51 protein-coding genes and 3 pseudogenes (1 of these 54 running past the window's edge) are annotated in these 56177 nt (G+C 72.0%); 20 read left to right on the top strand and 34 right to left on the bottom strand.

Features of this window, described 5'->3' with window-relative positions; translation table 11 throughout:
• The 4 genes from ABZ880_RS29145 to ABZ880_RS29130 all read left to right on the top strand — a co-directional run.
• On the top strand, positions 1–42 hold the final stretch of the coding sequence (locus tag ABZ880_RS29145) for a hypothetical protein (protein ID WP_361268399.1). 375 nt of this gene lie to the left of the window's left edge; 42 of the gene's 417 nt are visible here — the last part of the coding sequence; the start codon falls outside the window, past its left edge; it ends in the stop codon at positions 40–42.
• Between the two features lie 29 nt (positions 43–71).
• Positions 72–836 carry an ABC transporter ATP-binding protein gene (locus ABZ880_RS29140; RefSeq protein ID WP_361268397.1) on the top strand — a complete coding sequence of 255 codons (765 nt, stop codon included), beginning with the start codon at positions 72–74 and terminating at the stop codon, positions 834–836.
• On the top strand, positions 833–3427 hold the full coding sequence (locus ABZ880_RS29135) for an ABC transporter permease (RefSeq protein ID WP_361268394.1): 2595 nt from the start codon (positions 833–835) through the stop codon (positions 3425–3427). The genes ABZ880_RS29140 and ABZ880_RS29135 overlap by 4 nt, the downstream gene beginning before the upstream one ends.
• Positions 3428–3663: 236 nt before the next feature.
• Positions 3664–5628, top strand: coding sequence for a BTAD domain-containing putative transcriptional regulator (locus ABZ880_RS29130; RefSeq protein WP_361268391.1), 1965 nt, complete (start codon positions 3664–3666; stop codon positions 5626–5628).
• 15 nt (positions 5629–5643) lie between these two features.
• Here the strand turns inward: ABZ880_RS29130 and ABZ880_RS29125 are convergent, their stop codons facing one another.
• The 9 genes from ABZ880_RS29125 to ABZ880_RS29085 form a co-directional block, all read right to left on the bottom strand.
• Positions 5644–7251 carry a peptide-N4-asparagine amidase gene (locus tag ABZ880_RS29125; RefSeq protein WP_361268389.1) on the bottom strand — a complete coding sequence of 536 codons (1608 nt, stop codon included), beginning with the start codon at positions 7249–7251 and terminating at the stop codon, positions 5644–5646.
• A gap of 100 nt (positions 7252–7351) precedes the next feature.
• Positions 7352–9106: an ABC transporter ATP-binding protein gene (locus ABZ880_RS29120; protein ID WP_361268386.1), complete on the bottom strand. Its 1755-nt coding sequence runs from the start codon at positions 9104–9106 to the stop codon at positions 7352–7354.
• Complete coding sequence (locus tag ABZ880_RS29115) at positions 9103–9594, bottom strand: lasso peptide biosynthesis B2 protein (protein WP_361268383.1); 492 nt, start codon at positions 9592–9594, stop codon at positions 9103–9105. Before ABZ880_RS29115 ends, ABZ880_RS29120 begins: the two co-directional genes overlap by 4 nt.
• On the bottom strand, positions 9591–9857 hold the full coding sequence (locus ABZ880_RS29110; RefSeq protein ID WP_361268380.1) for a PqqD family peptide modification chaperone: 267 nt from the start codon (positions 9855–9857) through the stop codon (positions 9591–9593). The genes ABZ880_RS29115 and ABZ880_RS29110 overlap by 4 nt, the downstream gene beginning before the upstream one ends.
• 6 nt (positions 9858–9863) lie before the next feature.
• The gene (locus ABZ880_RS29105) at positions 9864–11321 is read right to left on the bottom strand and encodes an asparagine synthase-related protein (protein WP_361268377.1); all 1458 of its coding nucleotides are present in this window, start codon (positions 11319–11321) and stop codon (positions 9864–9866) included.
• Positions 11322–11575: 254 nt separating this feature from the next.
• Positions 11576–11686, bottom strand: a complete 111-nt coding sequence (locus tag ABZ880_RS29100; RefSeq protein WP_361268374.1) for a lasso RiPP family leader peptide-containing protein — start codon at positions 11684–11686, stop codon at positions 11576–11578.
• 128 nt (positions 11687–11814) lie between these two features.
• The gene (locus tag ABZ880_RS29095; protein WP_361268371.1) at positions 11815–12126 is read right to left on the bottom strand and encodes a hypothetical protein; all 312 of its coding nucleotides are present in this window, start codon (positions 12124–12126) and stop codon (positions 11815–11817) included.
• 43 nt (positions 12127–12169) lie between these two features.
• Positions 12170–12853, bottom strand: coding sequence for a response regulator transcription factor (locus tag ABZ880_RS29090; RefSeq protein ID WP_361268368.1), 684 nt, complete (start codon positions 12851–12853; stop codon positions 12170–12172).
• Positions 12850–15174, bottom strand: coding sequence for a histidine kinase (locus ABZ880_RS29085; RefSeq protein ID WP_361268365.1), 2325 nt, complete (start codon positions 15172–15174; stop codon positions 12850–12852). The genes ABZ880_RS29090 and ABZ880_RS29085 overlap by 4 nt, the downstream gene beginning before the upstream one ends.
• A gap of 246 nt (positions 15175–15420) precedes the next feature.
• Here ABZ880_RS29085 and ABZ880_RS29080 point away from each other — a divergent pair, with 246 nt between their 5' ends.
• Complete coding sequence (locus tag ABZ880_RS29080) at positions 15421–15870, top strand: DUF5707 domain-containing protein (protein WP_361268363.1); 450 nt, start codon at positions 15421–15423, stop codon at positions 15868–15870.
• Between the two features lie 85 nt (positions 15871–15955).
• On the opposite strand, the gene ABZ880_RS29075 is transcribed toward ABZ880_RS29080, so the two are convergent.
• The 3 genes from ABZ880_RS29075 to ABZ880_RS29065 form a co-directional block, all read right to left on the bottom strand.
• Complete coding sequence (locus tag ABZ880_RS29075; RefSeq protein WP_361268362.1) at positions 15956–16468, bottom strand: signal peptide protein; 513 nt, start codon at positions 16466–16468, stop codon at positions 15956–15958.
• A gap of 179 nt (positions 16469–16647) precedes the next feature.
• Positions 16648–17691: a substrate-binding domain-containing protein gene (locus ABZ880_RS29070; protein WP_361268359.1), complete on the bottom strand. Its 1044-nt coding sequence runs from the start codon at positions 17689–17691 to the stop codon at positions 16648–16650.
• A gap of 362 nt (positions 17692–18053) precedes the next feature.
• Entirely contained in the window at positions 18054–18548 is a 495-nt protein-coding gene (locus ABZ880_RS29065) for a hypothetical protein (protein WP_361268426.1), read from the bottom strand.
• A gap of 214 nt (positions 18549–18762) precedes the next feature.
• Here ABZ880_RS29065 and ABZ880_RS29060 point away from each other — a divergent pair, with 214 nt between their 5' ends.
• The 4 genes from ABZ880_RS29060 (at position 18763) to ABZ880_RS29045 (ending at position 22207) form a co-directional block, all read left to right on the top strand.
• Positions 18763–18984, top strand: coding sequence for a hypothetical protein (locus ABZ880_RS29060; RefSeq protein ID WP_103838553.1), 222 nt, complete (start codon positions 18763–18765; stop codon positions 18982–18984).
• A gap of 691 nt (positions 18985–19675) precedes the next feature.
• The gene (locus ABZ880_RS29055; RefSeq protein ID WP_361268356.1) at positions 19676–20686 is read left to right on the top strand and encodes a chitinase; all 1011 of its coding nucleotides are present in this window, start codon (positions 19676–19678) and stop codon (positions 20684–20686) included.
• 182 nt (positions 20687–20868) lie between these two features.
• On the top strand, positions 20869–21189 hold the full coding sequence (locus ABZ880_RS29050; protein ID WP_361268353.1) for a hypothetical protein: 321 nt from the start codon (positions 20869–20871) through the stop codon (positions 21187–21189).
• 154 nt (positions 21190–21343) lie between these two features.
• Positions 21344–22207, top strand: a complete 864-nt coding sequence (locus tag ABZ880_RS29045) for a hypothetical protein (protein ID WP_361268350.1) — start codon at positions 21344–21346, stop codon at positions 22205–22207.
• A gap of 14 nt (positions 22208–22221) precedes the next feature.
• Here the strand turns inward: ABZ880_RS29045 and ABZ880_RS29040 are convergent, their stop codons facing one another.
• The 4 genes from ABZ880_RS29040 to ABZ880_RS29025 all read right to left on the bottom strand — a co-directional run bounded on the left by ABZ880_RS29040 (position 22222) and on the right by ABZ880_RS29025 (position 26234).
• A complete protein-coding gene (locus ABZ880_RS29040; protein WP_361268347.1) occupies positions 22222–22941 on the bottom strand; it encodes a DUF4328 domain-containing protein in 720 nt (239 codons plus the stop codon).
• Between the two features lie 131 nt (positions 22942–23072).
• The gene (locus tag ABZ880_RS29035; protein WP_361268344.1) at positions 23073–25052 is read right to left on the bottom strand and encodes an Ig-like domain repeat protein; all 1980 of its coding nucleotides are present in this window, start codon (positions 25050–25052) and stop codon (positions 23073–23075) included.
• 190 nt (positions 25053–25242) lie between these two features.
• Positions 25243–25638 carry a luciferase family protein gene (locus ABZ880_RS29030; protein WP_361268341.1) on the bottom strand — a complete coding sequence of 132 codons (396 nt, stop codon included), beginning with the start codon at positions 25636–25638 and terminating at the stop codon, positions 25243–25245.
• Positions 25639–25709: 71 nt separating this feature from the next.
• Positions 25710–26234: a GrpB family protein gene (locus tag ABZ880_RS29025; RefSeq protein WP_361268338.1), complete on the bottom strand. Its 525-nt coding sequence runs from the start codon at positions 26232–26234 to the stop codon at positions 25710–25712.
• Positions 26235–26303: 69 nt separating this feature from the next.
• On the opposite strand from ABZ880_RS29025, the gene ABZ880_RS29020 reads away from it, so the two are divergent.
• Together ABZ880_RS29020 and ABZ880_RS29015 are read left to right on the top strand one after the other, a co-directional pair.
• Positions 26304–26672: a DUF6479 family protein gene (locus ABZ880_RS29020; RefSeq protein WP_361268336.1), complete on the top strand. Its 369-nt coding sequence runs from the start codon at positions 26304–26306 to the stop codon at positions 26670–26672.
• Between the two features lie 19 nt (positions 26673–26691).
• The gene (locus ABZ880_RS29015) at positions 26692–27165 is read left to right on the top strand and encodes a hypothetical protein (protein ID WP_361268333.1); all 474 of its coding nucleotides are present in this window, start codon (positions 26692–26694) and stop codon (positions 27163–27165) included.
• Positions 27166–27200: 35 nt separating this feature from the next.
• On the opposite strand, the gene ABZ880_RS29010 is transcribed toward ABZ880_RS29015, so the two are convergent.
• Positions 27201–27908 carry a DUF6445 family protein gene (locus tag ABZ880_RS29010; protein WP_361268330.1) on the bottom strand — a complete coding sequence of 236 codons (708 nt, stop codon included), beginning with the start codon at positions 27906–27908 and terminating at the stop codon, positions 27201–27203.
• 273 nt (positions 27909–28181) lie between these two features.
• On the opposite strand from ABZ880_RS29010, the gene ABZ880_RS29005 reads away from it, so the two are divergent.
• From ABZ880_RS29005 to ABZ880_RS28995, 3 genes and pseudogenes are all read left to right on the top strand, one after another.
• Positions 28182–28916, top strand: a complete 735-nt coding sequence (locus tag ABZ880_RS29005) for a DUF4142 domain-containing protein (RefSeq protein WP_361268327.1) — start codon at positions 28182–28184, stop codon at positions 28914–28916.
• Between the two features lie 252 nt (positions 28917–29168).
• Complete coding sequence (locus ABZ880_RS29000) at positions 29169–30098, top strand: LAETG motif-containing sortase-dependent surface protein (RefSeq protein WP_361268324.1); 930 nt, start codon at positions 29169–29171, stop codon at positions 30096–30098.
• Between the two features lie 58 nt (positions 30099–30156).
• Positions 30157–30670: pseudogene (locus ABZ880_RS28995) on the top strand (hypothetical protein).
• Here ABZ880_RS28995 and ABZ880_RS28990 read toward each other — a convergent pair.
• A complete protein-coding gene (locus tag ABZ880_RS28990) occupies positions 30667–31635 on the bottom strand; it encodes a nucleoside hydrolase (protein WP_361268321.1) in 969 nt (322 codons plus the stop codon). The pseudogene ABZ880_RS28995 and the gene ABZ880_RS28990 overlap by 4 nt on opposite strands.
• A 56-nt stretch (positions 31636–31691) precedes the next feature.
• On the bottom strand, positions 31692–32912 hold the full coding sequence (thrS, locus tag ABZ880_RS28985) for a threonine--tRNA ligase (protein ID WP_361268318.1): 1221 nt from the start codon (positions 32910–32912) through the stop codon (positions 31692–31694).
• A 312-nt stretch (positions 32913–33224) separates the two neighbouring features.
• Here thrS and ABZ880_RS28980 point away from each other — a divergent pair, with 312 nt between their 5' ends.
• A complete protein-coding gene (locus ABZ880_RS28980; protein ID WP_361268316.1) occupies positions 33225–33995 on the top strand; it encodes a hypothetical protein in 771 nt (256 codons plus the stop codon).
• An 18-nt stretch (positions 33996–34013) separates the two neighbouring features.
• Here ABZ880_RS28980 and ABZ880_RS28975 read toward each other — a convergent pair whose 3' ends face one another.
• The 5 genes from ABZ880_RS28975 to ABZ880_RS28955 all read right to left on the bottom strand — a co-directional run bounded on the left by ABZ880_RS28975 (position 34014) and on the right by ABZ880_RS28955 (position 38507).
• Positions 34014–34292, bottom strand: coding sequence for a ribosomal protein L7/L12 (locus ABZ880_RS28975; protein WP_361268313.1), 279 nt, complete (start codon positions 34290–34292; stop codon positions 34014–34016).
• Between the two features lie 49 nt (positions 34293–34341).
• The gene (locus ABZ880_RS28970; RefSeq protein WP_361268309.1) at positions 34342–35022 is read right to left on the bottom strand and encodes a GAF and ANTAR domain-containing protein; all 681 of its coding nucleotides are present in this window, start codon (positions 35020–35022) and stop codon (positions 34342–34344) included.
• Between the two features lie 204 nt (positions 35023–35226).
• Positions 35227–35958, bottom strand: a complete 732-nt coding sequence (locus ABZ880_RS28965) for a TIGR03943 family protein (protein ID WP_361268423.1) — start codon at positions 35956–35958, stop codon at positions 35227–35229.
• On the bottom strand, positions 35955–36938 hold the full coding sequence (locus ABZ880_RS28960) for a permease (RefSeq protein ID WP_361268307.1): 984 nt from the start codon (positions 36936–36938) through the stop codon (positions 35955–35957). The genes ABZ880_RS28965 and ABZ880_RS28960 overlap by 4 nt, the downstream gene beginning before the upstream one ends.
• Positions 36939–37163: 225 nt before the next feature.
• Entirely contained in the window at positions 37164–38507 is a 1344-nt protein-coding gene (locus tag ABZ880_RS28955; RefSeq protein ID WP_361268304.1) for a tetratricopeptide repeat protein, read from the bottom strand.
• A gap of 109 nt (positions 38508–38616) precedes the next feature.
• On the opposite strand from ABZ880_RS28955, the gene ABZ880_RS28950 reads away from it, so the two are divergent.
• Complete coding sequence (locus ABZ880_RS28950; protein ID WP_361268301.1) at positions 38617–38775, top strand: hypothetical protein; 159 nt, start codon at positions 38617–38619, stop codon at positions 38773–38775.
• Positions 38776–38912: 137 nt separating this feature from the next.
• Here the strand turns inward: ABZ880_RS28950 and ABZ880_RS28945 are convergent.
• From ABZ880_RS28945 to ABZ880_RS28935, 3 genes and pseudogenes are all read right to left on the bottom strand, one after another.
• Positions 38913–39086: pseudogene (locus ABZ880_RS28945) on the bottom strand (Uma2 family endonuclease); the annotation flags it as partial.
• Between the two features lie 148 nt (positions 39087–39234).
• Positions 39235–39894, bottom strand: coding sequence for a hypothetical protein (locus ABZ880_RS28940; protein WP_361268298.1), 660 nt, complete (start codon positions 39892–39894; stop codon positions 39235–39237).
• A gap of 108 nt (positions 39895–40002) precedes the next feature.
• Positions 40003–43788, bottom strand: a complete 3786-nt coding sequence (locus tag ABZ880_RS28935) for a hypothetical protein (protein WP_361268295.1) — start codon at positions 43786–43788, stop codon at positions 40003–40005.
• Between the two features lie 381 nt (positions 43789–44169).
• On the opposite strand from ABZ880_RS28935, the gene ABZ880_RS28930 reads away from it, so the two are divergent.
• Positions 44170–44946 (top strand): NPP1 family protein, encoded by a 777-nt coding sequence (locus ABZ880_RS28930; protein ID WP_361268292.1) that lies wholly within the window; start codon positions 44170–44172, stop codon positions 44944–44946.
• Positions 44947–45179: 233 nt separating this feature from the next.
• Positions 45180–46418 (top strand): amidohydrolase, encoded by a 1239-nt coding sequence (locus tag ABZ880_RS28925; RefSeq protein WP_361268290.1) that lies wholly within the window; start codon positions 45180–45182, stop codon positions 46416–46418.
• A 161-nt stretch (positions 46419–46579) separates the two neighbouring features.
• Here the strand turns inward: ABZ880_RS28925 and ABZ880_RS28920 are convergent, their stop codons facing one another.
• The 5 genes and pseudogenes from ABZ880_RS28920 to ABZ880_RS28900 all read right to left on the bottom strand — a co-directional run.
• Complete coding sequence (locus ABZ880_RS28920; RefSeq protein ID WP_361268286.1) at positions 46580–47944, bottom strand: extracellular solute-binding protein; 1365 nt, start codon at positions 47942–47944, stop codon at positions 46580–46582.
• Between the two features lie 5 nt (positions 47945–47949).
• On the bottom strand, positions 47950–50559 hold the full coding sequence (locus ABZ880_RS28915; RefSeq protein ID WP_361268284.1) for a substrate-binding domain-containing protein: 2610 nt from the start codon (positions 50557–50559) through the stop codon (positions 47950–47952).
• Positions 50560–50563: 4 nt separating this feature from the next.
• On the bottom strand, positions 50564–50929 hold the full coding sequence (locus tag ABZ880_RS28910; protein ID WP_361268281.1) for a hypothetical protein: 366 nt from the start codon (positions 50927–50929) through the stop codon (positions 50564–50566).
• Positions 50930–50996: 67 nt separating this feature from the next.
• On the bottom strand, positions 50997–52166 hold the full coding sequence (locus ABZ880_RS28905; RefSeq protein WP_361268278.1) for a hypothetical protein: 1170 nt from the start codon (positions 52164–52166) through the stop codon (positions 50997–50999).
• 69 nt (positions 52167–52235) lie between these two features.
• Positions 52236–52512: pseudogene (locus ABZ880_RS28900) on the bottom strand (SpoIIE family protein phosphatase); the annotation flags it as partial.
• 275 nt (positions 52513–52787) lie between these two features.
• On the opposite strand from ABZ880_RS28900, the gene ABZ880_RS28895 reads away from it, so the two are divergent.
• Positions 52788–53258 carry a hypothetical protein gene (locus tag ABZ880_RS28895; RefSeq protein ID WP_361268276.1) on the top strand — a complete coding sequence of 157 codons (471 nt, stop codon included), beginning with the start codon at positions 52788–52790 and terminating at the stop codon, positions 53256–53258.
• 81 nt (positions 53259–53339) lie between these two features.
• Here the strand turns inward: ABZ880_RS28895 and ABZ880_RS28890 are convergent, their stop codons facing one another.
• Positions 53340–53819: an SH3 domain-containing protein gene (locus tag ABZ880_RS28890; protein ID WP_361268274.1), complete on the bottom strand. Its 480-nt coding sequence runs from the start codon at positions 53817–53819 to the stop codon at positions 53340–53342.
• A 119-nt stretch (positions 53820–53938) separates the two neighbouring features.
• Here ABZ880_RS28890 and ABZ880_RS28885 point away from each other — a divergent pair, with 119 nt between their 5' ends.
• Positions 53939–54874, top strand: coding sequence for a hypothetical protein (locus tag ABZ880_RS28885; RefSeq protein ID WP_361268271.1), 936 nt, complete (start codon positions 53939–53941; stop codon positions 54872–54874).
• Here the strand turns inward: ABZ880_RS28885 and ABZ880_RS28880 are convergent.
• The gene (locus ABZ880_RS28880) at positions 54771–56105 is read right to left on the bottom strand and encodes a PLP-dependent aminotransferase family protein (RefSeq protein ID WP_361268269.1); all 1335 of its coding nucleotides are present in this window, start codon (positions 56103–56105) and stop codon (positions 54771–54773) included. The genes ABZ880_RS28885 and ABZ880_RS28880 overlap by 104 nt on opposite strands.
• Positions 56106–56177 lie beyond the last annotated feature (72 nt).

Below are 56177 nucleotides of genomic sequence, written 5' to 3'. Positions count from 1 at the left end.
GACGCGGACGTCACCCTCGTGTTCCCCCCGATCGCCTCCTGACTGCGCCGGGACGGAGGGGAATCCAGCTCATGGACACGACCGAAGACATTCCTGCACGCATGCCCGAACACATCGCCACCGCCGTGGATCTGGTCAAGGCCTACCAGCAGGGGCCGGCGCAGGTCAGGGCCCTGGACTCGGTGACGGTCGGTTTCGCCCGCGCCCGGTTCACCGCCATCGCGGGCCCCTCGGGCTCGGGCAAGTCGACGCTGCTGCACTGCCTGGCCGGCCTCGACTCGGCGACATCGGGCCAAGTCACCCTGGGGGAAACGGAGCTGACCGGGCTGTCCGACCGGGAGCTGACCCGCGTACGGCGGGACAAGGTCGGCTTCGTCTTCCAGTCGTTCAACCTGCTGCCCCAGCTGACGGCCCTGGAGAACATCGTGCTGCCCGTCACCCTGACCGGCCGCCACCTGAACGGGGACCTGCTCGACCACCTCGTCGGCGTGCTCGGCATCGGCGACCGGCTCTCCCACCGGCCCGCCGAACTCTCCGGCGGCCAGCAGCAGCGCGTGGCGCTGGCCCGCGCCCTGCTGGCCCGGCCCGTCGTGGTCTTCGCCGACGAGCCCACCGGCAACCTCGACTCGCAGTCCGGCGCGGAGGTCCTCGACCTGCTGCGCCGCTCCGTGCGCGACCTCGGCCAGACCGTGGTGATGGTGACGCACGACCCACGGGCCGCCGGGTACGCCGACCGCGTGGTCGTCCTCGCGGACGGGCGTGTCGTCGACGACGTGGACGGGGCGGACGGCGGCGATGTCATGCGCGCCCTGCAACCGGCGGGGAGGGCCCGATGAACACCCCTTGGCGGGCAAGCGTCCTGGGCTCCCAGCTCGCCGAACTCCTGCGCAGGCCCGGCCGGTTGGTGACGACCGGGATGTCGGTCCTGGTGGCCGCCTTCGTGGTCTTCGCCACCGTCATGGCCCAGCAGATCACCACGAACACCACCCTCGACCGCTTCCGCGGCACCCCCGAGGCCGTGAGCCTCGTCGCGACCGCCGGCGACTCCACCATCAGCGGTGCCGCTCTCGAGCGGATCCGCGCACTGCCGGGTGTCGCCGAGGCCGTCGGCCGCGTGAACTCCGGCGCACCGATCGCCGGCCCCTCCGAGCACTGGCTGGAGCTGCACTCCGACCCCGGCACCGGCCCGCTGTCCCAGGTCCGGCTCGTCGAGGGCGGCTACCCCGACCGCGCCGGCCAGATCGCCGTCAACCGCCGGGCCGCCGAGGAACTGGAACTCTCCCCCGGCACCCACACCACCCTGCGGGTCCCCGACCCCGAGAACCCGGACGACGGGGACAGGACCGTCAAGGTCACCGTCACGGTCACCGGCGTCGTGAAGAGCACCGCGACCGCCGAGCAGCAGTCCGGCGCCTACACCACCGACGCCCTCATCGCTCCCCTCGCGGACCTGCCGGGCTACGAGCACATCGACATCCGCGCCAAGGACGGTGTCCCGCAGGGCGAGTTGAGCGCGCAGGTGCACACCGCGCTCGGCAAGGCGTCCGCCGGAGTCTCGGTCAGGTCCGGCAGCGCCGTACGTGACCAGGAGGAGCGGGAGGCCGTGGGCGGGGACCTGAAGGAGATCTTCCAGCTGATCTCCGTGTTCCTGGCCGTGGCGGTGGGGGCCGCGGCCCTGGTCGCCACCTCGACCTTCCGGATCGTCTTCGCCCAGCGGATACGGCAGTTGGCGCTCCTGCGCGCCATCGGCGCCCCGCAGCGCCGACTGGTGACCGCACTCGCCGCAGAGGGCGCCCTGGTCGGCGCGGTCGCGGGCTCGCTCGGGGTGCTGCTCGCGCTGGGCGCCGGGCACCTCGCCCCCATGCTTGCCGCAAGCGCGGGCGAGGAGCTGTCAGCGCCGGGCTTTCCCGTGACGTACGGCGTGCTGGTCGTCGTAGGAACCGTGCTGGTGACCGTCGGAGCGGTTCTCGCCCCCGCCCTGTCGGCGGCCCGGGTGTCCCCGCTGCACGCACTGCGCACCGCGGACACCGTGACGGGCGAGCGCGGCATCCGCGCCGTCCGGCTCGGCACCGGGCTCCTGCTCGCCGCCGCGGCCGCGGGCCTCGCCGTCCTGCTGCTCGACCGGAACAAGGGTGACGACCGCGACCTCGGGATGATGGTCGTCGTCGCCTCGGCGGGCCTCGCCTTCCTGGCGCTCATCGTGCTGGGCCCGCTCCTGGTCCGCCCCGTCCTCGCGGTCGCCGGATGGCCGCTGCGCCGGCTGGGCACCACCGGCAGGCTGGCCGTCAGCGGTGTCGGCGGCACCCCGCGCCGTGCCGCGGCCGTCTCCGTCGTCGTGGCGCTCGGCGCGGCGCTGGTCTCCGGCGCCCTGGTCTGCCTCGCCTGTCTCACCGGCTACATGGAACGCAGCGACGCGCTCGACGCCCCCGCCGACTTCCGGATCACGGCCACCGGCAAGGGCTTCGACTCCGCCGTCGTACGGCAGTTCGCCGCGTCCCCGCAGCTGACTCATGTCACGGCCTACCGGACCCGCCAAGTGAACCTCGCCGACCGGGAGTTCGAGGTCTCGGACCTGGCCCCGGCCGCCCTGCCCACCGGCAGGGACATCGATGCCGCCACCGGCTCCCTCGCCGATCTGGGTCCGGGCCACGCGGTGATCGGCTCCGCCCTGGCCGCGGAACTGGGCCTGACCACGGGCGACACCCTCACGCTCCCTCCCCCACTCTCGGCTTCGCTCGAGCGGGGGAACCCCCATCGCGGCGGCCGTGTCGAGCTGACCGTCGCCGCCACGCTGCCCGGCCCGGGCCCGCTCCTCGCGGACGTGCTCGTCGCACCGGCCGATCTCGACCGGCTGGGCGCCACCGCGAACCCGAACGGCATCCTCGCCGACGCGGCGGTGGACGGCCTCGCCGCCCGCGGCAAGGCACAGCGCGCCCTGGAGAGCACCATCCGCGCACACGTCCCCGACCCCGACGACGTCACCCTCACCGTCCTCGCGGAATCCCGGGACAGCAGCAAGGACACGGTCCGCACGACAGGCATCACCGCACTCGGACTGGTCGCCCTCACCGTGATCGTCGCCGTCGTCGGCGTCACCGCCACCACCAGCCTGACCGCGATCGAACGCACCCGGGAGTTCGGGCTGCTCCGCGCGCTGGGCCTCGGCGGGAACGCCCTGCGCCGCACCATCAGCCTCGAAGCCGGTCTGTACGGCGTCCTCGGCGGCGTACTCGGCCTGGCACTCGGCATCCCGTACGCCTGGCTCCTCATCCGCACCGCCGTCACCGAGGCACCCCTGCGCCTGCCGACTGCCCAACTGCTGCTGGTCCTGGCCGGGTTGGCGGCCCTCACCGCACTCGCCGGTCTCCTGCCCGCCCGCCGTGCCACCCGGATCACGCCGATGGCCGCGCTGGGCGGCAGCGAATGAGCGAGGGCCTCCGCAGACGGAACGCGGACGAACAACACCCGGACAACAGCGGGGCAACGACCCGTTGGTTGACTTCGTACGACTCGGCAGCGACGGCGGGTCCCGGAAGCGGATGCGCGGACACGGGCGGCATCGAGCCATGTGCGGGGAACCGCTGTCCCCTTCATCACGTAGCCTGCATGCCCCGACGTCGCCAGGAGGTGGCCGACCCGTTGAACTCACGTCATGGACAAGCGATGCGGTTCGGCGTGCTCGGCCCCGTCGAGGTGCTGCACGGCAACGTTGCCCTCGATCTCGGACCCCGGCAGCGCCGCCTGCTGCTCGTCCGGCTGCTCCTCGAGGACGGCCGCCCCGTCTCGCAGCACACCCTCTGCCGCGACCTGTGGCCGACGGACCGGCCGGCGGGTGCCGCCTCCTCCGTGCGCGCCCACATCAGCAGGCTGCGCGCGGTCCTCGATCCGGTACGGCAGGGCAGGTCCACCACACTGGTCAGCGGACCGGCCGGGTACACCCTGAAGGTGCCCGCCGAGGCACGGGACACAACGGTCTTCGAGGCGTCGGTGAGCAAGGCGCGCGAGGCGCTCCGGGGCCGTCAACTCCCCACCGCCCGGCAGGAGATCGACGCCGCGCTCGGCCTGTGGCGCGGCGAGGCGCTGGCCGAGGCCGCCGAGCACGCCTTCGCGATACGCGAGCGCACCCGCCTGGACGGCGCCCTGCAGGACGCGAAGGAGCTGCAGACCTCGATCCTCGTCCAGCAGGGCGAGACGGAACCGGCGATCGCCGTCGCCGAGGGCCTCGTACTCAAGGCACCGCTGCGTGAGACGTCCTGGGCGCTGCTGATGCGGGCGCTGTACGCGGCGGGGCGGCCCGTCGAGGCACTGCGCCGGTACGAACGGTTCCGGGACATGCTCGCCTCGGAGCTCGGCCTGGACCCCAGCCCGCAGCTGCGGGACCTGCACACCGCGGTCCTGCGGCACGACACCGCCGTCCTCGGCACCGCCGCGGCCCAGCCCGGCGCCTCGCTCGCCGCGGTCCCCGACTTCACCGCCGCGTGCGCGCACCCGGGCCCCGGCACCCCCTTCGTGGGCCGGCGCGGGGAGTCCGCGCAGCTGGCCGCCCTGCTGTCGGCCGCGGCCGCGGGCCGCCCCTGGTGGGCGGTGGTCAACGGTGAGCAGGGCTCCGGCAAGACCCGGCTGGTGGAGGAGCTGTCCGCACGGGCCGCGGCGGCCGGGTTCACCGTCGCCCGCACCCGGGCCGGTCAGGCGCTCAGCGGCAACCGCGGGATCTCCCGGACCTGCCCCACGGTCCAACTCCTGGACGCGCTGCGGCAGGACGGCAAGGACTCCGCCGAGGACGAGGTGGCGCAGAAGGACCCGCTCGGCACGGTCGTCCACGAACTCACTCAGGCGCCCACGCTGGTCGTCGTCGACGACCTCGACCAGGCGCCGCAGGGCTTCCACCGCCTGCTCCGACGGCTCGCGCAGGTGCTGCGGGAAGCGCCGGTCGTCTTCCTCTGCACCCTCCGCAACCCCGACGCACCCGTGTCCAGCATGCTGCTCGCGGACCTGGCGCTGCTCGACGCGACCTGGCTGACCCTGGAGCCGCTGACCGCCGAGGACGTGGCCGAACTGCTCGCGGCACGCGGCGAGGACGCCTCTGCCCAGGAGGCCGCGGCCCTGCACCGGCGCGCGGAGGGGCACCCCTTCACCCTGGCCGAGCTCCTCGCACTCCCGCCCGACCGCCGCACCGGCCCGGAGGCCCAGGTCCCGGCAGCCGTGCGCAACATCCTCCACGCCCGCCTGCTCGAACTCCCCGACCAGGCCCGCACGATGCTCACGTACGCCGCCGCGGACGGCGAATGGCTGGACGTGAGCCTCCTGGCCGCCGCCCAGGACCTCCCCCCGGACGAACTCCTCCCCCTGATCGACGCGGCGGTCACGTCCCGCGTCCTGGTCTGGGACGCGGACCCGGGCACGACGGCCACGGGCCGCTACCGCCTCCCCGAACTCCCGCGCGACGTCGTCCTCACCACCCAGACCCCGTCCTCCCGCCAGCTCCGCCACGCAACCCTGGCCCGAGAGCTGGCGACCCGCCCCGACACCGACCCGGCGAGGCTGGCCCGGCATCTGCGGGCGGCGGGGCCCATGGCCCCGGCGGTGACCCCCGCCCGGAGCGACCGTTCCGCTCTCGGGCAGGGGTGAGCCGGGGACCGGCGGTCAGCAGCCGCGTACGTCCTTCGTCAGTACCCCTTGCTCCGTCGCGAGCGTGTGGTCGTAGCACGTGCCCGGAGCCCGGAGTCGATAGCGCTCGCCGGTCGTTGCGACCGCATGCCGGTCCTCGCGGGCTACGCCGAGGGTGAAGGTGGCGTCTCCGCTGTAGGTGTCGTCGATGCGGGTGGCGTCGAGGAGGGCGTGGTCGCCGACCGACATGATCACGCGGAGCCGGTTCGCGCTGTCGATGGTGGCGCGGCCGTCCAGGGTGTAGGTGCGGTCGATGCGGGACACATGGCCGTTGGTCGTCACCGACCGGTGGTCGGTCCACTTGCCGGTCTGGTCGTCGGTGTTCTCGTCCGGCGTCCACTGGTGGTCGATCGCGGCGGTGAGGGTCCGCTCGACCGTGGTCGTGACCCGGCCGTGGGAGGTGTCCAGGTAGCCGGTGACCTTCAGGTGGTCCTTGCCGCCGGTCACCAGGTGGCGGAGCGAGCCGTCGGTGTAGGTGTTCGTCACCGCCGGGTCCGCCGTCCTGTAGAACGTCACGGCACCCTTCACCACCGACTTGTGCGCGTCCTGCCAGACGAGGATGTTCGTCGGCGCGCTCCAGCCCGTCTGGCCGGCCGGCACCCCGAGCACCGACACGTCGACCTTGTGCGCCCGGCCGTCGTTGAGCTCACCCGCGAACGGGGTCAGGTCGAAGGTCAGCGGCCGTACGTCGAAGGCGTGCGGGGAGGGGATCACCGACCAGAGGTACGGGGACCAGCCGCCGGTCCAGACGTTCGGATACGGCGAGGCGATCCCGGCGACCTTCCCGTCGATGCTCACCTGCACCTCGCGGTACGGCCCGTCGTCCCCGCCCCGGCAGGAGTACGAGGCGGACGGCGTGACCGCCGAGTACCAGAACTCCTCGCAGCCGCCGCCCGACCCGGTGGCGTACACCTCGGCGAGGATCCGCTCGGAGTTGCGCGGGGTGGTCAGCGGGGTGCCGGTCGTCACGTCGTTGCCGGCGCTGAGGGGGATGACCTGGTCGGGGGCCGAGGAGGTACGCCGGGCGCCGGGCCCGGGGGCGTAGAAGGTCAGCGTCACCTTGACGTTCAGGACGCCCGTGTAGGTGTCGTTGACAACGTTGCCGATCAGCATGTCGACGGACTGCGCGCTGCTCAGCGTCTTCTCGTACTCGGTCACGTCCTTCTCGACGGACCAGTCGATCCCGTCCTGCGAGGGCTCGGGCGTCGACGTACGGAGGACCTGCACACCTCCGATGTCCAGATACCCGAGGCGGTCGTACTGCCGCCCCTTCACGTTCCCGTCCATGCGCAGCACGACCTTGGACCAGCTGCCCGGTGTGCCGCAGCCGGTGGGCGGGGTGTAGGTGCCGGTGTACGGCGTGAAGTCCTTGAACTGCGCCTCGGCGACCGTGACCGAGCAGGACTTTGTGTGGGGGGTCGGGACGGCCGGGGCCGCGGTCACGGGGTCGTGGTAGTCGGTCCCGAACTCCGTCGGCACGGTGTCGGCGGTGGCCGTGCCGAGGGAGAGTCCGAGAGCGGCGAGCGCACCGGTCAGCACGGTGGCCGTCCGGCGCGGACGCAGCGGACGTATCAGGGATCTCATGGATCTCGTGGGGGTCATGGGTCTCATACGGCGCAGTGAACACGCGCATCCTCGCCCCGGCCAAGGGGAGTTGGAGAGGTCTTGACCGATTCCGGTCCGTTCACCGACCGAGGGGCAATGCGCCCGTGACGCAGCGATAGCGCTCGCTGGTGGTCCGGAGTTCGTCGTGGGTGCCGGTGGCGACGATCCGGCCGTCGTCCAGGACCAGGACCAGGTCGGCCGCGCGGACCGTCGAGTAGCGGTGGGCGATGACCAGGAGGGCGCATTCGGCGGTGATACGGCGGATCGAGCGGCGCAGGGCGGCCTCGTTGGCCGCGTCCAGGTGGGCCGTCGGTTCGTCGAGGAGGAGCAGCGTCGGGTGGGTGAGCAGGGAGCGGGCCAGGGCGATGCGCTGGCGTTCGCCGCCGGACAGGGCGGTGCCGTGCTCGCCGGCCGGGGTGTCCAGGCCGTGCGGGGAGCGGGCGACCAGGTCGGTGAGCTGGGCGAGGGCGATCGCGCGGTCCAGTTCGGCGGGGGGCGCGTCGGGGGCGGCGTAGAGGAGGTTCTCGCGCAGGGTGCCGTAGAGGACGGGTGCGTGCTGTTCCACCAGGCCGATGCGTGCGCGGTGCCGGGCCCGGTCCAGGGTGCGGATGTCGTGGCCCTCGAAGAGGACACGGCCCGCGTCGGGGTCGTAGAAGCGTTCCGCGAGGGCGAAGACGGTGGACTTGCCGACGCCGGAGTTGCCGATCAGGGCGATGTGGCCGTGGCGCGGGACCTGGAAGGTGACGCCGCGCAGGACGGGGCGGTGGGGGTCGTAGCCGAACCGGACGTCCTGGAACTCCAGTACCGGGGCGGCGAGTCGGGGTTGGGCGCGGGTCGTGCGGTCCGGCTGCGGTTCGGGCGGCAGGTCCAGGACCTCGGTGATGCGGCGCAGTGCGCCCAGGCCCTGGCGCGTGGTGCTCAGTGCCTGGAAGACGGCGGCGACCGGGGACATCAGATAGAGCATGTAGAGGAGGAACGCGGCGAGTTCGGCGACCGAGCCGTCGTGGCCGGCCACCCGTATGCCGCCGATCAGGAGGACGAGCAGGAAGGAGCCGTTGATGGTGAGGGTGACCGCCGGGGCGATCACCGCGTCGAGGGCGCCGACCCGCACGCTCTGGGCGTAGGCGCGGCGGGCCTGCCGTCCGATGCGCAGGGTCTCGCGCTCCTCCGCGCGGGAGGCGCGCACCGTGCGGATGGCGCCGAGCGCGCGCTCCAGTTCGGCGGTCATCGCGCCGGTGGCCTGCTGGGCGTGCAGCGAGGCCCGTTCGATGCCTTCGAGTACCGACGCCACCGCCAGTGAGCCGAGCACGATCACGGCCAGGACCAGCAGGAACAGCACCCAGTCGAGCCACACCATCAGCGCGACGACGCCGATCATGCCGACGCTGCCGGTGACCGCGTCGGTGAAGCCCGCGGAGACGAGCAGCCGCAGCGCCGTGCTGTCGGCGGCCGTGCGGGCGATGAGGTCGCCGGTGCGGTGTCGGTCGTAGGTGCGCATGGGCAGGCGCAGGAGGTGGCTGATCAGGTCGAGGCGCAGGCCCAGTACGACGCCCTCGCCGGTGCGGGCGAGGACGTAGCGTGCGACCGCCTGGACGGCGGCCTGGGCGAGGAACAGCGCGACCAGCAGTGCGACCGCGCCGCCCGTGGCGGTGCCCGCGCCCGCCGCCTCGATGACCCGTTTGACCACCAGGGGCTGGGCGAGGGCGAGCGCGGAACCGGCCAGCGCGAGCGCCGCGGCCAGGCAGATCCTGCGGCCGTGGCCGCGCAGGACCCGGCGGATCTCCTGGGTCGCGGTGCGCTGTCGGCCTTCGGTCGCCGGGTCCCGCTCGCTCACCCTGCTCGTCCCACGTGTGCGGACCCGAAGCGCTGGAGCACCGTGAAGCCGGTCCTGACCCCGGGGATGTCGGCGAGCACCTCCTCGTACAGCTCGGCCCAGGCGTGGAAGGCGAAGCGGCCGCCGATGGACGAGCGCTGCCGGGCGACCACGACCTCGGCGGGCAGGCCGAGCGTGGTGAGGTAGGTGACGAGGGCGTACGAGCGGGGCAGGCACAGCGCGTCGGGGTCGGCGAGGCGGAGTGCGGTGAGGCAGGGCAGCACCTCGCGGCGGGCGAGCGCGATCGCCTCGCGCGGGTCCGGCTCGCCCATGGTCACGGGCCGCAGCGCGCGCAGGGCCTGCTGGGCCTCGGGCCAGCCGCACCGTCGCAGGAGACGTGCGGCGCGGACCGTGCGGGCGGCGGCCAACAGCCGTGCCCGCCGGGGCGGTTGAGCCGCGCACCCGGAGTCCCAGAGCAGGAACTCCCAGTCGGCGGTGGGGTCTTTCATGGCGCCGGCTCGGCCAGGTGGTTCTCGGCGAGGCTGCCGGTGAGGGCGTCGAGGCCCTCGCGCAGGGTGGCTTCATTGGCGTCGATGCGCTTGCCGAGGTGCCGTACCGCCTCGTCGGCGGTGTCGTACTGGAGGGCGGCCTGCAGCATGAGGGTGGCGACGGGGTTCAGCTCGTAGTAGGCACCCTCCGCGCCGTCGAGCAGCACGCCCGCGCCGTCCGCGGGGTCGAAGACGGTCTGGTCGGTGAGCTTGAGCAGGGGCATCGGAGGTCACCTCGGGACGGGTCGGGCCAGTCGTGTCTCCAGGTCGCGCAGATAGAGCTCGACCATGGCGGAGCAGAGCAGGTTCTCGGCGTTGCGGCGCAGCGCCCGGGGGTCGGCGAGCACCTCGTCGAGACGGCGCGGGTCGACGACGCCGAGGCCGGTGAGCCGGGCGTCGGGGTCGCCGAGGATCCGGGCGAGCGCGTCGGGGTGGCGCAGGCACCAGGTCTCGTCGGGCGAGCCCAGCCAGGTCCGCCCGTAGTGCCGCCACACGTCGGGCGGCAGCCGGTGGGAGGCGGCCAGCCGCAGCACGGGCTTGTCGATGGTGCGGCCCGCGTGCGGGATCAGCCGGTACGCGTCGGGCAGCCGGGCCGCGAGCCGGCGCAGCATCCGGCCGCCGAGAGGGTCGGCGAGATGGATGCCGCGCGGCTGCCACAGGGCGAGGTTCAGGGTGTGTTGCTGGGGAAAGAAGTCCAGGTCGTACGTCTCGGGGGCGGCGTCCGGCACAGGCACCAGAAAGTCACTGCCGAGCTCCACCTCGGCCCACGCCTGCGGGTCGCCGTAGAGGGAGTAGGAGGGCCGGAAACTGCGCAGCAGGCGGCTCGACTCCCAGCGGGTGCCGAGCAGTCCGCGCAGCATCCGCCATTTCTCGTACGGCGGCACGTCACCGGTGAGGATGTCGTACACCCCGTAGCGCATCGGCCCGAACATGACGTCGCCCGACAGCCCGGACAGCACCACGCGCACCCCGTCGGCCGCGATCCGGTCGGCGACCCGTTCCAGGGACCGCGGCCAGACGTGGTTGAAGGGGTGGGGGAAGTCGCAGGTGGTGTCGAGGTAGTCGGCGTCGTCGGCGCGGGGGACGGTCACCAGCGGCACCCGGAGGTGCCGGCACACCTGGCGGGCGTACGCGGACTCGTCGGCGGACGGGTCGTCGGTGCCCATGTGGTACGCAGTGACGTCGGCGCCGTGGTCGGTGAGCGCCGCCAGCACGGTGGCCGAGTCGACGCCGCCGGAGAGCAGGATGCCGATGCGGCCGCCGGTGTAGGGCCGGGTCTCCTCCAGCAGCAACTCGTAGGTGAGGCGGGTGTACTCGCGCAGCGTGGTGCGGCGCGGCAGGTCCAGGGGGGTGGCCCGGTCGTAGGTCTCGGTGCGGGTGGCGCGGGGCCCGAAGACGGTGAACCGGCCGCGGCGCAGCCGCCCGAGGTGCGGATAGAGGAAGACGTCCTCGCCCCGGCAACTGCGCCACAGCCGCTCCCGGTCGAACTCGGGGAAGCCGTCGTCGAGCAGATCCCTCGGGTCCGAGGACCAGCGGACCTCCGCCCCGGCCCTGCGGTGGAAGATCTGGTCGGGGCTGGACAGCCCGCGGAAGAAGAGGACCCGCTGCCGTGTGACGACGCAGCCGGAGAGCTCCGCGGGGAGCGCGGTGAGCAGTCCGTTGAGGGCGTCGCATTCCTCGGCGGCCACCGCGGAGGAAAGTCTCTGGATGAATTCCAGAGATGGACGGAATGTGAGCGGTCCGACGAAAAGGACACGCGAGCCGTTTCCCGGCTGCGGCGGCCCCTGGCGAATTCCGGAGCCGGGGCTTGCGGGGCTGAGCCATTGCCGCGAAAAGCACGCGCAGGGATCGTACGGCATATCGGCTGTGGCTCCGAGTACGGCCCGCCCCGAGCACCCGACGTAGTCCACGACCAGGTGCGACGGGCCGGGCCGACGGTGTGTCACAGGATGTTGCCGTGTGAGAGGAGGTCAGGAGTGCCACGCCTGAGCAGGCCTGTCAGTTCCTCGATTCGCCCGAGGCGGACGAGGGTGGGGGCCGTGTACTTCAGCATTGTTCTCTCACCTACTTTCCCTCCCCTTTAACCTATTACGGCCCGTCTGGAAGTTCTCGGCGAGACGGGCAAAAACAGACAAAATCAGGTTGACCGCGCAATCACAGCGAGCACGGAATATTGACGGCTCAACCTGCCCGGCGGCCGCGGCTCAGCGCGCGGGCGCACCAGGTGATGACCGCCGCGTTGACCAGTGCGCCGAGGGCGACGGCCACCACGAGCATCGCGGTGCCGTCCGGGAGGACGAGCAGGACGAGGCTCACGGGGGCCGTGGCGAGGAGGGGGATGACGCCTGCCATGGACTCGTCCGAGTTCGCGCTCACCACCAGCGCCCATATGAACAGGGCGGCGCAGATCACGACGTAGACGAGGGCGATGGTGCCGCCGGCCGAGAGGCGCGGGCGGCGGGGGACGGTTCGGCCGGGATCGGTGCCGGTCACGGGGTTGGCTCCTCGGTCGTTGTCGTGGTCGTGGTGGGCGTCGTCAGAGGTGGGCGCCGGGTGGGTTGGGGCGGGCGAGGCCCAGGTCGTAGGCGAGGATCGTCGCCTGGACGCGGTCGCGCAGGCCGAGTTTCCGCAGCAGGGCGTTGACGTGGGACTTCACCGTGCCGACGGTGATGCCGAGTTGCTCGGCGATCTCCGCGTTGGTGAGCCCGGTGGCGACCAGGGTGAGGACGCCCCGCTGGCTGGCGGTGAGGCTCTCCAGTTCGGCGGGGCCGCTGCCGTCCCGGGTCTCGGGGACCCGTCCGGAGGCGTAGTGGCCGATGAGGCGGCGGGTCGCGGACGGGGCGAGCACGCTCTCGCCGGCGGCCACCACCCGGATGCCGTGCAGCAGTTCGGAGGGGTGCACGTCCTTGAGGAGGAACCCGGAGGCGCCCGCACGCAGCGCGTCGAAGACGTACGCGTCGAGGTCGAAGGTGGTCAGGACGAGCACGCGGGGCGCGTCCTCGCGGCCCGTGATGATGCGGGTGGCGGCGATGCCGTCCAGTTCCGGCATGCGTACGTCCATCACGACCACGTCCGGTGCCAACTCCTCGGCGAGACGCACCGCTTGGGCGCCGTCGGCGGCCTCACCGACCACCGTCATGTCCTCTTCGGCGTCGATCACGGCGGCGAATCCCGCCCGGACGATGCCCTGGTCGTCGACGACCAGCACGCGGAGGCTCATCGCGCCCCTGCCCCTTCCTGATCCTGCTGTTCCTGCCCGAGCGGCAGCCGGAGTCCGACCGTGCCCTGCGGGCCGGTGGTCAGGGTGCCGTCGAGTGCGGCGACCCGCGCCGCCAGCCGTTCCCGTACGGCGGCCCGGGCGGCGTCCGGCACCCCCGTGGCCGTGAGCGTCAACGTACCGTCGACCACGTCGAGTTCGAGCAACGCGGGCTCCTCACCGCAGGCCGCGAGCAGCGTCTCGGCGGCGTGGTAGGCGGCGAGGTCCACGGCGGTGGGCAGGCGTTCCGGTACGCGGTCGGTCAGCCGTATCTCCAACTCACGGCCGGTGGCGCGGAGTTGCCGGGCGAGCAGGTCGAGGGCCTGGAGGGTGGGCTGCGGCCGCAGTTCGCCCGCTGCCTCGCCCTCACCGTCCCGCACCGCGTCGAGCAGGGCGCGCATCGCGGCCAGCGCCTCCCGGGCGCGCTCGGCGGTCACGTCGAGCCGGCCCGCCTCCGCCTCCGCGACCATGTCGGCGGTGCGCGCCAGCACCGTGGTCTCGAGCCCGGCGGCGATCCGCCGCCGCTCGGCCCACGCGTCCCGCACGGCCTCCTCGGTCCAGGCGGCGAGCCGCTCGTCCCGCTCGCCCCGGTCGGCCCGTTCCCGCCGGCCCCACCGGGCCCCGCCCCACCGGGCCACGTCGGCCGCCGCCTCCGTCCCGGCCACCGCCCACGCGGCGACCTCCCAGGTGGAAGCCGTCGTGCCCCGGTCGAGGACGGCGAGGGTCACGGCGGTCGCGTGCACGACCACGGCCGCCGCCTTCCACCACACAGCCGCAGCCTTACGACACGCTCCGTCCGCTGTGCGAGCCGCCTCCACGGCCAGCGCGGCACACGTGGCGAGCATGCTCAGCGCGGGCGGCAGGACCACCGGCCCCGAGTAGTCGCCCACCGCCATCGCCGCCGGCCACAGCAGAGCCAGCCCTAGCAGTGCCCCGTATGCCGTGCGGGGCGCCCGGCGCAGCCACAGCAGCGCGACCGCCTGGGCCGCCGCCAGCAGCGCGAAGAGCACGCCCGCCGAGACATGCGAACCGCCCGACGTCGTCTCCGCATGGATCACCAGCGCCGGCAGCAGCGGCTGCACGACCAGTCCCACGGCCGCCGTCACCTGCGCCGGACGGTAGCCGCGCGGGACGGTCCGCTCCACCGGGGCGGCGGTACGGCCGGGCAGGGCCGCCCGTACCTCCCAACCGCCGTCCGCCGTGGGACCGGTGTGCAGGGTGCCGCCCGCCTCCCGTGCCCGGGAGCGCAGGAAGCCCTGGCCGCGTCCGCCGCCGAGGCCCGCGCCGTGCGCCCCCGAACCGGTGGGCGGTGCCGCGCTGGTGACGACGACGTCCGTGCGGGTGTCGCCGTGGCGGACCAGCACCGTCGTGTGCGCACCGGGCGCGTACCGTGCCACGTTGGTAAGCCCCTCGCGCACGATGCCGAAGGCCGCGTCCGCGACGGCGCCGTCCGGCAGGGCGTCGATCTCGCAGTCCACCTGCTGGTCGAGGCGGCGGAAGCCCGCGACCAGGTCCAGCAACCGCTCCTGCGGCGAGGGCAGTTCCTCCCGCGAGGGCGCAGGAGCCCGTACGGCGCCGAGTGCCCGGGTGACCTCACGACCGGTCTCGACGGCGAACTCGAGGGCTTCGTCGGCGAGTTCGGGACGCCGCTCGCGAAGTCCGAGCGCCGCACCCGCCGTCACGACCACAGCCGTCAGATGATGGGCGCTGACGTCGTGCAACTCCCTTTCCATACGGCGGCGTTCGACCGCCGGAAGCCGGTGCCGCTCGGCCTCGGCCCGCCTGAGCATCTCCTCGGCGGCCCGCCGGGCGCGCCGGGTCCGCCGTACGAGAAGACCGGCGCCGCACGCGACGACGTACAGCAGAGCCGTGAGGACGAGGTCGAGGCCGTTCCTGTCGCTGAGGCCGTGCAGGGTGATGTTCTGCAGCAGCTGCCACAGAGCGAGGGCCACCGTGCTCAACAGGGCGGTGAAGGCGTCGCGTTCGGTCGCCACGGTGAACAGCGCCAGCGCGACACCCGCGGTGCCGAGGACCGTCATCGCCCCGGTGGGCAGCGGTCCGGCGCCCAGCGCACAGGCGGCGGCGACCACGACGAGCGTGACGACCGGGCGGGTACGGCGCAGAGCGAGCGCGGCGGTCACCACTCCACCGACGAGGACCGCCACCAGCACGGCGCCCGCGGCCGGAACGTCCCCGCGCACCAGCGCGGCCCCCGGCCACACCAGGGCCTGGACGCAGAGCAGCAGGACCGGAGGAAGCCGGTCGTCGGTGGCGATTCGCTTCATGAGCGAAAGGCTAGGTCCGCAGGCGAGCGGCCCGACTCCCGCTGGAGACGGAACCCTGTCTCTTACCTGGGTTAGAGACCTCCCGGATGCTCTGCCTGCGGTTGGACGCGGCAATCGTCCCTCGGCCCGAGGACGGCCCCGTGCCCCCGCCCATAGGCTCGATCACATCGAGAACGCGGTCGGCCACCGCATCTCAGGCGCTCAGTCGAAGTCGCCTTTCCAACCAACGAATTCAGGGGGATCCCCATGTCCAAGCGCACTCTCGTCTCGTCCCTCATCGGCATCGTCACCCTCGGCGGCATCACCGCCGGCGGCATCGCCGTGGCCTCTGCGAACAGCCGGCCGACCCTGGACAACACCTCGGCCCGCTACGTCGCCCCGTCCGACGGCAGGGCCGGCTCCCTCACGTTCACCACGGACGCGAGCGACGACTCGGGCATCCGCAGCCTCAAGGTCCTTGCCTGGCCCGCGAGTTCGAAGCTCGACCCGACCGCGGCGGAGCTCCGGCACGCGGAGAGCGCGACGTGCGAAAGCCTCTCGGACGCGAAGGCCCGCTGCACCTACACCCTCAAGGTCACGAAGACCCAGGCCGCCGACCTGGCCAAGGGCACCTGGTACATCTCGACCCTGGCGACGGCGGAGGACGGCGACGTGTCGTTCGAGTCCCGCGCGGCGACATTCGAGATCACGCGCTGACAAGTCACCGCCGAGCGGCCGTACGGTGCGGGACCTTCGCCGTTCCGTCACACCGTCACGCGCCGGAGGCCGCCCGCCGGGGGCCTCAGCCGTAGAGCGCGACCCTCGGCCGGACCGTGCCCTCGGCCTGCGGGTCGACGACGGTGAGGCGGTAGACCTCGGTGAGGGTCTCGCCCGCGTGCAGTGTGCGCTGTGCGGTCGGGAGGTCGGTGAACAGGGTGCCGGTCTGGGTGCCGACCTGTACGGCCTCCCAGCAGCCGTCCGCCTTGCGACGCTCCAGCTTGATGTCCGACGGGGCGAGGAACGGGCCCTCGTCCGGCGACGTCACGAGCAGCTGCGGGGCGACCGTCCGGTCGGCCGAGGTGTCGTTGCGGTAAGTGACCGTGATCTCGTGCCGAGCACTGTCCGACGGGAGGGCACCTGCGGGCAGATCCACGAAACCGGACGGTATGGCGGGCGCCCGCACCTGCGAAGCGGTGGACGCCGCAGCGGCCGGCTGCCGGGTGGCCGCCATGGCGGGCCCCGCCGTGGCCAGACCGGAGAGCGCCACGACGAGGGCCACGGAAGCAAGCCTGACGCGGCTGTTCTTCAACGACACGTTCACTGTTCCTTCGGGTTCGCTCGGGTGAACCGGCCCGCCCCGCAAGGCTGTCGGCCACGAAGTTCCTCAAGGTTACGCAGAGCAGCGTAGAAGCCGATGAGCACCCGGCGGATCGGCCGAACGGCCGAGGCGGACGGGCGGGTCGAGAGCCCGCCCGCCACCCCACGCCCTTGGACCTACTTCAGCCCGATGGCAGCGCAGTCCGACGCGTACTTCTCGGTGCAGATCTGCTTGACGGTGTAGACGCCGTCCTTGATGACGGTGTCCTTGATGTTCGCCTTGGTGAGGGCGACCACCGGCACCAGCATCGACGGGATGTCCTTCTGCGTCGGACTGTCGACCGAGTCCTCGGTCAGCGCGTCGAACTCGATCGAGTGGCCCTGCACCTTCAGCACCGCCATCTTCGCGGCGTTGGTGGCCTCCAGCAGGAACGACTTGTACACCGTCATCAGCTGCTCGCCCGCGACGATCCGCTGCACCGCGTCCAGGTTGGCGTCCTGCCCGGTGATCGGCGGGAGCTTGGTCGCGCCGGCGTCCTTCAGCGCGTCGATCACGGCGCCCGCCATGCCGTCGTTCGCCGAGTAGACGGCGGCGATGTTGCTCAGCCCGACGGAACCAATGGCGTCCTTCATATGGGCCTTGGCGACCGAGGGCAGCCACTCCTTGGTGTAGTACGACTTGGCGATGTCGACCCGGCCCTTCAGCTCGCTGAGGGCGCCCTCCTTGAACCGTGCCGTGTTCGGATCGGCGACCGAACCGTTGATCATGACGATCTTGCTGGTCGCGGCCTTGCTGCCGAGCGCGTCGGTGATGGCACGGCCCTGCACCTCGCCGACGAGCTCGTTGTCGTGGGAGATGTACGCGTCGATCGGCCCCTCGGCGAGCCGGTCGTAGGCGATGACGGGAATACCCGCGTCCTTGGCCTTCTTGACGTCCGGCCCGATGGCCTTGGCGTCCACCGCGTCCACGAGGACTACGTCGACCTTGGCACTGATCATCTCGTCGAGTTGCTCGCTCTGCTTGTCCGCGCTCGCCTCGGCGTTGGCGTAGCGGATCTTGCCCTTGTCGTGGGTGAGGGAGGCGACCGTCTCCTTGATCAGCGGGTAGTCGAACTTCTCGAAGCGAGCCGTGTCCTTGTCGGGCAGCAGCAGCCCCACCGTGATGTCGTCGCCCTTCTTCGGACTCTCGGAACTACTGCTCCCACCGACACTGTCGATCACGCCGCAGCCGGCGAGCACGAGGGCCGACGCGGAAACCGTACAAACTATGCCAAAGCGGCGGGCGCCGGTTCTACGGGGGGTCTGAACATTCACTAGCAGGTGCCTTCCGGGCGATCGAGCAGCAGGGCCACCGGGTGATTGAGAAGCCAACGATGCCGTGGAGACCACGTCAAGACATCCGGTTGTCCTTCTCACAATTCCGTACGGAATCTCCCCATCCGGCGAGGGTCAAGGGGGGAAACCAGCCAGAGAACCCCCAACGGAGTCTCGACACACGCCTGTTGCGTCCGCGGGCGTCGAGTTCGGGGCGGATACGGCGTGCGTGGCCGACAAGGCGGGGCTGCAGCTCCACCCCGACCCGGCTAGTCAACTCGGCGAGCGGCACCCTCCGGCCACACCACGTCCACGGCCAGGCCCGCCGTCCGCGCTTCGAGAACGGTGTCCGCGGTGCCCCCGCCCTTGCCGGTGGGCGGTTCGCCGTTCCATACGGCGACGAGCCGGTCGGCGCGTTCGACGAGTACGGAGTTGGCGGCCTCGTACGCCTGTCGGCCGGCGGCCTCGTGAGAGAGGACGAGGACTTCCTCGGCGGACTCGACAAGCCGATCGAAGAGGGCGGCGTGATCGGGCTCGACGATGTTCTGCCGGTAGTCCCGAGAGGGAATGACGACGATCAGCCGCCCGCCGACGGCGAGGACGGCTTCCGCGAAGACAGTGTCGGCGCCCTCGGCGATACAGGAGACGCCCACGAGCTCGCCGTTGCCGACGTACTGCCCCAGCAGCTCGTCCAGGGCGCCTCGGATCAGGGGGATGCTGTCCTCGGTCAGGTCGATGTGCCCGGTCACCGCGATGGTCGTCACGCTCACGTGCTCCTTCTTGAGGTCCAGGGAGGCCGGCCGGCGCGGGATGCTCGTGGTGGACTGTCGTCGGCTGAGGCGCGTGTAACAACCGTGCCGGATGAAGAGGCTTCACCGGGTACCGAATCACCAGGTCAGCGACGTGACGCGGTCGGCACCGTCCGGATCTGTGTGGACGGCCACAGCGAGCGGGATACGCGTAGGTTCATACTGAGCCATGACTAAGCCTGCGGCACCGAAGCGTCACCTGCCTACCAGCCCCTTCAAGGCCCCGGTCACACCGGCTCCCAAGCACTTCGCCATGGGCGACCAGGTCACGCACGACGTGTACGGCCTCGGCCGGGTAATCGGCATCGAGGACGGAATCGCGGCGCTCGTTGATTTCGGCTCGACGCAAATGCGGATCTTGAGCCCGTACGCCAAGATGACCAAGCTGTAGAACCGCTGTGCCCGGTCACGGCACGCCAGGCCCCATCAGGGACCTGTAACGAAAGGCAGTCCCCTCATCGACCCGACGTCGCTGTTCTCCGCCCTGGAAGGGCAACCCCGCCGTTCCACGGCGGCATCGCCGCCTCCGGCGACAAACCCCTTCCAGGCCCCGGACTTCGAAGAAGAAGACGAGACCTTCCGGCCCGAGGACGCGCAGGAGCCTGCGCCGGGCACGCGTACGGGGCGGCCCGAGGCCGCCTAGCGGTGTTTCGACACCTCTTCTGAGCCACCCCTCTTGATCGCGCTCCCTGCTTGCAGCTCAGCTGCGCCACCAGCGCACCAGCGCCGACCGGGAACAGCAGGGAGCCCGGCGAAACAGCCGATCGGTGGCCGACCGAGCGGTCGGCGACTTCGGTGCCGGCCGAAAGGGAACAGGCCGCGGGGCCGGTCAGGGCGCCTTCGCCCTGCCCTCCGGGATCACCGCCAGGCCTCATGGCATGGATGGTGATCCCCCGGATACCGCCCACCCTCCCTCGCCGCGCAACACCCCCCTTCGGTCAGATAACTGTAAAGAACCTTGACAGACAATTGGTCTAGTCCAAAGATGGTCGCTGCTCGCCCCCACCCCCCTCCCCTCCATTCCCATGGGAGCGTCAGTGAGAAGACCTCGTTCTCTTCGTGCGTTGCTGTCCTGTATCGCCGTGACCGGGCTGTCGGCAGGGCTGGTCGCCCTCGGGGGCGGTGGGGCGGAGGCCTCGGGCTACCGGCCCGTGGCTCCCATGCCCGCCCATGTCTCCGCGCCGTACTTCGAGGCGTGGACCGGGGAGAGTCCGGCCGCGCTTGCCGCCGAGTCCGGGAACAAGTACCTGACCATGGCGTTCCTGCAGACGGACGCGGCCGGGTCGTGCACCGCCTACTGGAACGGCGACACCACCCAGCCCGTCTCCAAGGCCACCTTCGGTGCCGACATCGCAGCCATCCAGGCCCGCGGCGGCAACGTCATCCCGTCCTTCGGCGGTTACGGCGCCGACACCACCGGCACCGAGCTCGCCGACAGCTGCACGGACGTCGACGCCATCGCCAAGGTGTACGAGAGCCTGGTGACGACGTACGGGGTCTCGCGGATCGATCTCGACATCGAGGCCGACTCCATCAACAACACCGCCGGGATCGACCGGCGCAACAAGGCCATCGCCAAGGTGCAGCGGTGGGCCGAACGGACCGGGCGGCGCGTGCAGTTCTCGTACACCCTGCCCACGACGAACACCGGCCTCGCGGCGAACGGTGTGGCGCTGCTCCAGAACGCCGTCGACAACCACGCGCGCGTGGACGTCGTGAACGTCATGACCTTCGACTACTGGGACGGGGCCACCCACGACATGGCCGCCGACACCGTGACCGCCGCCGACGGGCTGGTCGGTCAACTCGCCGCGCTGTACCCGAAGAAGAGCCGTGCTGAGCTCTGGCACATGGTCGGTGTCACCGAGATGCCGGGCATCGACGACTACGGTCCCGAGGAGACGTTCACCACGGACGATGCGGTGAAGGTCGAGAAGTGGGCCGAGGCCAAGGGCATCAACACCCTTTCCTTCTGGGCGCTTCAGCGCGACAACGGCGGGTGCGTGGGTACCGCCGGTGCCAACTCCTGCTCCGGGATCGCCCAGGACACCTGGTACTTCAGCCACACCTTCGCGCCGTTCACCCGTCGCTGAGCCCAGCCCGCTCCCAGAACCCCCCACCTTCGACACCGGCCCCGCCACCTTCGCCCGCCTCCCCCGCGCGAAGGTGCCGGGGCCGGTCAGCGTCCACGCGGTCCTCCAGGGGGTGTCCGGCGGATCAGGTCGGCCTGCCGGACAGCAAGTTCCTCGTCGGTGCCGTCGGCGGTGCGGCCGTCGTGCTCCTGATCGGGGGGCTCGGCACGCGGCTGGCCTCCGGCACCGAGTCGACGACCGAACTCAACCGGTACGACACCGTGACGGTGGACGGGCACAGGGCGCTGGCGCCGAACATCGTCGCCGGACGGACGCAGAGCAAGTACCACCCGCTGCCCTGGGTCGGTGTGAAGGTCCATGAGTCCTGCCCGCGCGGGCTGAAGGCGGTCGCCGGCGCCGGCCTCGTCTGCACGGGGCGGAAGAACGACGGCACCACCATTGACATTCCGGTCACCGTGATCAACGCCACGGACACCCACATCACCTGGAAGTTCCGGCGCTGAGCTGGGGGTTCGCACGGCAGGCACGCGGCGTGCAGAGAATCCGCGCAGGAGGACCACACAGAGCCCACACAGTCTTGCGAAACCACCGTTACCGTTGGCGCCCGTTCGGATCTCCCCTGCACACCACCAGTGCGAACCGTCAGGAAGACAGCGGATGGACTACTGCTCCTCGTGCCGCCGGCACCTCAACGGCGCCCTGGTGTGCCCCGGTTGCGGTGCCTACGCCCCGGACATCGCACCGGTGACCGCACACGGCCGCACCTCCGCGGCCCCCGCCGCCACGGCGCTCTGGCCGGAGTCGACCGGGACACCCGACGCCTACGACGGCTTCGACGACTTTCCGGATCCCGACGGTGACGTCGAGACTCCGGCGTCCGCGTCGCCGGGACTGGGCCGGGCGGCCCGGCGCCGGCAGCGGGCCCGCTGGAAGAAGAACCAGCGCCGGGCCGTGGTCGCGACCGCCGTCGCCCTCGTCGGCGGCGGACTGACCGTCGCCTCGATGGACCGCGGCTCGGGCCACGGCAACCAGGCGTCGGCGGCCACGGACCTCTCCAGCATGGGTGCCGGGGAGCAGTCGGTGGACACGTCGGCGGACCTCCCGTCGACCACCCCCGGCACGGGCAAGCACCGGGGGCCCCGGGCCGACGAGGAGGCCACGACGGGTACGTCCGGCACCTCGCACCGGGGTTCCACCACCGCCACCGCGCCCCACACCGACTCGGCGAAGACCCAGCGGTACACGGTCCCCGCCCCGGCGTCGACGCCGACGGCCGCGGAGCAGGCGACCAAGACCGTCGAGGACACCACGTCGACGGCCTCCGACACCGCCACGACCGCGACTCAGTCCCCGTCCTCGACGTCCGACGGCAACTCGGGCTCCGGCTCGTCGAGCACATCGACGTCGTCCGGATCGTCCTCGAGCTCGTCCGGCAGTTCGGGCTCGTCCCAGTCGGACTCCGGCTCGGCGTCGACCTCCCCGTCGGGGATCTGCGTGCTCAACCTGCTGTGCGTGAGCTGACCCGGCCTACTGGGTCAACCCGCCTCTCCCTCAAGGGAGTTCGCGTGCACCGGTGACCCGCCGTACCGCACGTCCCCGTCCAGGTGACGCTGCTGTACGGCGGTGATCGCGCGGACGACGAGGATGCCGGCCACGGCGGCGCCGACGACGGCCGCGTCCGAGGCGAGCAGCATCCACAGATCCGTGTAGGCGCGTTCGATGATCTTGTCCGAGTCGTCCTCGTACATGAGGCCGACGCCGCTGAGCGTCCCGACCAGCCACAGGCCCCACCACACGTTGACGGAGCGCGGCAGCCGCTCACCCGGGGCGCTGTCCTGATGGGCGTCCGCGACCATGCCGCGCGGGATCCACAGGTTGGCGACGGGGATCAGCCAGCCGAAGTAGAGCCAGAAACCGGAGTAGCGCGGCCTGTGCCCGGACAGTGCGCGGGCGTTGTCCCGCACCTTGTCCAGCCACAGCAGGAACACGATCGCGCAGAACAGCGCCGTGAACCCACCCGCCGTGCTGACCAGGTGGTACGAGTCCTCCAGCGAGGTCAGCGGACGGTGCGTGCCGCCGCCCTGGTCCGGCGGCCCGGAGGCGGGCTCCCCCTTCACTGCCAGCCGGATCTCCCAGACGGCCCGAGCGCACCAGGCGGCCCCGGACAGGGCGAGAAGGACGGCGGCGAGCCCGGCGGCGCGGCGGACGGGGCGCAGGGCGGGAGCGGGCGCGGGGGACTGTATGTGGTCGTTCACCGGGGCATCTTCGCCGACGGCGGGCCACGGCCGCCAGGCCGAAGTGCCCGGGCGTCGGCCCTTCACCCGTCTTTCACGGCCCGGCCGGCCCCCTGCTTGCGGGGGCCGGCCGAACTGCCGGTCGTGTCCGGCTAGTTGGAGAAGTAGATGTACTTCCAGCCCGTGTACGTCGACGTGTTGACGGTGTCGCCCGACGAGCCGTTGATGTACGCCGCCCGCACCCTGGCCTTGATGCCGGACTCGCCCGCTGCGCCCAGGTTCACGGCCGACTTGCCGCTCGTGCCGAGTGCGAAGTACGCGGGGCTGCCGTCGACCTCGTACCACTGGCCGGCGTAGTAGACCTCCAGCTCCAGGCGCTGCTTGCGGCCCGGATAGTAGGTCATGGTCGTGGTGACGATCGGGTCCGTGTTCTTGTGGAACCAGTAGTACGTGTGCGAGCCGATCTTGGCCGTCTTGTAGTGCTTGGTGATGGCCGTGGAGACCTTCACCTTGGCGTAGGCCGTGGACTTGACCGTCTTCGGCTTGTAGCGGGCGTCGCCCTTGAAGACCGCCGTGACGTCGGTGTCGCGGGTCATGTCCACCCACGCGGAGATGTTGCCGCTCGAGTTGACCGTGCCGCTCTTGATCAGCTTGTTGGGCTTGTCGGAGCCGAAGGGGTTGGCCCAGATCTCGACCTTGCGGTTCTTGTACGTCGTACCGAGGTGGGCCGTGAACTTCACGTCGGCGCTGTACGAGTACACCTTGCCGTTGTTGTTCAGGCTCAGCGTGGTCGCGTTGCGGGAGACCTCGACCGAGTCGGAGCCGGAGGCGGCCGCGTGCGTCGCGTCGCCCGCGAAGGACACCTTGTAGGTGACCTTGCCGCCGGCCGGCGGGGTGTCCGTGAAGGAGAAGCTGCCGTCCGCCTTCGTCTTGACGGCCGCCAGCACCTTGCCGTTCGGCGAGTCGAGGTCGGTGCGGGTGACCGTCAGGCTCGTACCCTCCGGGAGGAGCGTCCTCGAGGTCAGCTTGCCGGTGACGGTGAGCTTCTTGGCCCGGTCCGCCGTCGTGGGCGCCGACACCTTGAGGGTGGGCAGCTCCTTGGTGGGGTCCGTCAGCGTGCGCAGCGTGAACACGCCGAGGTTGTTCTCGGAGACGGCGAACACGCGGCTCTCGTCCGGAGCCCAGGCCAGCGCGCCGGCCACGAGGGTGTCGGAGCCGCTGCTCGTACCGGTGTTGGGGAAGTCGTACTCGCGCACCGGCTTCTGGTCGCCGGGCCGGTAGACGTGGACGTCGGGCTCGTACCAGGAGTCGCTCCCGCCCGCGACGGTCCCGTCCGGCGCAACGCGCACGGCGTTCGGGTACGCGTCGATCGGGTAGCCCGTCTCCTTGCTCAGGTCGGTGGTCGAGTACTCGCCGATCCCGTAGCCGGTGGCCGGGGCGCCCCACGAGGTGAGGACGTGCTTGCCGTCGGGCGTCAGGTCCAGCTGCTGCACGGAGGTGTCCATGCTGCCCTTGGTCCGCAGCGTGGCCCCGTCGGCCGTGACGTCGTACACGGCGAGGTCGCCGCCGTTGCCGGCCACCAGGACGCCAGGGACGGCCGGGTCGGAGGCCAGGAACGTCCCGTAGGAGCCGGAGAAGTCGACGTCCCCGCGCTGGGCGAGGTGGATGACGGGCTCGGCGCCGGAGATGTCCAGGGAGCCGAAGTCGGTGGCGGTGGAGAACCAGATCCGGCCGTCCACGATCTCCAGGTCGCTCGGAGCGGTCGTGCCCAGCGGGTAGCTCGTGGTCGGCGTGACCGTCTGGGTGTCGATCGCGACGATCCGCTGGTCGTTCCTGACGGCCGCGTACAGCGTGCCGGAGTCCGCCGACAGCGCCAGGCCGGTCACCCCGGGCTCGTTGGCGAGGGTCGCCCGGAGGGTGCCCGAGTAGTCGGTGACCAGGATCTTGCCGCTCGTCGGGTCGGAGATGTACACCCGCTGGTGGACGCCGTCGACGACCATGTCGCCGACCGACTTCACGGACAGGATCTTGGCGGAGTCGGCCGCGGCCGGTCCCGCCGTGCCGACGGCGAGCGCCGCCGAGCCGAAGAGGACCGCGAGCGCCGTCGCGGTCGAGATGCTGCGCCTGCGCACAGTACTGATACCCCCACAAGGAAACCCGGTGCGTGACCGGGGAGTTGAGAGCGCCGCGCAGCACCCGGGACGTGACCGCTGGATCGCGGTGACGCGCGGGGCGCGGCTGCCGTCAGCAGCGTATGTCATGCCTGTGACAGTTGAGGAGGGGGTTTTACGAGTGGGGAGTTTCCGTGACGGCAGGCGGGTGTCAGCCCTCGCCGTCCTCGTGCCGCGGCAACACCGTCACCCGGTGGTGGTTGCACACCGCCGCCAGGGAACCGTCGGAACCGGCCGGGGACTGGTGGGCCTTGAGGGCCACGCTGACCAGGCTGAGCAGCAGGTCGACGTCGGCGTCGCAGTCGAGGTGCACGGTGACCCAGCGTGAGCCCGGCACCAGGCGGATGGCGGTCGACTCCGCGAAGTCGTGGTGCAGCCGCTGGATCGCCCGGGCGGTGAGGTGCAGGTCCACGTCCCGCTCGGAGTGGAAGTGCACGATCTCGTCGCCCGCGGACCGCAGCGCCCGGCCCGTACCGCAGCCCGCCGCGCACGGGGTGAGGTCGGGCCAGGCCGCCAGCTGGTCCATGGCTTTCTGGGCCGGTGTCATGAGCCCATGGTGCGGTGCTCACCGCCCGGCCACCAGGGCTTGCGGGATCCGTAACCCGTAGGAGATCTAGCTCACTTCTCCCATACGGGGACAGAAGGCATCCCCAGTTCGGCACGGGCGCGGTCGGTGAGCTCCTGGACGAGCGCCGTCTTCGCGCCGGCGTAGTCGCGCGCGTGCGTACCGGCCGCCACGACGGCGCGCTTCAGCTCGGCGTATCGCGCGGCCTCCTCGGGGTGGGCGCGCAGGTAGTCGCGGAGGATGCGCTGGTTGCGGGTGGGCCAGCTGTCGTACGTCACCACGTGCAGGATGTGGCTACGGGCGCCGGCGGCGGTGCGGACGTACAGGAGCCGGTCGGTCATGCCGTTGTCGTGCGGAAGGAAGCCCAGGGCGGCGAGCGCCGGCTCGTGGGGGTGCGTCTCGGACAGGGCACGGACGGCGGCCATGAGGTCGATGACCGGCTTGGCGGTGAGGCCCGGGACGGCCGTGGAACCGATGTGTTCCAGGTCGACGAAGAGGTCCGGGGCCGCCGACCGGAGCGCGGTGATCGCGGCGGCGGCCCGGTGGGGCCAGGCGGGGTCGTAGTCGGCGAGGTGCACGGACGATGGCTCTGACCTGGGCAAATTCTGAGGACTCCCCAATTCCGCGCTTTCGGCGATAATCGGTACATGAGTACTGCGACGTTTGTGATCGCGGCCACGTCGAGTGAGGTACTCAACGTGATCGCCGCCTTTGTCGGTGGCCTGATCATCGCTGGTGCACTGATCTGGGCCGTGCAGTTCGGTATGAGGGTCCGGGACCGCGAACTGCCGCGGCCCCTCCCCGACGAACAGCCCCACCTTCCCGACGGCGGAGCGGTCCGGGAGTCCCGCGAGATGCGGGAACCGGACGAGGTACCGCACGCCGAGGGCAAGGAGCGGCTGATGCCCTACGAGCTCCACTCCTCGGGATCCAAGACACGGAAGGACCAGCACCGCCGGCGCTGGATGCCCGGCTCCAGCGGCTCCTTCGGCAGCGGCGGCCTCGGTCGCTTCTGACCGCGTTCCTGGAGACGTCATGACCGGTCACCCGGTGAGCCGGTGCGTGGGTACGGCGCTGGCGTTCGTGCTGTCCGCAGGGCTGGGCGCCGGGCTGACCGGCTGCTCCGGCGACGACAACCCGTCGGCGACGGTCAGCAAGGTCGCGTCGGCGGCCCGGTCGGCGGTCTCCGAGGCCACGGCGGCCGCCGGACGCCAACTCGACGAGATCAAGGGCGGCATCGACGCCAAGGGGGCGGTCGAGCTCGGCACCCCGGCCACCGACAGCGGCGGCCGGGCCGCGGTCGAGGTCACCGTGCACAACAGCGCCGGCTCGGCCAAGTCCTTCGCCGTGCAGGTCGACTTCACCGACACGAGCGGCAACACGCTGGACGCGGCGGTCGTCACCGTCTCCGACGTCGCGGCCGGCAAGTCCGGCACGGGCACGGCCCGCAGCAACCGCAAGCTGTCCGGCGAGGTGAAGGCGGAGGTGGCGCGGGCGGTGCGGTACTGAGCGCCGTACGCCCGGACCCCGCACACCGTCCGGAATCAGGCCATCCAGAAGAAGACGGCCGTCATCCGCTTCTCCTCCAGCGTCCTGCCGGAGTAGTTCGTCGCGCTGTGCACCAGGTTGGCGTTGTAGAGGAGCAGACGGTTGTACCTGTGCGGGACGCGTACGTCCTCCTCGAAGTGGTCCGCCGGGACGAACCGCGTGCCGAGGGCCTCGACAAGGTTGTTGTGCGGGGCCTGGACGATGTTGCCGCCGAGCCGGCCGCCGGGCAGCGACTGGCGGTAGAAGGCGGTGCCGCAGTCCTTGGGCACGTCGGGGTTGAGGTACAGGACGGCGGCGTAACGGCACAGCGCGCGCGAGTCGGTGTGCGGACGCGGCTCGCTCTCGCCCTCGCCGACGACCTGGACGCAGTTGTGGTTGAGGGTGCCGCCGCCGGGTGCCTGCTGCACCCAGAGTTCCTTCGCGCCGGTCGACTGCTTCACCAGCCGTTCCACGCGGGCGAGTTCGGCGGGCTCCAGACCCGGCATGGTGCGCAGGCCCGGCCAGGTCTCCGAGGTGTACGGGTAGCCCTTGACCCAGTCGTCCTTTTCGAGACACCGCTTCCGTACGGCGTCCACGTCGGGCAGGACGTCGTCGATGACCCAGTAGTCACGGCCCTTGGTGGGCTTGCGGTAGGGGAGGACGGGCAGGGCTGCCGGAGCTCTCCCGGGCTGCGGGGACAGGGGTCGTCGGGGCTGTGGGGGCATGGGTCGAACCTAGGTCGGGGGTTCGTCTCGTCTCTCCCGTGAAATGGTCAACACTCCCGAACGAAGGTCAACATTCCGTCAACCGGTCCGGGCCCATGGGCCGTCAGCAGGCGTTGCCTGCCTCACATCCGCGGGTTTTTACCAAATCAAAAGGTTCGGTGCCCGGGCTCGATCCGTACTCCCCTCCGTCCGACCCCGTCGACCTCTGGCGGGACCCCCGACCGGGCAGGAGGCACGGTGCGCTTTTCGCGGAATGCGACGGGAACTCTCTTTGTGGGCGGTGCCCTCAGTCTGACTCTCGCCGCACTCGCCTATCCCTCGATGCTCGGGATCAACACCGTGTCCAGCTCGGGCGACAGAGTCATCGCGCAAACCCAGTGGGGGCCACTGACGGAGGCGGACCGGGACTTCGTGGTCAAGGTGCGTGCGGCCGGCCTGTGGGAGTACCCCGTCGGGCAGATGGGCCTGAAGAAGGGGCAGAGCCAGGCGGTCAAGATCGCCAGCAAGCACCTGATCGACGGTCACGCGGCGCTGGACTCCAGCTGCCGCAAGATCTCGACGATGCTCAACATCACGATCCCGAACGTGGCCAGCCCCCAGCAGGTCGGCTTCGTGAACACGCTCGCCGCCGACCAGGGCAAGCAGTTCGACACGGACTTCGCCAACATCCTGCGCGTGACGCACGGTTCGATCTTCAACACGATCGCGAAGATCCGCTCGACGACCAAGAACACCGTGGTGCGCACCCTGGCCGACCAGGCCAACGCGACGGTCCTCGACCACATCACGGTCATGGAGCAGACCGGACTGGTCAACTTCGACCAGGTCCTCTTCCAGGAGACGACCCCGCCGAAGCTGCCCGCCAAGGACCTGACCCCGCCGCCGCCGGCCGCGGGCCAGCCCGAGGTCGTGCTGACCCCGCCGGTGGACAGCACCACCCGGCCGCCGGTCCTGCCGGGCGAGTCGTCGTCCGGTACGGGCGCGAGCCCGAGCCCGACGGTGGGGTGACGCGAGGCGGCTTCGCGGTTGTGGAGCCGCCTGTTCCCTCTGTGGCGAAATTGTGATGGCCGATTGAACTATCCCTACGTCACTGCAGGTTGACAGCGTTCGATCACGGGCTTCACCATGTGAGCGCACTGAGGCGCATGTGACCAATGAGCCCGGTGTTTCTCAGACCATCACCCCCGGTACGGCCGGGCGCGGCGTCCTGCCCTGCGCCGCCGTCACCGGGTGACGCGCATGCCGAAGTGGGGATCCCGCATGTCCATAGCCACCCGTGTCACCGCGCGCCGTCTGCTGGGAACGGGCGCCGCGTCGCTCGCCCTGTGCGCCGCCACCCTCGCCTCCGCCTCCGGCGCCTGGGCCCACGGCGGTGCGCCCGGCGGCGACGGCTGGAAGTCCGGCGGCAGCTACAAGCCGGGCGCGGGCGCCGGCACCAAGACGGAGACCGACCGCTGCCAGTTCTCCCTCGACGGCAGCAACTTCTACGACTCCGTCAAGGTCGACGACCAGAACCTGAAGCCCACCGACGACGGCAAGGTCCACATCAAGGTCCGCACCGCCGGTGACGCCTCCACCTGCACCGCCTCCCTCGCCTCGTACCTGGCCCACGGCGCGACTTTCGCGACCTCCGGCGAGCAGGTCTTCGTCGACTTCGACACCGTGACCGTGAAGCCCGGTCAGACCGACTCCCTGGACATCGCGGTGCCGGACGCGGGCTGCTTCGCGCAGGTCGACCTGTACCGCGGCGCGGTGAAGTTCGACGGCAAGCTCGACGCCAACGACGGCTTCGAGCACGGTGATCTGCCCAAGGGCCCGGACCACCCGGTCATCAAGGACAAGCTGATCGCGGCCTGGAACGGCGGCACGAAGGACTGCACGACCACCGAGTCGCAGCCCCCGTCGACGCCGCCCGCCTCCACACCGGCCTCCGCGACGCCCTCGACCCCGGCCGAGGAGAGCGCCACCCCGACGCCGAGTGCCTCTGAGTCGACGTCGACCGAGTCCCCCACCCCGTCCGCCTCCGAGTCGACCACCGCCCCGGCCACCACGCCGAACGGCGGCGGTGACCTCGCGGAGACCGGCGGTGGCAGCAACTCCGGTGTCATCGTCGGCGGCGCGGCTGCGCTGCTGGCCGCCGGTGCGGCGATCGTGGTGGCGACGAAGCGCCGCCGTTCCGCCCGTTCCTGAACCACATCCCTGAGGACGAACGCCCCGGAGATCCCCCGCTCCGGGGCGTTCGTCATGAGTGGCCGCCTCCTTCCGCCGGCGGCGCGAGGACACCGTCAAGACCGCCGGGCCGATGGCGGTGACAGCCGCCCTGTATTCGGCATGCGGCACGCCTTCGACGCGGACCACATCGCCGCGATCGACAACACCACGCGCAGGCTGATGGCCGACGGCAAGCGGCCGGCGTCGGTGGGGTTCCGGTTCGTGCTCGGGCACTCCAGCGTGGTGGTCGTGCCGGCCGCGCTGATCGCGGGTGGCACGCAGCTCGCCGACCGGGTGATGAACGAGCACTCCCGGACCCACCAGGTGCTCGGTTTCATGGGTGCGACGATCTCGGCGCCGCCCCGGCCAGATGTTCCCGCTCGGCTTCCTGTTCGGCCTGGGCTTCGACACGGCCTGCCCCTTCTCTTCGCGGCCGGCATGAGCCTGTTCGACACGCTCGACGGCACGTTGTGTGGGCGGCGGCGGTGCTGTACTGGCGGCTCGCGAAGGTGGAGCTGCGCTGGGGGGTTCCGGTGGCCGAGGCGGACTAACGCTCGACCGTCTCCAGGTACAGCTTCACGAAGCGGTCCACGTCGACCTCCAACGCCACGTCCACCAGCTGCTGTTCGCGGGTGCCCTCGTGGATCTCGGACTCGCCGGGGCGGGGGCGGCGGTCGACGATCGTCTGGCCGCGGGTGGGGCCGGGGGCGAGGGAGACCTCGACCGGGAGGAGGCGGGTGGTGATGCCCGCCGGGTCGACGACCGTGCACACCGCGCCCGCGTCGCCGAGGCCGCCGGCCTCCTCGGCCTCGGGGGCCTGGCCCGGGTGGGCCGGCCGGTGGGCGAGGAGTTCACCGGCCAGCCGGGTGCCGGGCTCGCTGCTGGCGCGCAGCCGGTGCACATCGGCGCTGGGGACGACGACCTGCGTGAAGACGTCCAGGCCGTACATCGTGATCGGCACCCCGGCGGTGAGCAGCACCGCGGCCGCCTCCGGGTCGTGCCAGACGTTGAACTCGGCGACCGGCGTGGCGTTCCCGGTGGCCACCGCGCCGCCCATGAACACGATCCGCTCGATGTTGCGGGTGACTTCGGGGTGCGTACGCAGCAGCAGGGCGATGTTGGTCAGAGGTGCGGTCGGGATGAGGGTGACCGGGCGCGGGGACGCGAGGATCTCGCGGTGGAGCAGGGTCACCGCGTCCACGTCGGCGGGGGTGCGGGTTGGCGCGGGCAGGCCGAGGTCGCCCATGCCGTCCGAGCCGTGCACATGCCGTGCCGACCGCGCGGGCTCGATCAACGGCCGCTCGGCGCCCCGGGCGACCGGGATGTCGGGGGCGCCGGCCTGATCGAGGACGGTGAGGGTGTTGCGGACGACGCCGTCCACGTCCGTGTTCCCGGCGACACAGGTGACCGCGCGCAGGTCGAGCCCCGGGTGGCGTGCGGCGAAGAGCAGGGCCAGGGCGTCGTCGACACCCGTGTCGCAGTCGATGATCACGGGGACGGGCTGACCGGTCGTCATGGCGGGCTCCTCTCAACCGGGGCCCGAACAGGCCCTACGACAGTGACCTTACGACGTCACACCTCCGCCCAGAGCCCGCTGCCACGGGCCTCGACCCGCTCGCCGATCCGCCGCAGCAGCTCGGCACCGGACAACACTCCCGGCCGCCGCCCGTCCCGCAGCCGCAGCGCCACCAGATCCCCCTCGGCCTCACGCTCACCGATCACCGCCTGGTACGGCACCAGCCGTGCGCCCCGGATCCGTGCGCCCAGGCTGCCGTGCTCGGGTCCGACGAGCTCCGCCCGTACCCCTTCCGCGACCGCCCGCCGCACCAACTCCTCGGCCTGCGGCAGCTGTTCCTCGGCGATCGGCAGCACCGCCAGCTGCACGGGCGCCAGCCACACCGGGAACGCACCCCCGTGCTGTTCGACGAGGTGCGCGACCGCGCGCTCCACGCTGCCGATGACGCTGCGGTGGACCATGACCGGGCGGTGTTTCGCGCCGTCGGCGCCGATGTAGTGCAGGTCGAAGCGTTCGGGCTGGTGGAAGTCGATCTGGACGGTGGAGAGGGTGGACTCGCGGCCGGCCGAGTCGGCGATCTGCACGTCGATCTTCGGGCCGTAGAAGGCGGCCTCGCCCTCCGCGGCCTCGTAGTCGATGCCGGCGCCGTCGAGGACCTCGCGCAGCAGGGCGGTGGCCCGTTCCCAAAGGGCGGGATCGGCAACGTACTTGCCGCCCTCGCCCGGCAGGGACAGACGGTGGCGGGCCGCCTTGATGCCGAGGTCGGCGTAGGCGCGGGCGATCAGCTCCAGGGCGCTCCGGGCCTCGTCGACGGCCTGTTCCAGGGTGCAGAAGATATGGGCGTCGTTGAGCTGGATGGACCTCACCCGGGTCAGCCCGCCCAGCACCCCGGACAGCTCGGAGCGGTACATGCCGCCCAACTCGGCCATGCGGAAGGGCAGTTCGCGGTAACTGTGCGAGCGGGAGCGGTAGATGAGGGCGTGGTGCGGACAGAGGCTGGGCCGCAGCAGGACCTCCTCGCTCCCGAGCTTCATCGGCGGGAACATGTCGTCGCTGTAGTGGGACCAGTGGCCGGAGATCTCGTACAGCTCGCGCTTGCCGAGGACGGGCGAGTACACGTGCCGGTAGCCGGCGGCGCGCTCGGCGTCCCGGATGTACTCCTCCAGCACATGCCGTACGACGGCCCCGTCGGGCAGCCAGTACGGCAGGCCCGCGCCCATCAGGGGGTCGGTGTCGAACAGGTCCAGTTCACGGCCGAGGCGTCGGTGGTTGTACATGGTCGTGCTCCTCACTGCGGAAGGGGCAGGGCGAGCGGCCACGACGAAACCCCGGGGCACTCGCCCCGGGGCTTCGGACTTCAAGTCCGTGATTCAGCGCGCCGGGACACTCTCCGGCGTCGTCGTGAGATGCAGGCAGGCGCGCTTCATGGGGGCACGGTAGCGCGGGACGTGAGGTGTGCGCGACAGGTTTTCCCTGTGGGGACGGGGCGCCGCGGTGGGTAACCCGGACGGACCGGCGCGCTGGTGGGCGGCCCTGCGGGGTGGTCCCGTGGAGATCTTGGAAGTCGACCTCGACCAGGAGGCCCCCCGATGACCCGCTCCCGTTCCCGCGTCCTCGTCGGCGCCCTGTTCGCCGCCGGGATCCTGGTCGGCGCGGTCGGCTGTACGGCCTACGAGACGCCCCTGGAGGCGCAGGCGCCCGCCTCCCCCGCCGCCAAGGCCTCCACCGGTGCCGTGCCGGCGCCCCGCGCCCTCACCCAGGAGCAGGCCCAGGCCGCCCTGATCACCCCGGGCGACCTGGGCGAGCCCTGGGGGGCGACACAGGGGGCCGCGACCTGGCGGGACGGGGTGCTCAAGGCGAACACCGATGCGCCCGACTGCCGGCGGCTGCTCGACGCGCTCTACACGGACGACGTGTTCGGCAAGGAGGCGCGGCCCCGGGCGGTCACCGGGCTCGACGACCCCCTTGACCAGGCCCAGCTGCGGTACCAGGTCCTCGGGCTCGACCCCGCGGACGTGGACCGGACGCTGGCCTGGATGAAGACGCTGCCGAAGAAGTGCGGCACCTTCACGGCCGTGACCGAGCGCGGTGCCGTCCGCAGCGGCCAGGTCACCGAAGCCGCGCTGCCGGCGATCGGGGACGCCCGCCAGGGTCTGCGGGTCACGCTGGCCGGCCAGACCGCCGGCGGCGAGCCGACCGTGCTCACCCTGGACGTCGTCGTGGTCCGCCTCGGCGACGACGCGATCACCTTCACGCACGGCGGCCTGGGCGAGATCTCGGCCGACGCCACGAGCGCCGTCGCACAGGTGGGCCTGTCACGGCTGGACGGCATCGAGAAGCAGGGCCGGGTGCAGGTCTGAGCGGAACGGGGTGCAGGTCTAACCGAGCCGCTCCACCGCCTCCTTGGCCTCCTTCAGGCCCACCCCCGTGGCCTCCCGGTACACCTTGATCGCCTGGATCTTCTTGCCGTCCCGCAGCAGCGCGGCCACCTCGTCCGACCACGGTTCCTGCTCGCGCAGCCCCAAGTGGTCGAGGATCAGGTCGAGTTTGTGCTCGACGCGGGCAACTCGCCTGTCCGCGCGGGAGATTCGGTTCTCGATGCTGCCGACGCCCACGAGCGCGATCGCGAACACCAGGAAATAACCCATCATGTCCATGATCGCGATCCTAGGGCAGCCCGCTCGAGCCCACGGTCGAGCCACAGGATCAGTCGGGATCGAGCCGCTTCCGGTGCTCGACCACGTCGTGCGCCACCTCGAGGATGGTGCGGTCCTGGACGAAGGCGTGGGCGCGCAGGCGGGCCAGTGCCTCGTCGGAGTCGACGCCGAGCTGCGCCATGATCATGCCGATGGCCTGGTAGACCTCGTCGTGGTCGGTGGCCAGTCCGCTCAGCCAGGGTTCGTCCCCCGCGCTGCCGTTCTCCTCCCGCGGCAGGGCGATGAGGGCCACCGTCATGAGGCCGGCCAGGAGCCGTGCCGTGCGCAGCTCCTGCTCGCTGAGCTGCCCGGGAGTGTCGCGGTAGAGGTCGAGGGTGCCCACGGTCACCGCCTCGTCGCCCAGCGGCATCGAGTACACCGCCCGCACCCCGACCGCCGTCGCCTGCTGTGCGAACACCGGCCAGCGGCGCGCGTCCCGGCCCGCGGTCAGGTCGGCGGCGAGCACGGGGGCACCCACCTCGGCGGCGCGCAGACACGGGCCGTCGCCGAGCGTGGCCTGGATCTCCGCGAGATGCGAGGCCTCCTCGCTGCTCGCGCCGACCCTGACGGGCACCCCGTTGCTGCGCAGGCAGACGCTCGCTCCGCTGACCGGCAGCAGTTGCACCGCCACCCGGCACAGCCGGAACGGAATCTCCCCGGGCCGGGCATCACGCATCCCCTCGGCGATCACGTCGGCGGTCCCTTCCGGATCCGGATGACCCTCCTTCCGGACCTCGCGACAGGAAAAGCGGGGATTGTCGCCGCCTGAACGGGGATCGTCGGGGAAGCCGGAGCGGTCGTGCTGAGGTCGCACGGCCACCGCCTCCTTCGATCGCAGCGGGGCCCTTATCGTCAGCGCTGCCCGACTACCCCTGGCCGGTACACCGAAACGCGGTTACCGCTTCTCGTAGGGGTCGGCGGGCTGCCCGATCCGCTTCGCCGACGTGGCGTCGAGGACGGGCGGCCAGGCCGCGTCGCTGCCCAGCTTTCCCCTGGGGTGCCAGGTGCCGGTGACGGTCATCCAGGTGTCGGCGGGCGGCGGCCCGTCGGATGCCGTACCGCGGATCTCGACCTTGCTGGTGCTCGCGTCGGCGGCACAGCACGAGACCAGGAGGCGGGTGAGATACCACGTGCCGTCGTCGCCGTGCGTGACGAACCCGGTCAGCCGCACCGTACGGCCCTTCAGCGAGCGCCCGCTGTCGTAGATCGCCCGGGAACTGAACTGCGCGAGGGTCAGATCGACCGGGTCCCCGGCCGCGAGCGCGGGAAAGGCCCCGACCCCTTGCGCCGCCTTCTGGGCCGCCTCGCGCTCGGCGCTGTAGGAACCGAGGGCGGGCGGCGGGAACAGCAGCAGGGCGAGGGCGGGGAGGGCGAGGAGCCAGGCGATGCGGGGGCCTGCGGCGCCATGAGCGTGCCCGGGGTGATCGTGGTCGTGGTCGTCCTCGTGATCCCTGCTCCGGAGGGCGACCGTGGTCAGGCCCAGCAGGATCAGTGCCGCGCCGGAGATGATCAGGTAGGGCCGCAGGGCCGGTTGTACGTACCTCAGATACAGGTCGCTGAAGAGCGTGATGCGCAGCACCGCGCCGCCCGTCAGCAGGAGCAGTGCCGCAGATCCGTAGCGCCTCACAGCAGCCACCACCCCACCAACGCGCTGCTCGTCACGGCGACGGCCCAGGTCACGGAGGTGAAGCGTACGGCGAAGGCGCGTCCGAACGTGCCCGCCTGCAGGGCGATCAGCTTCAGGTCGACCATCGGGCCCACCACCATGAACGCCAGCCGTGCGGTGGGCGAGAAGCCGCTGAGCGAGGCCGCGACGAACGCGTCCGCCTCGCTGCACACGCACAGCACGACCGCGAGGACGGCCAGCAGCAGCACCGACAGCCAGGCCGAGCCGGTGAAGACGTCCAGGACGGAGCGCGGGACGGCGATGTTGAAGGTCGCCGCGGCCGCCGCGCCGAGCACGAGAAAGCCGCCGGCGTGCAGGAAGTCGTGCTGGAGCCCGGCGCCGAAGGCGCGCAGACCGGAGGAGGCCGGTGTGTGCCGTTTCGGCAGCCGCAGCCACTCGTCCCGGCCGAACCTCGCCCACAGCCAGCCCATCACCACCGCCGTCGCGAGCGAGGCTACGAGTCGGCCGAGGATCATCTTCGGCTGTCCCGGGAAGGCGATGGAAGTGGCCACCAGCACCACGGGGTTGATCGCGGGGGCCGACAGCAGGAAGGCGAGGGCAGCGGCGGGCGTGACCCCGCGCCGCATCAAACTCCCTGCCACCGGCACGGACGCGCACTCGCAGCCCGGCAGTACGACACCCGCGGCACCCGCCACCGGCACCGCGAGCGCCGGGTTGCGCGGGAGCAGCCGGGTGAAGACCCGCTCCGGTACGAAGGCGCCGATGGCCGCCGACACGACCGTACCGAGCAGCAGAAAGGGAACCCCCTGCACCGCGATCGCCGTGAAGACGGTCCACCAGGCGGCGACCGGCGGGGTGTACAGGTCGAGCGCGAGCATCGGCCCGAGAACGGAGACGACCGTGGCGATCGCGATCAGCGCGACACCACCGAGGACGGCGTGCACGAGCGCCCGCACGCCGAGCCGAACCCCGTCCCCCACCGTCCGCCGCTCTTCCACGCGCCTGCCCCGCCAGTCCTGCCGATGCCCAGGCAGGCTAACCGCCCGGCCCTGTACACAACTCCGGAACGGCCATAGAGGAACCTGTGGAGCAGCTGCCCCGAAGGGGCGCGGGGCTGTATCGATTTGCGGCTCCGCCGCGTGGGCGCGACCAGCCCCACCGAACCCGCACCCGCCGACGTCGAATCCGCCCCCATCGGTGTGGCGTCACAACGGCGGCTGCGCGGGTGCCGGCCCCAACGTCGTCGTACCCGGAGCCGTACGGTGCCCCAGCCCCGTCCGGTACGCGTCCAACGCCGCCTCCACCCGCCCACCACGCCGCAGCAGATCCCCCAGCAGACGGCACAGATCGGCCAGGTCACCCGCCGCGCCCGCCCGTTCCAGCAGGCTGAGGGCCCGCACATAGTGCTCCTCCGCTGCCTCCGTATCACGCGTGTCCTCGGCGATGATGCCGAGCAGCCGGTGCGCGGCGGCGGAGTGCAGGGCGCCACGTTCGGGGCTGAGGTCGCTGAGCACGTCGTGCAGAAGGGCCGCGGCCTCGTCGGACCTGCCGCGCCGGTGCAGTACGTCCGCGAGCTCCACGGCGACCTGACTGCTGTAGAGGGCGGCGCGCTTGGCGGAGAGCATGGTGAGGGCCTGTCTCAACTCGCTCTCGGCGAGGTCGAGTTCGCCGTTCTGTGCGTAGACGTAGCCGCGCATCCAGTGGCAGTTGGCGAGTTCGGTGCGCAGTTGGAGGGTGCGGTAGAGCTCGGCGGCCTTGGCGAGGGAGGCGTCGGCCTCGGCCAGACGGCCCTCGGCGAGCAGGGTGCGGGCGACCGAGCGGTGCATACGGGCGACGAGTGCGGGGTCGCCGGACTGCGGGGCGAGGGCGAGCGCGAACTCGGCGGCCTGGGCGGCGCGGGCGTGGGCGCCCATGTCCATGTACGGGCCGATGACGCTGGCGTAGAGCAGCAGCAGGGCGTCGGGGTCGTGCAGTCCGCTGCGGTTGAGCTCGTCGAGGGCGGACTCCAACAGGTAGACGGCGTAACGGAGTTCACCGGCGAGGTAGTGGGAGACGGCGCGGCCGCGCAGGGCGGGGACGCGGGCGGGCAGCGGTACGTCGGCGAGGGCCTGCTCGGTGCGCTCGAAGTACTGGCGGGCGGCCTCCAACTCGCCGGTGTCCAGGGCGCAGTCGCCGAGTCCGAGCAGGGCGACGGCCTGGACGTCGACGAGTTCGTGGTCCTCGGCCTCGGCGAGCAGCCCGGCATACTGCTCCGCGGCCTGCTCGGCCTCGCCGCTCGCGAGGGTGCGCTGGGCCTCGGTGAGTCTGAGGCGCAGGTCGGTGGCGAGGCGGGCCGGACGTCCGGTGACCAGCTCCTCGTAGGCGATCCCCAGGCGCTCGGCGATGTGCCGTAACGCCTCGTCGGAGGCGCGCACCCGGCCGGCCTCCAGGGTGGAGATGTACGCGGGTGTGTAGGCGGGCTCCGCCAACTGTCTCTGCGTCAGTCCGCGCTCGGCGCGCAGCTGCTGCACCCTGCGCCCGATCGTCACCGGATCATCACGGTCCGACACCGCCAACTCCCCCCGGCCCTCTTGCTGTTGCCCCTCGAGTGCCCCTAGGTTAAGCGGCATCTTAAGCGCGTTTAATACAACGCTGTTGAAACGCTGTTGAGAGGTTGCCGTGCTCCGACACATCTCCGAGCGTTACGCCCGAGGATTCGGCGCAGCCGTCATCGCAGTGGCCGCCCTGGTACTGGCCGCGAACGCCGGCCCGGCACGGGCGGCGGACGACGCCGGGCAGGTCGGTCAGGTGCAGCAGGGCCACCACGCGAGTCGGTGAACCGGGGTCGGAACTCCGCCGTGTCCAACTCGAAGTCGAGGGGGCGGGAAGGGGGACGGTCTGGCCGAGCTTGTACTTGGGGTTCTGGGTGCAGTCGTCGCCGGAGGGCTCGGAGTAGACGGTGACCTCGCCGGCTCGAGACGACCGGTCTCGGCCGAGCCGGGGACGTTCAAGCCGATGCCGGTGCAGTTGCGCAGGAACCGGTCGCGTCGTCGCTCCCCGACCTGCTCGGTGACCTCCGACACAATCTCCTCGTGCTCCCCATTGGCCGGTGGCGTCACGCAGATCTCTCCCTCGATCGGCTCCACGCGCCGCCTCTACGCTCGTGTCCGAGTTGTCGGGCACGTTGCTGTCCGCGTCGACGCGACCCTCGCAGGGTGGATGGGAGGGCCGTCGTCGTGATGCGGAGCCGTTCACTCGAACGAGCGTGCTGTTACGTTTCGGCGGCGAACCCGACGATCAGCACTTCCACGTCGCCCAGTAGAACTGGCCCTTCAGTTCGCCGGTGTTCTTCAGGTAGACGGGGGTGTTGACGTGCACGCCCGTGCTGCCCCTGCCGGGGTAGTACCAGAAGTAGTGGCCGTGCTTGCGCTTGCCGTAGTGGACCTCCAGCCAGCCCTGGGAGTGGTGGACGTACGGCGCGAACCACCAGGCGCCCTTCTCGCCGGCCGGGATGATCGAGGTGTGGGTCTCCGTCGCGGTGTGGGTCTGGCCCACCGTCCAGGTCTCGGTCTGCGACTGGCTGGCCTTCACCCCCTCCTCGAGCTTGTCGCTGAAGCCGACGGACACCTCCACGGACGTGGACTGCGAGAAGGAGTACTCGGTGTTCGTGGTGTTCGTGTCGGTGCGGGTGAGGGTCACATCCCTGCTGGACGCGCAGTTGGCGATCACGGGGGAGACCTGACGCCGCTTGTCGAGCGCGGTCCACGCCTTCACCTCGTGGTACTGGCACAGGTCCGTCTTGCCGTGGTTGCAGTCCCAGATCACGTCCGGCTTGTCGTCGCCCCAGCCGGGGCTGGTGTTGGCGCTGGCCGTCCCCGCGGAGAAGGGGATCAGGAGGAGGGCGAGGGCGGGGGTCAGGACGGCCAGCTTTCCGCGGCCGCGCTTCATGAGCTGCATGGGCGGTCTCCCATCGGTCCGGTGCACCGGCGATCGGTGCAGCGACGAGACGATGGTCGAAGCCGGGGGATTGTTCGGACACCCTTCCCATCAGGGCAATCAACTCAATCAATCCCCGCATGTCCGCCGATACGGCACACCCGGCAGATACGTCTTCCACTGCGCCCGCGTCAGACCGCTCCCGCCCGCCCGTGCGCACACCGTCGCGACTGCCCGCGTCGGATCGATCTCGTACCGCTGGAGCGGCACGTGCGCGCTGCCCGCGTACACCGTGGTGCCGTCGGCGCTGAAGCCGACCGTGTCGATCTCCTCACCGGACGTCGTGAGGGGCGAGCCGAGCGGCTGCTGCGTGGCGATGTCCCACAGCTGGAGGCTGCCCGCCTCGCCGCCGACGGCGAGGGTCCTGCCGTCGGGGCTGATCGCGAGCGCGCTGACCGCTTCGGAGGTGTCGCCGAAGACCGCATCGCCGATGCCGTCCGGGAGGGCGGCGAAGACGTTGCGCAGAATGCCGGCGCGTTGTTTCAGTCTCCCGTCCCACAGGGCCACCCGGCCCGTCTGGTCTCCCGCCGCGAACAGCGAGCCGTCCGCGGCGAAGGCGAGAGAGCCGATCTCGTCGCCCTGGACCAGGTCCTGGCCCGTGACCCGGCCGGACGGCAGGGCGGCGACGCGGTTGTCACCGGCAAGGACGCCGCCTTCGGGGGCGATGGCCAGGTGGGTGCTCGACAGAGAGGTGAGGACTCCCGTCCTGCGGTCGCGCGCCGTGTTCCAGACCTCGGTGGCCGGCTTGCCGCTGAGAGAGGAACGGGTGGCGTAGAGGGTGCGCGCGCCGGGGCCCGGGGCAATCGCGACGATCGCCCCGGTCGACGTCCTCGTGGCCAGGTTCGGCGTCGCACGGACCCGGCCCTTGACGAGGTCCCAGACCGTGAAGGGCTGCCGGTACGTCTCGCTGCTGGGGGCCGAGATGCCGTAGACGAGCGCCTTGCCGTCGGGGGTGAACGCCAGCAGCGCGGTGGTGTCCTCCGCGTACACCGGCGAGGAGGGGTCGGTGGAGGCGGGGAGCTGCGGGGCGGGGAGGGTGCGCAGGAGGCGGCCGTCCCGGGCGGCGCGCAGTTCGACGCGGTAGTGGTCGCCGGTGCGGCCGACGGTGGCGAGGGTGCGGCCGTCGGGGCTGATGCGCACGGCGTCCATCGGCTGCTCCCGCCAGTTGCGGGTCACGGCCGCCGAGACGTCGAGGGCGTGCACGGTGCCGCCCTCCAGGTAGCGCAGCACGGGGTGTTCCTCGTCCCAGGCGAGACCGCCGTACAGGTGCTGGTTGTTGAGGGAGTGCCGGAAGACGGGGGCGGGGATGCCCGGCCGCCAGACCCGGATCTCCTGGGCGTCGGCGGTGGCCAGGAGCTTGCCGTCCCGGCTGAAGGCGATGTACTTGACGCCGGTGTCGGAGAGGTCGGCCACCTGGTCCCCGGAGCGGACGTCCCAGACGTGCACTCCCGTCGGGGTCTGGGCGGCGAGCCTCCCCCAGCCTTCGGCCGGGGCCGTCTCGCTTCGCTCACCGTCGCCGAGCGCCAGCAGGGAGGTCTCCCGGCCGCAGACGTCGGGGTCGCGTTCCCAGCGTCCGTGCAGGGTGCGCCCGGTGCGCAGGTCCCGCAGCTGTGGCACATCGCCGCCCTCGGGGCAGTAGGCGAGCAGCCGGCCGTCCCGGCTCGGCGCGACCTCCGTCAAGCCGCTCACCCGGACGGTGAGCCGCAGCGCGTCGTCCGCGTCCGAGCGGACCTGCACCTTGCTGTCGTCCACGCCGCTCACGAGATAACTGCCGCCGGTGAAGTCGACGACGGACGTCGCGGGCATCCGTTCGCCGCGCCACCGCCCGGCGGCCGTGTCCCACAGCTGCAGCGCGTTGTTCCTGCGGACCGACAGCAGCCGCCCGTCGGGGCTCGCGCCCTCCGCATGGCTGCCCGCCGGCAGCCGCCCGGAGGCGATGCGCCGGTGGCGGGCCACGTCCCAGGTCCGCCAGTCGCGGCCGTCGACGCTGAGCAACGTACGGCCGGAGTCCGTCAGGAAGCGCGCGGCGTCCTCGCCCGGCGTCGGGTCGCTGAAGGTGTCCAGCTCCGGCTGGGCGAGCGAGCCCAGCAGCGCACCCCGGGCCTCCGGCAGCTGCGCCGTGCGCCAGGCGGCGACGCCCAGCAGCTGCGCGGTGCGCGGGTCGGTCGTACGCAGCCCGTCGGCGACGGCGGCGATACGGCGGGCCGCGTCCTCGGTGGAGCGGCGCCGGTTGTCGCGGCTCTGCGTCCAGGCGGCCAGACCGGCGACCACGGCCACCACGAGGACGGCCGACAGCACGCCGAGCGCGGTCCGGGACCGGCGCGTGTGACGGGCGGCGGTCCGGCGCTCGGCCTCGCGGGCGCCGAACGCGGCGATCAGGAACTCCCGCTCCGGCGCGGTCAGTTCCGGGTCCCGCTCATGGTCCGGGAAGTACTCCTCGGCATGGTCGAGCCGGGTGCCCCGGTACAGGGTGCCGGGGTCGCGGTCGTGCTCCAGCCAGGTGCGGGCGGCCTCGGTCAGGGCCCGGTGCCGGCGCAGCCGTTCGCGGTCCTGCTCGATCCATGTCTGCAGCCGGGGCCAGCAGGTGATCAGCGCCTCGTGAGCGAGGTGGACGCCCTCCTCGTCGGCGGTCAGCAGCCGCGCCCGGGCCAACCGCTCCACCACCACCGGGACGCCGGGGTCGGCCCACTCCTGAAGTTCGGCACGGGTGAGGGGGCGGCGGGTGTCGGGGGTGCCCCGGCCCGGCTCGATCATGCGCAGCAGCAGCCGGCGGGCGGCGCCCTGCTGGGGTGCGGTGAGCTGCCCGTAGACCTCCTCGGCGCTCGCGGCGATCGCGCCGCGCACGCCGCCCGCCGCCTCGTACGCGGCGAGCGTCAGCATGCGGCCCTTGCGGCGGCGCCAGGTCTCCAGCAGGGCGTGCGAGAGCATCGGCAGGCCGCCGGGCTGGTCGAGGACCTCCTCGACGATCTTCGCGGTCAGCTCCCGTTCCACCAGGTGTCCGACCGCCTGCGCCGGTTTGGTCACCGCCTCGCGCAGCTCGTCGGCGGTCATCGGGCCGACCAGCAGGCCGGCGCCGTGCAGGGCGTCGGCCAGGCCGCGGTGCTCGGCGCAGCGGGCGTAGAAGTCGGCCCGTACGGCGATCAGGACCTTCAGCCGGCTCTCCGGTTCGCGGGCGGCGAGCAGCAGGTCGATGAAGCGCATGCGCTCGGCGCGGTCCCGGCAGAGGGTGAAGACCTCCTCGAACTGGTCGACCACCACCCAGCTCTCCGGCTCCCCCTCGGCGGGCGTGAGCAGATGGCCGTACGTCTGCGCGGGCCGGTCGCCCGGGGTGAGGACGCGCAGGACCGCGGGCCTGCCGCGGCTCGCGATCTCATGTCGGAGACGGGGGATCAGCCCGGCCCGCAGCAGCGAGGACTTCCCGCTCCCGGAGGCGCCGAACAACACTGCGAAACGGTGCTCGGACACCAGCTCGCACAGGTCCCCGGCCGGCCGGTCCCGGCCGAAGAAGAACTTCCGGTCGTCCGGCTCGAACCGCGACAGGCCCCGGTACGGCGGCGACACGTCCTCTTCCGCCTCGCGCGCCGCACCCGCCGCCTCGGCCTCGGCCTCCTTCCAGCGGGCCTCCCACTCCCCGGGATCCGCGCCGCACGCGCGCGCGTACCCCTGCACCACCGCGCGGGACGGCAGCCGCTCGCCGGCCGCGGCCTGCGACAGCGTGGTCGCGGAGAACCCGGCGGTCTCCGCCATCGCCCGGTACGCGGGGCCGCCGGCGGCCTTGCGGAGCTCGCGGAGTTGATGCGCGAGACGCTCCACGGGCCCGGCATCGGGGTCCACGGGTCTTTCGGGTCGGCCCATGGCGCGCTCCCTCCCGTACCACTGGTGGCTTTCGTACGGCTTTCGTATGCGGCTCAGGTGACGACAACCTAACGTCCGGACAAATCCCAGGGAAGCCTGCGTTCCGGATTGACCGGTGTGACAAAAGGGACATGCAAATCAACTCCGAGGTTGCGGGAGCCGCCCGTGGCATCGGTCACCCTCTGTCGTCACCGTCGGCCGCTTCGGACGCTGCGGGGTGCGGGTCGATGCCGCAGTTGCGTCCGCCGTGTGTCAGTTCGGCAAAAAGCCGCCTGGTGTTTGACGGAAAGCCCTTTCCCTTGATCGTTCGGCTTGCCAGTCTTCGTCCCGGCGTCCCGGATGTCATGTCCGGGCCGAGTGGACCGTCGACTGGAGCCCCCCATGCCCCGAGCAGTCAACAGCAGAAGGACCCGCCGCCTCGCCCGAGCCGCCGTCGTCGCCGGCAGCGCCGCCGCCCTCGCCGCAGGCCTGACCGGCAGCGCCTCCGCGGGCGTGCTGCAGAACCTGCCCGAGAACGCGACCGCGTTCCAGAAGAACTTCGAGCCGGTCTACGACTACGACTCGGACAGCTGCTACCCGGCCGCCGCGATCGACCCGAGCGGCAACCTCAACGGCGGCCTCAAGCCGACCGGTTCGATCACCGGCGAGTGCCGCAGCGGTCACCTCGGCCACGCCAACACGTACTCGCGGGCCAAGTGCAACAACGGCTGGTGCGGGATCATCTACGCCGGCTACTTCGAGAAGGACGAGGCCTCCCCGGGCATCGGTCACCGCCACGACTGGGAGTGCATGGTCGTCTGGGTCAAGGACGGCGACAGCACCCCCTCCTACCTGTCCGCCTCCGCGCACGGCAGCTTCAGCACCCACGCGGTCGCCGACGTCCCGATGAGCGGTCAGCGCGTCGAGGCGGTCTACCACAAGGACGGCGCGAGCACCCACGCCTTCCGCTTCGCCAAGTGGGGCGAGACGCCGGAGAACGACACCGGGGCCTGGCACCAGGAGAACCTGCTCAGCTGGGAGAACCTGGCGTCCGGCCTCCGCGACAAGCTGAACGCCTCCGACTGGGGAGACGCCAACTTCCCGCTCCAGGACTCCAAGTTCGCCGACCACCTCAACAAGGCAAAGCCGAGCGGCATCGCGTTCGACCCGTACGCCTGACAACTCGCGGGGTTTGATTGGGCCGATGAAGTGGGGTGCCAATCAACTCCCCGGCTGCGAGTGTCGTTGTCGTAGCGCCGGATTCACTGGGACGAGCGGCCCCGAACCCGCGCTGCGGCCGTCGGCGGACTCTCCCCCCATCGTCGACGGCCGCCGTCGATCGCCCCCGGCCGGACACTTCCCCCCTAGTCCCGCCGGGGGGCTTCCGCGTTTCCGCCGCCTACGCTTCCTCCATGCCCTCTGCCGCCGCGCGCACCGCACTCGACCTCACCGCCGACCTCCCCGTCACCGCGCTGGAGGACTTCTACCGGGATCTGCACCGCAACCCCGAGCTGTCCCTCCAGGAGCACCGGACGGCCGGGCGGTTCGCCGAGCGGCTGTCCAAGGCCGGGTACGAGACCGCCGAGGGCGTCGGCGGCACCGGAGTCGCCGGAGCGCTGCGCAACGGTGACGGGCCGACGGTGCTGCTGCGCGCCGACATGGACGCGCTGCCCGTCCAGGAGGAGACCGGGCTGTCGTACGCCTCCCGGGCACCCGGGGTGATGCACGCCTGCGGGCACGATCTGCACGTGACCTGGCTGGCAGGGGCGGCCGAGGCGCTGGCCGCCGGGCGGGAGACCTGGAACGGCACCCTGCTGGTCGTCGGGCAACCTGCCGAGGAGACCGGGCAGGGCGCTGCGCGGATGGTCGCGGACGGTCTGTACGAGCGGTTCGCGCGGCCGGACGTGCTGCTCGGCCAGCATGCGGCGCCCGGGCCCGTCGGCTTCTACGCGCACTCGCCGGGCCTGATCATGTCGGCCTCGACGGACGTCGACATCGTCGTGCACGGCAGGGGCGGGCACGGGTCGCGTCCCGAGACGACCGTCGACCCCGTCGTCACCGCCGCTTATCTCGTCACCCGGCTGCAGACCGTCGTCTCCCGGGAGATCGCCGCCCGCGAGTCCGCCGTACTGACCGTCGGACGGATCGAGGCGGGCACCCGGCACAACATCATCCCGTCCGAGGCGCGCATCTCCCTCAATCTGCGCACCCAGTCCGACGAGGTGCGCGAGCGGATGATCGCCGCGATCCGGCGCATCGCGGCCGGCGAGGCCCTCGCCGCCGGATGCCCGCGGGAGCCCGAGGTGAGCGTGGGTGCGACCTTCCCGGTGACCATGAACGACGCCGACACCGACCGCCGGATCGCCGCCGTCCACGAGGAGGTGCTCGGGACGGGGACGGTGCTGGACTTCGGCCCGGTGATGGGCAGCGAGGACTTCCCGCACCTGGCGCAGGGCGGGATCCCGTACTCGTACTGGTTCGTCACGACGACCCCGGCCGACGTGTGGGACGCGGCGCCCGGCGCCGACCTCATGGAGAAGTTCCTGGCGGTCCCGAGCAACCACAGCCCGCACTTCGCACCCGACCTGTCGACGGTCGTACCGGGCGTACGGACGCTGGTGTCGGGGGCGTTGGCCTCCCTCGCGGTCTAGGGCTCTTCTGATGGATCTCCGTGGGAGAAGGAGCGGCGTTCGGTGCGTGCTCTCGGCGTGCCGGGCGGAAGCCCTCGTAGCGGAGCTACTAGGGCTTTTGACCGGTGCGGCGAGAGGGCGTGCCGGGCGTCGCGACGCCGCGGAGATCCATCAGAAGGGCCCTAGTCCGGCAGCGCCTTCCGCAGTGCCGCGTCCAGGCTCTTCGCCAACTCCTCGTCGTCCGGCGGGCTGTCGCCGAACAGGGCGCCGAGCTGGGCGGTGAAGGTCTGGGTGAAGGCGCCGTACAGGGGCGTGCGCGGGCGCTGTACGGCGTTCTCCAGGGCCGGGAGCAGGATCCTGCGGGCGTACGCGGGGCGGCCGGCGGCGTCGCGGGGCATGCGGTCGGCGCGCTCGCCGGTGGGGGACGCGGACGGCGAGGTGGTGCCACTGGTGCAGCGCAGGCCGTCGTCCTGGTACGCCGAGGTGCGCGTCGCCGCGAACCCGGCGTCCAGCAGGCAGCGTTCGCTCTGCCTGCCGGTGAGGAAGGCGATCAGCTCGGCCGCCTTGTGCGCCCGCTCGGACGACTCGGTCACCGCCAGGTTCTGCCCGCCGAGCACCGCACGCCCGGGCAGCGGGGCGACGCCGAGCTGTTTGCCGGTGAAGGTCTGGAAGAGGGTGCGGTAGGCGTACGGCCAGAAGCGCAGGAACGCTGTGCGGCCGTCCGCGAAGTCGCCGAGCGAGGCGGCCTCGTCGGAGTGGACGGCGTTCGGCAGCAGGTACGGCGCGTCGGTGCGGCGGCGCAACTCCGCGATGCCCTGCGCCAGTTCGTCCACCGTGCCGTCGTAGTGGCCGCTGTCGTCGGTGAGCCGGAAGTCGTCCACGGCGGAGGCGAACGCCTCGACGGCGTTGACGGTACGGCCCTCATAGCCGGCCAGTTGAGTGGTCCAGCCCTTCTCGTAGCCCCCCGGCCGGTGGTCGTCGACATCGCTGATCAGGGCGTCGAGCCGGGGCCAGTCGATGCCCGAGCTCAGGTCGGTCTGCTGCACGCCCGCCTGCCGCAGCCAGTCGCGCCGGTAGTAGAGCAGCCCGACGTCGCTGTTGAACGGCACCGCGTACACCTTGCCGTCCCAACGCGCCGTACTGGCCACGGACTTGACGACATCGCCGTCGATCATCGAGTCGGGCAGCGGGCGCACCAGGTGCGCGGCGGCGAACTCCGGCACCCAGGTCACGTCGAGGTTGACCACGTCGTACGTCGCGCTGCCGGACTGCAGGGCGCCGAGCAGCTGGCTGCGCTGTTCGTCGGCGCTGCCGGAGAGCTCGACCAGACGGGCGCGGTAGCCGGTGCGGGCCCTGTCCTGCTGCCGGTTCCAGGCGTCGATGAGCTGCTCGCGGACGCCGTTCTTGCCGGTGACGTCGCGGCCGCTGGCGATCACGATCTCGCCGGGCACCTCGTCGCCGGAGGACTTCGACGAGGTCCCGCCGCCGGAGGTGCAGCCGGCCAGCAGAAGCAGAGCCAGCAGTGCCGCGAGGCGTCGTAGGGGCATGCCCATCAGTCCTCCCCCGTCCCGGTGCGCGCGACCTCGTCGGTCAGGCCCGCGCCGAGGTCGTCGTCGGCGTCCAGGCAGCGGCCGCCGCTCGCCTCGGAGATCCGGGCGTCCGGCTCGCCCCGGTCGCAGCCGCCGCTCACCAGGGACACCATGGTCACCGGCACCTTCGACGAACGGGCCCGGTCCAGTACGTCGTCGAGGTCGCCGCCGGTCAGCCGGTCGTCGTCCTCGTCGTCGGTGACGTACACGATCAGCTGGGGGCGGTCGTCGTCGGCGCCGCGTTGCCGCATGTCGTCGAGCGCGGCGAGCAGCGCGGCGTGCGGATCGGCCTGGGCGTCGCGGACCTTGGCCCCGTCGACGGCGCGTTCGGCGTCCTTGCGCTGCCGGCGGCCGAACGGCAGCAGGGTCTGGTGGCGGCGGTCCCCGGTGGTGCCGGACACCGTCCACACGCCGTACTCGTCCCCGTCGCCGAGGCCGCCGAGCGACTGTTTCAGCAGACCGGGCCCGCCGCTGGGGCCGTCCCAAAGGCCGCCCATGGAACCGGAGTTGTCGAGCAGGAAGAGCACCCGGCCGGGACCGTTCGCGCCCCGGTACCGCTCGAGCGCCGTCTCCATCGCCTGCCGTCCGGTGGCCTCCCTGAGCGGCGAGGGGGCCCGCAGCACCCCGCGGGCGACGTGCTCGGGATCCAGCAGCGGCCGGTTGCTGCCGGTGGGCTCACGGAAGCCGTCCCGCGCGAACACGGCACGTCCGCCGTCGCCCGCCAGCCAGGCGCGGAACCGGTCCGCCGCCCTGTCGCGCGCCGACTCGTCCCGGTCGGCGTCCTCCCAGCGGACCCGGACGAAGGTGGGCTCGATGCCGGGCACGTCACCCGGGTACTCGGCCGTGCGCGGACTGCGCGTCGTACGGTCGCAGCCGACGCCGGTCCTGAGCAGGAACTCGGGGACGAGGGCAGCGGTGCGGGCGTCCGCGGCGGTGTCGTCGGGCAGCGTGCACAGCAGGTCGGCGGCGGTGCGGGAGGGCGGCCCCGCCTGGGCGACCTGACGCTCGGCGCGGGCCGGGTCGGTGCCGCCGGTGCCGTACAGACCCATCGTGGCGAGCAGCGCGGCGTCCGCGAACTCCGGGTCGGGACGGCGTACTTGGGCGTCCTCGTCCTGGCCCTGCAGGGCGGTGAGCAGCGTCGTCAGCCTCGGCACGACCCGCGCGTTCAGGGACTCGGGGGCCAGATCGTCGGGCACGGCGAGCACGATCGGCGAGTACGCGAGGGGGTCCTCGTCCGCCTGCAGACGGGCGACGTTGTCCGTGTCCTGCCCCGCCGTGACCCGGCCGACGTCGGCGCCGGAGGCCGGGATCCAGATGTCCGGCTGCGGCCCGATGTCGCGCTGCGGGTTGGTGTCCTCGTCGTGCGGCTCCCGCCAGACCTCGGTCTGCCTGCGCAGCGCGGTGACCACGTCGGCGGCGCCCGCGCTGTAGACGGTGATGCCGCTGCGCCGGCAGCCGTCGCCGTCGGTGTTCGCGTCCGAGGTCAGATAGGCGTCGGCGGCCGCGGTGACGGTCGGTTCGAGATCGGGGTCGGTCAGGACGCGCAGTTCGAGGGGCGGGGCGCAGGAGGAGTCCGAGGCGAGGAGGGCACTCAGGCCGTAGGACCCCAGGCCGAGGCCGGCGACGACCAGGACGAGGACGAGCCAGACACGGCGGACGGGGGAGGGGCGGGGGTGCTTGCCGCCGGGGGGCGTGGGCGATGCCTCGCGGGACGGTGGCGGGGTACCGGTGGACGGCTCCGAATTGCCGCCGGGGAACGGCGATTCGGCGCCGAGGGGCAGGGTCGCTTCCTGCCGAGGCGGTGGCGGCGGAGGTGACGGCGGCACCGGAACCGGGTGGGCCGACAGCAGGACGTCCTCGCCGGGTTCCGCCTTGCTCTCGGGTTCCCACGGCTCATTGCGCACGGCGGTCCGGTACTCCCCGGCAGCCATCCGGTCCCGCACAGCGTCGGCGAGTTCCAGGAATCCCAGCTCGCCGCCTGCGTCGAGGAGTTGTACGAGCTCGTCGGTGAACGGCGTAGGCGTCCCGCTCGGTCCCGCGTCGATGCGGTGGTTGGCCTGCACGCTCATCAGCAGCAGCACGCGCCGCCGGTCGCGGAACTCCTCCCAGATCCAGCGGGCGTTCCCGGCGAAACAGCTGTCGAGGACGACCACGATCCGCTCGGCCCGGCTGGAGGCCAGCATGCCCAGCACGGTGCCGAACATCTGCGCGCCGGGAAAGACGGCGTGCCCGCCCGGCACCACGCGTGCGCCGCGCATCTGCAGGAACAGCTCGTTGCCCGCGCTGGGGATGGCACCGTGCCCGGCGAAGTACAACAGCAGCAGGCCCTCGGCCTGTTCGGCGGCCGTGAGCAGCGCCCGGTTGAACTCGTCCACGTAGGGCGATCGGCAGACGGTGATCTCGTCCGCGCCGAACACCCGGCCCCGCCGCAGCACGTCCTCGAGCCGGTCGAGGTTGTGCTCGACGGCCGGGAGATCGCCCGGCACTCCGTGCGGCGGCTTGGTGTCCTCGTACTCGGACACACCGACCAGCAGCGCCCGGTTGGTCCTCCCGCGCGGGTCGAAGTGACTCACCGGGCTACCTGTCGTCGGGGTCCACCGTGGTGACGCGGGCCTCGGGCGGATCACCGTCCTCGACATCGCTGCGGTTGGCCTGCCAGGCCGTCACCGCATCCTTGACCTGCTGCAACAGCTCCTTGAACACGGCGGAGGCACCCGCGCCGATCATCGCCACGACGATCTCCATGCCGAGCCCCATCGGGGCACCGGCCCCGTCCCGCGGCTCCTGCCTCTCGTCGATCCGCAGCCTGCCCGCACGCGCCAGTTCGTCGAGTGGTTTCTCCCGCTCCAGCCACATCTTGAGGGCGACGACATCGCTGCGCGTCGCGGTCTCGTCCAGCCTGACCCGAATCTCCTGGTTGGCCACTCCATCCCCCTCAGCCATAACTCACCATCATTGCATCGGTGTTGGCGTGAGGGGAGGGGCCGTTGTCGGCCCTTGTCGGTCCTTGTCAGCCTTGTGTCTGCAACTGCCGCAGCTGTCGCCGGACATGATCGAGCGCGCCCTCCCGGCGCCCCGGTACCCGCGAGCGCAACTCGGCCAGCGCCGCCCCGAGTTCGCGCGCCGCCACGGCGTCCCGGATCTGCCCCCACTGGTGGTGCGCCCGGTCCACGGCGGCCTCGACGGCCGGCGCGTCCACGGCCTGCCCGGCCGACAGCCGCGCGGCGGCCACCCCCAGCCAGGTCCGGCAACTGCGCACCGGATCCCCCGCGAACATCGCCAGATCGGCCCGCACCTCGGCCCAGTGCAGGGCCTCCTCGGACCCGGCCCCGTGCGCGACCGCGGCCCCCTGCTCGTACTGCGCGGCGAGCGCGTCGGCATCGGGGTGCCGGCCGGACTGGACGGCGGCGGAGATGGCGGTGTGGGGGTCGACGACAGCGGGGGCATTCAGCCCCTCCGGGGTCACCCCCAGGGGAGTTCGAGGACGAGGCCCTTCGGGCCGATACGGGGGTCTGGAGGCGAAGCCCGTGGGGCCGGCGCCCACCCCGACGCCGGGCGCCGCCAGCACAAGGTCCGCGTACCCCTCGACCCCCACCCGACCCAGGGCCTGCTGATGAAGCACCGTCGGCTCAGGCCGGTGGCCACTGCGCAGAATCGTCGCCACGGCCTTCATGTACGCGGGCACCGCCACCGCCCGCCGCGACGGCGGAGGCGGCGCGATGCGACCGTAAACGGCGACATTGCGCCCGGAGTCGAGTGGATTCGCCCGCAGCCACTCCCATGTCTCGGGATCCGCGTGCAGATCGAGTACGAGGGTCGTCGTCCCGGGCGTCCGGAGCCGCAGCTCCTCCCGCACCCAGTGCCAGGGAAACCCGGTGTAGCGGACGGTCGAGGGCGTCGTCCGGGCCAGCGCCAGATGCGGCAGCCGCTGCCGCCGGTCGAGCTGCAGCTGCCCGGTGACGAAGACGGTGAGCGGCCCCGGGGCCGCCGCGGCGGCACGCAGCCGCGTCAGGACGGCCTGCGGCTCCAGCGGGTCGGCGAGCTCGACGACGTTGGCCGTCTCGGTGCCGGACAGCACGGCGGGCGGCACGGCCGCCAGGACCGGGAGCACGGACGCCGCGTCCACCAGGCACCCCTTGCCCGCCGGGGCGGCGGCGAGCAGCAGCACGGTTCCGGGCATCGTTCCCTCCCCATCCCCCGTCGATCACTTACGGCAGCACCGTAACCGCTGCGGCTGCAAAGGTGGGTCTCAGGACTGCAAACGTACGTTCGCTTCGGCGGCCGGAGGGGGCCTGCGCACGGCGAAGACGGTCGTGTCGTCGGCCGGCCGCCCGCCGCAGTGCCGCTGGGGGTCCCCCCTCTGGGGGAGTGCCCTCCCGTACGAAGGCGACCAGGCGCCGGGGTTCGGCGGTGCCCGGGTCGGCGGTGACGGCGCGGGCGACCTCGTCGACGAGCGGCTAGAACTCCCCGTCGGCGTCCCGGGCCTCGGTGACACCGTCGGTGGTGAGCAGCAGGGTCTCGCCGGGCGCGGTGGTGTTGAAGTCGACCGGCGTGATGCCGAGGAGCAACAGGAACGGCGGCACCCAGGCCGGACAGCGCCCGCGGAACCGCAGCAACTGCTGCCGCTGCACCGCATCGGAGGCCCCGGCTCGGGGCAACCGGTCCAGCAGCACGGCCCCAGCGAAGCACTCGGCCGCACGCCCCGCATCCGGGCGTGAATCGTGCCTTCCGCCGACTTGCCAGGGCCCTGTCCCAGGTGTGCTCTGGTAGGCGGGGGGCGAGGAGAGAGAGGAGCGCTCTCATGGCACAAGCGGCACCCGCGCACGGCGGCGGGATGATGGGAAAGGTCAGGGCGAACCGGGCGGCCCGTCCCACCCGCACACCCGACCTCTTCGACGACCGCGTCCACACGGTGGCGCGCTACGGGATCCCCGTCGTACTCGGTCTCGTCTACGGTTTCTGGGCGGCCGCCAACCGCCGCGGCGGCGGCGAGATCACCGGCTGGAACATCCTGTTCGGCTTCGTGACCGCGGCCACGTTCATCGTGCTGTGCATCGCCGTCGCGACGTTCGCGCCGCTGCTGAAGCGCGAGCTGCACTCGCTGGTGAAGTCCGGCTTCGCGGGCGCGGCAGTCGGCTTCCTCTACAGCCAGACCGGGGAGTCCGTCTACCGGTCCGTGGCCCTGGGGGTGGTGGTCGCGGCCGGCATCTTCGTCGTGTTCTTCTACCGCTACTACACACGCGAGGACGCGGTGGGCAACCGCGTCCGCTGACGCGGGCGCCCGAGGAGAGCACACAGCGTGCGGCCCCGGCGGAACCGCCGGGGCCGCACGCTCCCTTGTCTCCCCTTCCACTCACCCCGAAGCGGTCCAGGTGCTGGAATCCGAGGCGGCCCAGGTGCCGCTGTTCCAGTCCGGGTCGTTCCAGTTCGCGTTGGTCCAGTGGCCGTCCTTCCACTGCGGACAGGGGTCCGCGCAGTTCGGCACGGACCGGCCGGCGGTGTCCACGAACGCGGCGCTCGCCCAGCCCCGGGCGTCGACGAGCCAGTACCAGTTCGTGTTGCCGCCCACGCTCTGCCCCTGGACCATGCACTCGACGCGGACGTGACTGCCCGGCGCGAGCCGATCGACGACGGGTGAGTTCAGGGTCGGTCCCGCCCGGACGTTGAGCGCGGTGCGGGAGACGACTGTGCCCGGGACCGGACTGCCGTGATCGCCGCCGTGACCGTCGGCGAACGTCGGCGTCGCCGCAGCTCCCGTGCCCGCCGTGACGGCGATCGTGCCGCCGGTGAGCAGGAGCGCGGCCAGGGTCCGCAGGGCCGGAGTGGTGCGCATGATCGGCCTCCTTCTCCCCAGCACCAGGAAACACCCGTTCGGGTGAAGCCTCCACCGGAGAGCACCCGTATGCAGGCGCACCGCTCGCGCACCCCGCCCTCCGGCCCTTGCCTGAGAGGGTGGCCCCTCGTCCCTCGCACCTGCGGACAACCCTGTCGACGGCACTGATCGCCCTGGCCTGCTTCCTCGCGCCCATCGGTGGACTGGCCGCCTGGGCGGCGTACGGGCTCGCCGACACGGGCCGCTACGTCACGACGATGGCGCCGCTGGCCGCGAATCCCGCCGTACGCAACGCGATCGCGGACACCGTCGGCGCCGGGATCATGGACGAGGTGGGCCACCGGGCCGATGCCCGCCCGATGCCCTCCGCGGTGCGCCCCTTCGTGCACGACGCGGTGCACTCCTTCACCGGGACGGCGACCTTCCGCCTGGCCTGGGACGCCGGAAACCGGGCCCTGCACGACGCCGTCCTGCACGCCCTGCGCGACGAGCGGGAGCACGAGGTGACGGTCGATCTCGCGCCCGTCACCGCCCAGGTCAAACGGCGGCTCGCCGACGACCACGTCCCGCTCGCGAACCGCATCCCGGTCGAGCACACCGAGGTGTCCGTCCTCCCGGCCCAGGATCTGGACCGGCTCCGGAAAGGGTTCCGTGTGCTGGAATTCGCCGGTTTCTGGCTGCCTGTCGCCTCCGCGGTCTTCGCCATCTCCGGGATCTCGGTCGCCGCCTGCCGCCGCCGCGCGCTCACCGCGACCGCGCTCGGCACGGCGCTCGGCGGCGCGTTCCTCGGCCTCGCGATCGCGATCGGCCGCCGTCTCACCCTGGCCGACCTGCCCGAGGAGGCCCATCAGCCGGCCGCGGGCGCGGTCTACGACGCGCTCACCGCGACCCTGCGCCAGGTCGCCTGGCTGCTGGTCGCGCTGGGCCTGGCGGTCGCCCTGGCCTCCTGGCTCACCGGGCGCTACGGCCACCTGCTGCTGCCGCGGCGATACCGGCGAGCGTCCGCAGCGCCCGCTCCAGATCCGGCACAGGAGCCGACGCGAGTCCGAGTCTGACGGCGTCCGGGGTGCGGCTCGGGTCGACGGCGAAGGCGGGACCGGGCGTGACGGCGATCCCGTGCGCCGCCGCGGCGGCCGTGAAGGTGTCCGCCCGCCACGGCGCCGGCAGCTCCCACCAGGCGAAGTAGGCCCGCGGATCCGACCGCACCCGGAACCCGCCGAGGTGCTCGGCGACCAGCTCCTGCCGCCGCGCCGCGTCCTCCCGCTTGGCCGCCACCAGCCGCGCCACGGTCCCGTCCCCGGTCCACCGCACCCCGGCCTCCAGCGCGAACCGCCCCGCGCTCCACCCTCCGGAGCGCACCGCACCCGCCACGGCCTCGACCCGGTGCGGCGGTACGACGAGGAAGCCGACGGTGAGTCCGGGCGCGACCCGCTTGGAGAGGCCGTCGACGACGTGGGTGAGGTGGGGCGCGCAGGCGGCGAGCGGGGTCACGGAGTCGTCCACCAGGAAGGACCAGATGCGGTCCTCCACGACGGGCAGCTCCAAGTCGCGCACGGCTTCGGCCAGTTGGGCGCGCCGTGCACCGCTCATGGTCACGGAGGTCGGGTTGTGCAGGGCCGGCTGAAGGTAGAGCGCGGACAGCCGGGCGCCGGCGACGGCCTCCGGCCGCACTCCCTCCTCATCGGTGTCCAAGGGCACGAGCGTGATCCCGAGCCGGGCGGCGATCTCCTTGACCAGCGGATACGTCAGCGCCTCCACGCCGACCCGGCCGCCCGGACGGACGAGGGAGGCGAGGGCGGCGGCGATGGCCTGGCGGGCGTTGCCGGTGAAGAGGACCTGGTCGGGGGAGGGCCGCCAGCCCGGGGTGGCGAGGAGGCCGGCCATCGCCTCGCGGGCCGCGGCGGTGCCGTCGGCCGGAGCGGGGCGCAGGGCGTCGGTGAGGACGTCGGGACGCACGAGGGGGGCGAGAGCGGGGGCGAGCAGCTCCGGCTGGCCCGGCGCGGAAGGGTAGTTGAGCTCCATGTTCACCGGCGCGGCGGTGGCCGCCTCGGTGAGCGAGCGCCCGGCAGGAGCCGCAGCCGCGGCCCGCACGAAGGTCCCGCGGCCGACCTCCCCCACCACCAGCCCCCGCCGCACGAGCTCGCCGTAGGCCCGTTCCGCCGTCGAGGCGGCGATCCCGTGCCGCCGCGCGAACTTCCGCTGCGGTGGCAGCCGTTCGCCGGGCCGGAGCCGTCCGCTGGTGATGTCGGCGGCTATGCGGTCGGCGATACGCCGATACGCGTCCATGGACCGATTCCCCCTGTTGTCCCTGCTCTTGCCATTGCACCGAGGGCAAAGATCTTATTGCACCGACAAGTT

Origin of the sequence: Streptomyces sp. NPDC047043, from assembly GCF_040644055.1 — a bacterium.
In the GTDB taxonomy this organism is placed as follows: domain Bacteria; phylum Actinomycetota; class Actinomycetes; order Streptomycetales; family Streptomycetaceae; genus Streptomyces.
Note: the sequence above shows the minus strand (reverse complement) of the source record. Positions and strands in the feature narration are given on the sequence as shown.

Excerpts from the sequence above, each read along its gene's own strand:
- ABZ880_RS29140 (WP_361268397.1), top strand. The coding sequence starts at position 72 with ATGGACACGACCGAAGACATTCCTGCACGCATGCCCGAACACATCGCC.
- ABZ880_RS29135 (WP_361268394.1), top strand. The coding sequence starts at position 833 with ATGAACACCCCTTGGCGGGCAAGCGTCCTGGGCTCCCAGCTCGCCGAA.
- ABZ880_RS29130 (WP_361268391.1), top strand. The coding sequence starts at position 3,664 with ATGCGGTTCGGCGTGCTCGGCCCCGTCGAGGTGCTGCACGGCAACGTT.
- ABZ880_RS29125 (WP_361268389.1), bottom strand. The coding sequence starts at position 7,251 with ATGAGATCCCTGATACGTCCGCTGCGTCCGCGCCGGACGGCCACCGTG.
- ABZ880_RS29115 (WP_361268383.1), bottom strand. The coding sequence starts at position 9,594 with ATGAAAGACCCCACCGCCGACTGGGAGTTCCTGCTCTGGGACTCCGGG.
- ABZ880_RS29110 (WP_361268380.1), bottom strand. The coding sequence starts at position 9,857 with ATGCCCCTGCTCAAGCTCACCGACCAGACCGTCTTCGACCCCGCGGAC.
- ABZ880_RS29100 (WP_361268374.1), bottom strand. The coding sequence starts at position 11,686 with ATGCTGAAGTACACGGCCCCCACCCTCGTCCGCCTCGGGCGAATCGAG.
- ABZ880_RS29090 (WP_361268368.1), bottom strand. The coding sequence starts at position 12,853 with ATGAGCCTCCGCGTGCTGGTCGTCGACGACCAGGGCATCGTCCGGGCG.
- ABZ880_RS29085 (WP_361268365.1), bottom strand. The coding sequence starts at position 15,174 with ATGAAGCGAATCGCCACCGACGACCGGCTTCCTCCGGTCCTGCTGCTC.
- ABZ880_RS29080 (WP_361268363.1), top strand. The coding sequence starts at position 15,421 with ATGTCCAAGCGCACTCTCGTCTCGTCCCTCATCGGCATCGTCACCCTC.
- ABZ880_RS29060 (WP_103838553.1), top strand. The coding sequence starts at position 18,763 with ATGACTAAGCCTGCGGCACCGAAGCGTCACCTGCCTACCAGCCCCTTC.
- ABZ880_RS29045 (WP_361268350.1), top strand. The coding sequence starts at position 21,344 with ATGGACTACTGCTCCTCGTGCCGCCGGCACCTCAACGGCGCCCTGGTG.
- ABZ880_RS29030 (WP_361268341.1), bottom strand. The coding sequence starts at position 25,638 with ATGACACCGGCCCAGAAAGCCATGGACCAGCTGGCGGCCTGGCCCGAC.
- ABZ880_RS29020 (WP_361268336.1), top strand. The coding sequence starts at position 26,304 with ATGAGTACTGCGACGTTTGTGATCGCGGCCACGTCGAGTGAGGTACTC.
- ABZ880_RS29015 (WP_361268333.1), top strand. The coding sequence starts at position 26,692 with ATGACCGGTCACCCGGTGAGCCGGTGCGTGGGTACGGCGCTGGCGTTC.
- ABZ880_RS29010 (WP_361268330.1), bottom strand. The coding sequence starts at position 27,908 with ATGCCCCCACAGCCCCGACGACCCCTGTCCCCGCAGCCCGGGAGAGCT.
- ABZ880_RS29000 (WP_361268324.1), top strand. The coding sequence starts at position 29,169 with ATGTCCATAGCCACCCGTGTCACCGCGCGCCGTCTGCTGGGAACGGGC.
- ABZ880_RS28990 (WP_361268321.1), bottom strand. The coding sequence starts at position 31,635 with ATGACGACCGGTCAGCCCGTCCCCGTGATCATCGACTGCGACACGGGT.
- thrS (WP_361268318.1), bottom strand. The coding sequence starts at position 32,912 with ATGTACAACCACCGACGCCTCGGCCGTGAACTGGACCTGTTCGACACC.
- ABZ880_RS28980 (WP_361268316.1), top strand. The coding sequence starts at position 33,225 with ATGACCCGCTCCCGTTCCCGCGTCCTCGTCGGCGCCCTGTTCGCCGCC.
- ABZ880_RS28975 (WP_361268313.1), bottom strand. The coding sequence starts at position 34,292 with ATGGACATGATGGGTTATTTCCTGGTGTTCGCGATCGCGCTCGTGGGC.
- ABZ880_RS28940 (WP_361268298.1), bottom strand. The coding sequence starts at position 39,894 with ATGCAGCTCATGAAGCGCGGCCGCGGAAAGCTGGCCGTCCTGACCCCC.
- ABZ880_RS28935 (WP_361268295.1), bottom strand. The coding sequence starts at position 43,788 with ATGGGCCGACCCGAAAGACCCGTGGACCCCGATGCCGGGCCCGTGGAG.
- ABZ880_RS28930 (WP_361268292.1), top strand. The coding sequence starts at position 44,170 with ATGCCCCGAGCAGTCAACAGCAGAAGGACCCGCCGCCTCGCCCGAGCC.
- ABZ880_RS28925 (WP_361268290.1), top strand. The coding sequence starts at position 45,180 with ATGCCCTCTGCCGCCGCGCGCACCGCACTCGACCTCACCGCCGACCTC.
- ABZ880_RS28920 (WP_361268286.1), bottom strand. The coding sequence starts at position 47,944 with ATGCCCCTACGACGCCTCGCGGCACTGCTGGCTCTGCTTCTGCTGGCC.
- ABZ880_RS28910 (WP_361268281.1), bottom strand. The coding sequence starts at position 50,929 with ATGGCTGAGGGGGATGGAGTGGCCAACCAGGAGATTCGGGTCAGGCTG.
- ABZ880_RS28905 (WP_361268278.1), bottom strand. The coding sequence starts at position 52,166 with ATGCCCGGAACCGTGCTGCTGCTCGCCGCCGCCCCGGCGGGCAAGGGG.
- ABZ880_RS28895 (WP_361268276.1), top strand. The coding sequence starts at position 52,788 with ATGGCACAAGCGGCACCCGCGCACGGCGGCGGGATGATGGGAAAGGTC.
- ABZ880_RS28890 (WP_361268274.1), bottom strand. The coding sequence starts at position 53,819 with ATGCGCACCACTCCGGCCCTGCGGACCCTGGCCGCGCTCCTGCTCACC.
- ABZ880_RS28880 (WP_361268269.1), bottom strand. The coding sequence starts at position 56,105 with ATGGACGCGTATCGGCGTATCGCCGACCGCATAGCCGCCGACATCACC.